Origin of the sequence: Actibacterium pelagium (assembly GCF_002285415.1) — a bacterium.
In the GTDB taxonomy this organism is placed as follows: Bacteria; Pseudomonadota; Alphaproteobacteria; order Rhodobacterales; family Rhodobacteraceae; genus Actibacterium_B; species Actibacterium_B pelagium.
In genome coordinates, this window is the sequence record NZ_NSBU01000007.1 from 625,326 (window position 1) to 679,684 (window position 54,359).

Genomic DNA, 54,359 nt, shown 5'->3' on the forward strand with positions numbered 1-54,359 from the left:
TTTTTTCACCTCGGCGGCGACCAGAGCGAAGGTCTCATCAAAATTGAAGCTAAGCGTTGGATGAAAGTCTGCTGTCGGTTTTAGGTAATCCATCCGCTCCCACCCGTTGACGACGGTGAAAGCGGCGCCTTCCGCTGCCAGAACCGGGGTGAGGGGGGTCGTTTTCGCCGGACGGCCCGCCGGGCGATGTTCATGCGGGAAGTGAAAGCGGAATTCATTTTGGTAATCCTCTATGGCTTTCAGCGCGGTTAGTTCGACATTGGCGTGCCCGGTGAACCGGCGGGGATCTATGCACCATGTGTCGTAAATGGCTTCTCCATGAACGATCTGTTGGGCTAGCAGCCAGCCATGGCCACCACCTTCGCCCAGACCCGCACGTAACCCGATGATACAGAAAGCGTTGCGCTTGCCTGGAATGGGTCCGACCAATGGAGCGCCGTCGATGGTATAGGTGATGGGGCCGTTGACGATTGTTTGGATGCCCGCGTCCATCAAGGCGGGCATTCTGGCAAAGGCGCCCTCTAGCACGTCCATCACGCGATCAACGTCGTCTGGGCAAAGGGCATTGACGAAATCGGGGTCGATCCCATCCATACCCCATGTCCTGCAGTCCTGTTCATAGAACCCGACCAACAGACCGTTTTTTTCCTGTCGACAATAGTAGTCACTGATGGGACAGCGGATCAGGGGCATCCTGTGGCCGGCTTCGACAATGGCTGGGATGTCTTCGGTCAGGAAATACTGATGCTCCATCGAGGCAACGGGGTGGTGCACGCCCATCATCGCGCCGACCTCGTTCACGCGATACCCGCAGGCGTTTACGACGATGTCACAGTCGATGTCGCCGTGTTCAGTATGGACGGTCCAGGTTTCGTCGCTGTGCTGGGTCAGGTTTGTCACAGGTGTGTTGCGATAGATTTTTGCCCCGGCCTTGCGGGCCCGCCGAGCCAACGCCTGACACAGTTGCGCGGGGTCAATGTCCCCATCCAATGGGTCCCATAGCCCTCCGATCAGGTTGTCGGTCGAGATCAAAGGGTGTCGGCGCGCGCATTCCTCGGCGTCGATCACCTCGAAACGGACATCCATCCCGCGCGCCATTGAGGCGAAGTGGCGATAGCCTTGCATCTGCTCTTCGGTGTTGGCCAGTCGGATGCCGCCATCGGCGTGGTGATAGTTGATCGGGTAGTCGGCGTCGTCTGCCAACTCTTTGTAAAGGTTTATCGAGTGTGACTTCAGCCCGACCATCGTCTGGTTCATACCGAAGTTGGTCACTTGGGCTGCGGAATGCCATGTCGTACCGCTGGTCAGTTCGTTTCGCTCGACCAGGACCACATCGGTCCAGCCTTCTTGCGTCAGATGATACAGGGTAGAACAGCCCGCGATCCCCCCGCCGATAACAACCACCTTGGTACGCGACTTCATCAAAGCCCCTCCGATTGCACGTCATATATTGGTGAGGCCAATTGCTGAACGTCGCAATACTGGAGGCTTGAGGTGGGGAAATTCGAAAGCTGTTTTGGAAAGTTTCGTATTAAGCCTTGGTTTGCTCAACTTAGTTTAAGGAAAGGCCAAACTGGAATTCAGAAACTCTGTGAGAGTTCGAGTTAGTCGATCAACGTGAACTTGTCGCGCAGCCAGGGATAGCTAACATGAAAAATGTCCAGCGCGTGGTCGGTCAGCAAACCGCGAACGCGGGTATTGACCAGTTCCACCACAGACCGAGAGCAGTCGGGCGTCGATACGATCGACAGGGTGCGGGCAAAGCTTTTGGCGGGGAAGGGGTGCAGGCGCAATTTTGAATGGAACCGTTTGGCGCGGGCATAAAGAAACGGTGTCGTAATGGTCCAGCCGACCCCGGCTGCAACCATTGCCATCAGGGTTTGGTTATTACTGCATTCAAAACGGTTTGATGTCGAAATCCCGCTGCGCCGAAGGTGAGAGTCGATCTGGCGCGAGATAATCAGGTTGCTGGTGAACCGCAGAAACGGCAGCTTGGTGCGTCCTTCGACGATGTCTTTCAACGCCTGCTCTTCCCCGACTTTCAGGACCACGACAAACGGGTCGCGCAGAAGCGGGCGTTCGTACAAGTCACGCAGGCGTTCGGCGGGGCTAGCGGTGATGCCAAGGTCCAGCTTTCGGTCGCGCAATTGTTCGACGATGTCGTAGCTGAAGCCGCCTTGGAACAAGAAGTCACAGCGTGGCATTTGCCGGGACAGCGACACGGCCAGTTCCGGGATAATGTCGCTTTCAAAGTCATCGGTCGCACCGATGCGCAGATAAGTTGCCTCGGCGACATTTCCCGCGGATGCCTCGGCCTCTGCCTTGCGAATGGAATGCAGTGCCCCGTCGATATTGCGAAGGAAAATCAGCCCCTTGGGGGTCAGCGTCATTGGTCGGCGGCTGTGATTGAACAGCTCAACCCCCAGATGCTCTTCCAGCGACCGCAAGTGATGCGAGATCGTACTGACAGTCAGCCCGGTTTCCTCTGCCGCGGCTTGCAAAGACCCTTTTTGAGCGCAGATCTGAAACAGCTTCAGCCACTTCAGGCTGAGGTCCCGAGACTTAGGGTGGCGTGACATTGAGCAAGTCCAGTTATATCAAGGCATAATTTATCAATCTATCTGAACATTAGTTGCAAAGTTTCGAAATAGAAAGTTCCGAGTCTGGCTTCGAGAATTTTTGTGAATACTCGATATTCGACACGCAATCGTGCGCGAAAAGTATTCTTTGGATCAGTAGGAAGACACATTTGGGCGCCGTACTCCCGGCCACTTTACTCGGGTGAGGGTTCCCAAACTTTACCGAAACAGAGTTTTCGATTGTCGTGTTAGGATATTCCTGGGGTGCGCCCCAACACTCGGAAGCGCGCAAAAAAGCGTCGCACAAAATAGTAACAGGGAGAAAATCCAATGAAGAAAACTGTCGCTACACTTCTGGCAGGAAGCGCGATGGCACTGTCCGCCAATGCCGTTTCGGCAATGGATGAAATCACGGTCGCCTATTTCCTCGAGTGGCCGATGCCGTTCGAATACGCAAAGCAGATGGGCACCTATGACGAAGAGCTTGGCGTTAAGGTCAACTGGGTCAGCTTTGAATCCGGTGTGAAAATGTCGGCGGCGATGGCGTCGGGCGACGTTCAGCTTTCGGTCAGCCAAGGCCTTCCGCCTTTCGTTGTTGCGACCAGCGCTGGTCAGGACCTGCAGATCCTCGACGTCGCGGTCAGCTATGCCGATAACGACAACTGCGTTGTGCGTTCAGAGCTTGAGATCGACAAGACCAACGCGGGTGAGCTTTCCGGCAAGAAAGTCGCCGTTCCGCTTGGTACCGCGGCCCACTATGGCTTCCTGAAGCAGATGAGCCACTTTGGCGTGGACGTCGCCTCGATGGATGTTGTGGACATGGATCCGCCGGATGCCGCTGCTGCAATCGCGCAGGGCTCGATCGACATGTTCTGTGGCTGGGGTGGTTCGCTGCGCCGCGCGCTGGAGCATGGTAACGTTCTGCTGACCGGCGACGAGAAGACCGAACTTGGTATTCTTGTGTTTGACGTGACCTCGGGTCCGGCAGACTTCGTTGCCGAGAACGGCGATCTGGTTGCCAAGTTCCTGAAGGTTACCGCTGATGCAAACGCCATGTGGGCGGACCCGGCAAACCGCGACAAAATGCTTCCGGTTATCGCCAAGGACGCCGGTATGGATGTGGACGCCACAGCCAGCACCATTGACACCTTCACCTTCCCGACCGTGGAAGAGCAGCTGGCAGCCGGTTGGCTGGGCGGCAATGCTCAGTCCTTCATGAAGGGCGTTGCTGATGTCTTCGTGGAAGCTGGCAGCATCGACGGCGCGCTGGATACCTATGAAAACAACGTGAACACCGGTCCGCTAAGCTCGGCCGGCAGCATGTAATTGACACGACCCGAGACGGCAGGCGTGTCTTGCCGTCTCGTCCCCTTGTGGCGCGGTCCCACGCCACTCGTTTTCTGAGATTTAAGACAGGAGCAGAAAGCGCATCCCATGTCAGGATTATCTATCGAAAATATCTCCATGAGGTTCGATCTTCCGAACGGCACCGCAGTTCAGGCGCTTCAGGACGTCTCGCTTCACCTGAAAGAAGGTGAATTGATGAGCGTGCTTGGCCCGTCAGGCTGCGGCAAGACCACGTTGCTGAATATCGTGGCGGGCTTTCTTGCGCCGACTGAAGGCAAGATCGTGATGAACAACCACACCGTCGCCGGCCCGAATGCCGAGCGCGGGATGGTGTTTCAGCAGGGCGCACTGTTCGAGTGGATGGACGTGCGAGAGAACGTCAGCTTTGGCCCTCGAATGAAGGGCCAGACAGAGGCCGAGTGGGGCCAGCATGTGGACCACTTGTTGGATGTAACCGGCCTTGGCGATTTTAAAGACAAAGCCATCTACGAGCTTTCGGGCGGGATGCAGCAACGTGTGGCTTTGGCTCGTTGTCTTGCGAATGATCCGGATGTGATCCTGATGGACGAACCCCTTGGCGCGCTGGACGCGCTGACGCGTGAAAAGATGCAAGGGTTGGTTCTGAAACTTTGGAAAGAGACCGGCAAGACGATCATCCTGATCACCCACTCTGTGGAAGAGGCCTTGTTGTTGGGCGAACGCCTGTTGGTCATGGCGCCGCGCCCCGGCCGAATTCATAAAGAGTATCGTTTGCCCTTCGCCGAGATGGGCGTGGGCGCCGATCTACGCGAGGTGAAGAAGGCTGACGGTTATGCCGAAACGCGAGAAGAAATTCTCGAAATGATCTGGAACATGGAAGAAGAAATCATGGGCCGGGCGGAGGAAATGGCATGACCGGTATTCTGATCCTCTTAGTCTACGTCGCGATCTTCGCGATTTCATTCCTTGTTGTCCGTTTTCTGGTTCACAAAACCACCACGGATTACACGGCCCTGAAAACGGTTACCTTCGGCGATGAAAGCGCGGTGAAGGCGAACCGAATTGCCTCTGTTGTCTCGGTTGTCACGATCTTCCTGATTTGGGGATCATTCACCGGGTCATCTTGGGTGCCGGGCTTCGTGCATGCGCCGGGACCTTTCGCGGGCGAAACCTCTTTCGTTTACACGATTGAAACCGAGGATGGTCAGAAGGACGATGCAACTGTCTTTGTGCGCGTTGCCGACTTTGGCGAAGAGACCGAGAAGTTTGAGGTCGACCCGGGCGATGGTATCGCAAAGAACGATGCGGTGGGGATGCCGGCGTCGCGTTCGACGACGATCATCTTTGACAAGAATGACGAGGTTACCCGCAAAGATGGCGCCAAAGTCGTGGCCATCGACGGTGTCGCCATCGGGGCGGAAGGCGAAATCCAAACCCCCGCAGGTCGGTTTACATTGACTGGTAAGGGCGCGATCAGTTTCTCGCCCCCCAAGGGCCTGCAGATGGAGCCGATCTGGCTGCCGCCGCCCGAAGCTGTGGTCAGCCGCGTGGTCGAGATTGCAAGCGAAGGCTATCGCGATAGCACGCTGGCCAAGCACCTTGGCTATTCGCTGTTCCGGGTCATTGCTGGCTTCCTGTTCGGGGCGCTTCTGGGCATTCCCCTTGGCTATGCCATGGGCCTTAGCAACTGGTTCCGTGGCTGGTTTGAGCCGATCGTGGAATTCATGCGCCCGGTGCCACCGCTGGCCCTGATCCCGCTGGTCATCATCTGGTTCGGCATTGGTGAAACCGGCAAGATCATCCTGCTGTTCCTGGCATCGCTTTGGATCATGGCGATCTCGGCAAGGGCAGGGGTCTCTGGCGTGAATATCTCAAAGGTGCACGCAGCCTATTCGCTTGGTGCTAGCAAGTACCAGATCATGCGTTACGTGATCGTTCCGAACTCTTTGCCGGAAATCTTCACCGGCGCGCGTGTGGCGATGGGGGTCTGTTGGGGCACCGTGGTTGCCGCCGAACTGGTTGCCGCGACCGAAGGTGCGGGCATGATGATCATGGTGGCGTCCAAGTTCCAGCTGACCGACATCGTTCTGATGGGTATCATCCTGATCGGTGTCATTGGCTTCGGGATCGATATCCTGATGCGCAAGGCCGAGAATTGGTTGGTGCCGTGGAAAGGTCGCAGCTGATCCAAGCCATGCACCCGATTATAAAAGGAAAGGGCCCGCTTTTACGGGCCCTTTTTCATTTGGTGGCTCATGTCAGATCAACGTCTGAACACAAGTGCGGTGTTTAGGTTCGGGCGGACTCAAACGCGTTCCAAGCCGCTTCGAAGGCGTCGAAATCGAACCCTTCCTGCCTTGCCGGGTCGAGGACCAGTTTCTCGGTTTCCAAGAGTTTAAGGATCGCGGTTTCTAGCCGATCAACCACATCTTCAGGAACGACCAAGGCGCCGTGACGATCGGCGTGGACCAAATCTCCGTCATTAACCGTAAGGCCGAAGATGTTGACCGGGGTTCCGATTTCTTTGACGTGCACAAACCCGTGCGACGGTCCGATAGATCCTGCGACCACCGGATAGTTGTCGGGCAGGTCGGCAAGATCGCGCATGACGCCGTTCGTCAAGGTGCCACTGATCCCGAACCCCTTGTGTACGGTTGTGTTGATCTCTCCCCAATAGGCGCCGATGCAGTGGGGGAAGTCGATGTCTTCTACCACGGTGACTGCGGGGCGTGGGCCTTCGGACATGTGGCGGTAATAGTCCATGCGGCGGGCCTTGATGACCTCTGGCGGTTCGGTTGGGGGCGCAAGGGCTGCGATCTTTGCGGTGCGGGCATAGCCGACCATGGCCCCGGCGTCTGGGTCAGAGCACAACATCGTTCCACGGGTGAAATCGTTGAAGCCGCGTTTGCCCTGCGCCACTTCGATGGCGTTACAGACGGTGGGGGTGTCGACCTTTCGCAAAAGGTCCAGAAGGGATTGGTTCATAGGGCCTCCAACCAGCGGGACAGGGCCGCCGTGGTTTCTTCGGGTTGTTCAAGCGTGGGCAGATGGCCCGCGTTTTCAATGATCTCAAGGGTGCTGTGCGGGATCAGCTCATGCATCAGTTGATGCCGTTCAACCGGGCAAAGCTGATCATCTCGACCGCAAAGGATCAGCGTTGGTTTGGCAAAGGTCCGCAGCGTTTCGGTCTGGTCGATCCGGTCACGTAGGGCTTTGGATTGATTGATAAAAACCTGAGGCCCAAGACCCATCGCCATATCCATGCACAGGTCCAGAATTGCCCCGCGACGGGGTCCGTCGGTCAGGTAGTTCGGCTTCATCTCTTCGCGCATGACGCGGTAAAGCTCGCCGGCTTCGGCAGCGGCGATCTGCGGGGCGCGGCGGGTTTTGACCTCATCCAGTTCGGCTAGGGGATTGGTGTCCATCAAGGCCAGACCAGTAACGCGATCCTTTGCCTGCCTAACGACCTCCATCGCCAGAATGCCGCCCATGGAAAGGCCCGCGATGGCAAATCGGGGCGGGGCACAGGACAAGAGTTCAGCGGCCAAGGCCTGCATCGTGTCATGGCCGCCCATGGGCATAGTCATCAGGGGAATGTGCCCGGACAAGGCGTCGATCTGCGGCTGAAACAGCCGCGCGTCGCACATCATGCCGGGTAAAAGGATCAGGGGTGTCACTGGCGTTCAGAGGCGATTTTCGCGCCGTCAGAGAGGGCCGAAAGCTTGGCGTAGGCAATGTCAGGATCGACCGCACCGAAACCCGCGAAGGTGCCGAAGCCGCAATCAGAGCCAGCGATCACGCGGTCGGCGCCGACGATTTGTGTAAACATATCAATACGTTGCGCGACAAGTTCGGGGTGTTCGACGAAGTTGGTGGTGGTATCTACGACGCCGGGGACCAGCACTTTGTCGTCTGGAATCTCGGTCTTGCGGTCTCGGAAGACGGTCCATTCATGGGCGTGGCGGGGGTTTGAGGTCTCGAACAGCACAAAGCGGGACTTGGTCGACATCAGGGTCGAAAACACCTTGTCCATGCCGATGTCGCAGCAGTGCGGGCCTTCGTAATTGCCCCAGCAGATGTGGACGCGGACCTTGTCGGCGGGCACGTCGGATAGGGCGTGGTTCAGAGCCTCGACATGCATGTTGGCGACCTTTACGAACTCTTCATCCGACAGGTCGTTGAACAGCATGTGACGCGACAGGGCGAGGTCAGGGCAATCCAGTTGCAGGTCCAGCCCCGAGGCGACGATGGTTTCATATTCCGCCTTCATCGCGTCGGCGAGTGCAGCCAGATATGCCTCGCGCGTTTTGTAGAAATCATTTTGCAAAAACAAGGAGATAACACCGGGAGATGCGGCATTCATAAAGCCGCGTTCGGCCCCGTGTTCGGCCATTGCCGCCTTTAGGTTGGCGATGTCTTTTTCCAACTCTCCTTGGCCTTTTGAGCGGACTTCGCCGGTGCACATGGGGCGGGCGTATTGGGGGGTGCCGCCGTCGTCGGCGAGGCGTTGCAGGAAGCCCGGGAACATCTTCAGGTCGGCTGGTGCATTGCGTGGGCTGTCGCCGGAAAAGCCGGTGTAGCGGTCTTTGACGTAGGTGGCGTAAGAGATCTTGGACGTTTCGCCATCGCTGACGATATCTACGCCCGCATCCACTTGTTTTTTAACGGTTTCCGAGACAGCAGCGGTCATGCAAGCGTCGAAATCTGCCTGATCGTAGGGCTTTTCGTTTTCACGAGCGAAGATGAAATCAACCACGTCTTGCGTGCGTGGCAGGCTGCCCACGTGGGTTGTTAAGATTTTCGACATGCCGTTCCTCCGGTCCGTATGAGTGCCATATGACCTGCATATGACTTGCATATGAGTTTATTGATGCCCCGCCGCGTTAACCTTTGCGGGGGCAGGGCGGCCCGCTGGCCGCCCCTTTTCATGTTAGTTGCCGGTCCAGGTCGCGCCTGCCGGATCGTCGGTCGCGGTGATCCGATAGAGGCTGGCCTCTCCGGTCATCGAGGGTTCTGCGGTATAGCTTTCGCCGGGCATCACCAGCGCAGTGTCGCCGCCCGTCAGGGTGACCTGATAGCCATCGACATTGATGCGCCAATGGCCGCGTACCGGCATCAGCACGACAGGTTTCTCGACCTTGGTGGCTGCGGTGACGGCAGAGCCTCGGGTCAGGAAGTCGACCTCGAACCCCGGTTTGTCTTTGATGACGCCATCCTGGCCGATCACGACGGCAGGTTTGTCGGCACCAAGGGCCATCAGGTCCCAATAGCGGGCAACGTATTTGCCGATCACGGCATCAACCGGAACCTCGGGATAGGCTTTCAGCTGCTCTTCGGTCAGCAGGGGCATCGGGCCTATGCCTTCGGGCAGGGACTGGCCCTTCTTGGTGTCGTAGAGCTTGCCGTTTTCGCCCAGCACAAGGCCGTGGTCCTTCGCGTCTTCGATCACCTGCGGGGCCCATGTGACGCCACCGCCAGCGTCATCGCCACCAAGGATCGACATGATCATCCCATAGTCGGTGCCGATGTTTTCGAACCCGCGGAAGATGCCGGTCGGAATGTTGAAGATATCGCCTTCCTCGGCTACGAACTCTCCGGCGGTGCCATAGCGGCCCCAGAAGAAGCGCCAGCGGCCCTTGGCGACAAAGAAGACCTCGGCCGTGGTGTGGCTGTGCAAAGAGTTGCGGCACTTGGGCGGCTGGCCCGCCGCGCCGATGTTAAAGCCGATCTGGTCGGTGATGTGGACGTGCTGATCGGGGGATTCCGAAACGCCGCCGCCGACGATGGTGAAGTTTTCCTTTTGGTCGCTGCCCGGGGTGTGGGCGTCGATAAAGGCGGTTTTGCAGGGGACCAGTTCGCCATAGCGAACGATGCGGTCTTGGATGGTGCTCATGTGTCTTGTCCTTTCTGGTTGGGTGTTGGGTGGGGGAAAGCCCACCTTCCCGGAGGACGGTTGTTCAGACGCCGCGCCCGCAACGACGCGCGATGCGCGTGAAAGCGCTGCGCCGCTTGGCTGGCATCAAGATATGGCACCCGAGAGATCATTCAGAGGTCACCGGTTGCCAGAAGGATCTGTTTCCAAACCGAAGTTTCATCAAACAGGGTCCATTCGCGCCGCAGCTTGGGTTCGCCGCCGATCAGCTCGCCGAATTCCGCGTGGGAAATGCCCAGCACATAGACCTCGGCCCCGGTGGGGGCGCCGAAGACGCCCCAGCCATCGTGTTTGCCCCAAAGGCACCAGCGGATGGCGGCGCGTGGGGGCATGGAAGGGTCATCGCGGCCGATCTGGTGTTCGATCTTGAACTCGGCGTTCGGGAAAGAGGCGCGCAGCCCCATCCAGAACCGATCAACCGGGGCCCAGCCATGGCCGGTCTGGCCGCCGGGGTATTCCGATTGCACGGCACGGTCGTATTCGCCTTCGATCGCGGCGATGTCGGCATTCATGATCCTCGTCAGGATATCGGCATAGCGCTGGCCCCACGCATTGTCGTTGCCGGTTCCTTTATAGGGGCCGTCGCGGTCGGTCTTGGGGGTCAGGGGTTTGACGCAGGCCTTGGCCCCGCCTTCGCGGGCAATCAGGTCGCGCGCATAGTCCTTGGGATCCCAGCCCATCTGGCGCACGATCGCGCCTTGATCGCGGATCAGCCATTCGTCGTCGATGGCGTTGTTCTTGGCGTGGCAGTCGGCAAGGATGCGGTATTGCAGTTTTTTGCCGGTGGCCTTGCCATAGACACCGTCACCCAGATGGGTCGCGGTCGAGATGATGCGGTGCGAGCTAAGCATCCCGTCTTCTGGCGTGCCGGACCAGATCACGTCTTCGCCAAGCAACTGTCGGTCGGGGAATTCGGCCAAGGTGGCCATGGTGGCGCCGATGACGTTTTGGTTGCCCAGAACCACAGAGCCGGGCGAGCGCACGACGATATCGGGGCTGTAATAGTCGTGCAGCGTCGCGATGCCGCGGTCTTCCCAAATCTCTTTGGTGATCCCGATAATGTAATCGGGGAAATCTTTGAATTTGGGATCAAATCCCTTCATGTCTTCCATCCTTCAGGAATGCGGGCAGAGCCGCGAATTATTAGCGGGCCGTCGATCTCGACTCGGCGGGGGCCGTGGGCCTCGCCCTCGATTTCGTCCAGCAGTATGTCGACAGTCTCAGAGACCATGCGGTTGGCGGGTTGGCGGACCGTGGTCAGGTTGTAGGCTGGCCATGCCGCGGTCGGCACGTCGTCGTAAGAGACAACAGAGACGTCTTCGGGCACCTTCAGGCCCAGCTCAGAGCGCAGCACGTCCATGACGGCAAAGGCCATGTGATCGTTGGCCACGAACACGGCTTCGGGCGGGTCTTGGGCAAACATGGTGCGGGTGGCCTCGGCGGCCTGTTCCATCTTGAAGTTGCCGACACCACGGGCGTGCAGGTCGACGCCTTCTTCGGCCAGTTTGTGCACGAACCCGGCTTCGCGGTCGCGTTGGGTCGAGGCACCTTCCCAGCCCGCGATATAGCCGATCTTGCGGTGGCCACTGGCCAGCAGGAACTCTGCCACTTTACGCCCACCGGCGAAGTTGTCCGAGGTCACGGCAGACATCTCTGGGCCGTCTTGCGAGCGGTTGAACAGTACCATCGGCACGCCTGCCGCCTGACAGCGGGCCGAGAGTTCGGTCGACATGCCGACCGAGGCTGCGATGATCCCGTCGACCTGATAATCAAGGATCTCTTCGACGACATTATCGATGTCCGCCGCTGTATTCGGGGCGAGGAAAACCAACACGTGGTAGCCGCGTTCCTGCAGGGCGTTGGACAGTTTCTCCAAGGCTTCGGGGTAGAAGTGGTTTTCAAGATAAGCGACCACCAGACCGATGATCCGAGAGCGCCCCGATACCATCGCACGGGCAAGCGAGTTTGGGCGATAGCCAAGTTCTTCCGCGGCCTTCTTCACCTTGTCCACGGTCTTCTTCGACGCCGAGGCACCGGGGGTGAAAACGCGACTGACCGCCGATTGTGAAACGCCGGCGAGTTTGGCGACCTCGGCTGATGTTACCTTGGGGCTGGTCATTCCGCTGTCCACCCCCCGTCGATCATCAGGGCCGTGCCGGTCACCAGCGCCGAGGCGTCAGAAGCCAGATAGACCACGCCGCCCATGATGTCTTCGACCTCTCCGATCCGGCCAAGCTTGATCTTTTCTTCGACCCACGCGCGGCGTTCGGGGCGGTCGAACGTCTGTTTGGTAAGGGGCGTTACGATGAAGGTCGGGCAGATCGTGTTCACGCGGATGCCCTTTTTGCCCCATTCGATCGCCATGGATTTGGTGAAGCCTTCAACAGCGTGTTTGGTGGCGGAATAGACCGCGCGGTCCAAGCCCCCGACCTTGGCCATCTGGCTGGAGATGTTGATCAGGGACCCCGGCTTGCCGGCTTCGATCAGCCCCTTTGCAACCGCTTGGGTCAGGAAGTAGGCGCCTTTGATGTTCAGGCCCGCTACGGCGTCGAAATCCTCTTCGCTGGTCTCTTCTGCGGGGGTGTGGCGGGCAAGGCCTGCGGAATTAACCAGAACGTCAAACGGGCCGTTCGCAGCGACGGCGGCTTGGGTGGCAGCAATATCCGAGACGTCCAGCGCCAGTGCCTCGGCGCTCATGCCTTTTGCCGTCAACTCGTCCACCAGTTTGGCCAGCTTGTCCGCAGAACGCGCGGCAAGGACGACATGCGCCCCGGCCTCGGCCAGTGCGACGGCGCAGGCCAGCCCGATGCCGGAACTCGCGCCAGCGACAAGAGCGCGCTTGCCGTCAAGGCGGAAGGAAGGGGTTTGGGGCAGGGTCATGCGGCGTCTCCGGGTCGTTCAATGGGTCCAAGATTGCGCGCCTTGTTGAACGCGCGCATCCGGGCCAGCACATCAACGCCAAGTTGGGCATAGATGTCCAGCAGGTCGACCAGTACCCAGTTTTCGCGGATCAGGCCGCCTTCCATTCGCCAGAAATCCAACGAGCGCAGGGTGATCTTTTGCCCCGCGGGCGCGATACCCAGCCAGCCATCTGCGCTGATGGTCTGTTTCATATTCGGCCAGCCGGTGACGGCGGCGTAATCACCATCGCCGAAGAAGTGGAACACCAGTTCGTCGTCATGGGCGCCGCGGTCGGGCATGGCCGACAGGAACGGGATTTGGTGCCAGTTTCGGAAGCCTGACGCGCCGCGGGCGGTGCCGATCCCGGCGGGGCCATACCAGTTGAAGCGCGGGTGCCAGAACTTTTCCATCTCCATCACCTCGGGGCCGCCCTGGGCGGGGTGGCGGATCAGATGGGCCAGCATGTCGACGATGTGCTGGCACGAGGCTGTTGCCCGGGCCTTGTCCCACGGGCCGGGGACAAACCCGTCCTGTGACGATGGCCCCGGGACAAACATCTCGCGCCCAAGCGATGGCACCATCGGCCAGGCACCGGCTTGCATCATCAGTTCGGGGATGTCCCAGATTGCCTGCATTTCGACGATCTGGTTGTTTTCGATGCGATAGAACTCGTGAAAGCGCATGTGGGCGATGTGACCGGTTGGCGGGATGTCCAGCCACGGGGCGAGGAACGTGCCCACATAGTGACCGCCACAGCCGACCCATTGGTCGCCCTTGTCGGTTTCCCCGGCCATGACGATCCAATCTCGACGCTCCAGATCGAGGAGGGCGGCAAGAAGCGGGGCATAGGCGCTGTCGTAAAGCGCTTTGGGTCCTTGCAGATCGCCAATGGGATGGGAGAGATGGATCACCCCATCCGAGGCAAATACCCGGTCCAGGGCGGCCCGCACGGGTGCTTCAGTAAAATCCCGCATGACCGCCCGAAGCGGCGAGATGAGGGCCTTGTTGCTGCTGTGTTGATCCATCTTCCGTTAGTCCAAATTTCCAAGGAAAGGCGGGGGGGGGTGGCCCCGCGTCCCCGGCTTACTCTGCCGCTTCCCGATATGGCGCGCCTTCGCCATAGGGCACGTTGATCCCGCCATAGCGGCGGACGCGGATGTTGCACTGTTCGGCATGGCCGACGAAGCCTTCGAGCATGCACAGGCGCGACCCGTATTCGCCGATCAGCGTTGCGGCTTCATCGGTCGTGACCTTCTGATAGCTGTGCGTTTTCAGGAACTTACCGACCCAAAGACCACCGGTGTAGCGGCCTGCTTTCTTGGTGGGCAGCGTGTGGTTGGTGCCAATCACCTTGTCGCCATTGGCCACGTTGGTACGGGGGCCAAGGAACAGCGCGCCATAGCAGGTCATGTTTTCAAGGAACCAGTCGTCGCGGTCGGTCATGACTTGAACGTGTTCAGAGGCGATATCGTCGGCGACCTGCAGCATCTCGTCATAGGTGTCGCAAAGAATGACCTCTCCGTATTCTTCCCAAGACACGCTTGCGGTGTTCGCGGTTGGCAGGATGCCAAGGATGCGGTCGATCTCTGACAAGGTAGCTTCGGCAAGGGCGCGGCTGTTGGTCAGCAGAACAGCCGGAGAGTTATAGCCGTGCTCTGCCTGACCCAGAAGGTCGGTGGCGCACAGCTCGGCATCGACGGTGTCGTCCGCGATGACCATGGTCTCGGTCGGGCCTGCGAAAAGGTCGATACCGACGCGGCCAAAGAGCTGACGCTTGGCTTCGGCGACGAAGGCGTTGCCGGGGCCGACAAGCAGGTGCACGGGGTCGATGGTCTCGGTCCCGATGGCCATGGCACCGACGGCTTGGATGCCGCCCAGCACATAGATCTCATCCGCGCCCCCCAGATGCATGGCGGCGATCACGGCAGGGTTCGGCTCGCCGTTGAAGGGGGGCGTGCAGGCGACGATGCGGGGCACGCCTGCGACCTTGGCCGTGGCGACCGACATGTGGGCCGAGGCCACCATGGGGAACTTGCCGCCCGGGACATAGCAGCCGACCGACTGCACGGGGATGTTCTTGTGGCCAAGGATGACGCCGGGCATGGTCTCTACCTCGATATCCAGCATCGAGTCCCGTTGGGCCTGTGCGAAGTTGGTCACCTGTTCCTGTGCGAACTTGATGTCGGCCATCTCGCGCGGGCTGACCTTGGCGATGATGGCCTGAATTTCTTCCTCGGACAGGCGATAGGTTTCGCGGTCGTAGTTGTCGAATTTCACTGCCAGTTCATGCACGGCCGCGTCGCCGCGCGTTTCGATGTCTTTCAAGGTGGCTTCGACCACTGCTGCGGTCTTTGCGTCGTCCTCGGCGCGATCAGCTTCGGGTTTTCCGCGTTTGAGATATTCAATCGCCATAGTCTTTATCCTTGTGTGTCGGGGCGCGGCGCTTGTCGTTCGCCGCGGTCAAATGCTTCCCAGCCTTCACCCTGAAAAAGGTCCACGCCCAGTTGCGCGGCCACATGGGCGAAATCGACGTTCACCCAGTTGTCGACGATCTTGCCGTCGACGACTTTCCAGAAGTCCATGTAGCGGATTTCGACCCGCTTGCCGGTGGGCGCGATGCCCAGAAATTCGCCTGAATGCGTGGCCTCTTGCCGTCCAAAGGCAGCAGCCCATTCGCCCATGTAAAGGCGGGCCTCGTCGATGCAGGTTTTGTCACTGAACGCGGCCTGAAACGGGCGCTGCCAGTTGTCCTGAAACTCTTGCAGGCCGGTCTTGGTGCCGCAGCCCTGATTGCCCATCCAGCGGAAGCCCTGGGCGAAGAACTCTCCGATGTCGTCGATGCGGTGGTCGTTGAGACCATCCACCATCGTTTCGATCACGCGGCGCGTTTCTTCGGTTTTGGTCATGTCGGTGTCGCGCGTCAGCACGGCTTGTTCGGGACGAGAGCCTTTCATGGCGTGTCTCCTGTCAGAATGCGTTGGGGTGTAAAAGGGGTGGCGAGCACCCCCGTCAGGAAATCCCTTGGCATTCTGTTAAGCGCCGGGTGGCGGGACAGGGCGTTATGGCGGGCAGAGCGGCTCATCCTTTGACGGCACCTGCGGTCAGGCCCGAGACGATCTGGCGCTGGAAGAACAGGACCATGACAAACAGCGGGGCCGTGGCCGAGACAACGGCGGCGACCGCGAACATCACGTTACCCTCGGTCTGGGTGGTGCCCATGAAAGCTGCGATGGCCGGGATCATGGTGCGGTTGCCCTCGTTCAGGATCATCGAGGTCACGGCGAAGTCGTTATAGGCCAGAAGGAAGCTGAACAGGCCGGTGGTGATGACGCCCGGCCACATCACCGGAATGATCACGCGACGGAAGGCCTGAAACTGGGTGCAGCCGTCGACCTTGGCGCTTTCGTCCAGCTCTTTCGGGATCGATTCAAAGAAGGAATGCAGCATCCAAAGGGTGAAGGGCTGGTTGATGGCCACCAGAACGATGATCGCGGTCGGCAGGAAGCCCCAGACGTTCCAGTCGAAGAACACCGGCAGGTAGCCCGACACAAGCGTGATCGGCGGGATGGCGCGGAAGATCAGCGCGGTGATCAGCAGCCAGAACACGTATTTGAAGCCAGAGCGCGACAGGGCATAGCCGCCAAGTGTCCCGATGGTCAGCGAGGTGCAGACCACGAAGATACAGACGAAAGTGGTGTTGATCACATTGCGCCAGAAGTCTTCCTGTACCCATGCGCCGTCATAACCGGCCCCGGTGAAGGTCGACCCGTGGGTGCGTTCGGTATTGGCGCCGGTGATGGCGTTGGTCCAGTCGGCGATCGAGAAGAAATCAAGCTCGACCTTGAAGCTGCCCCAGAGCGTCCAGAGGAAAGGGAAGGCGGCCATAAGCAACCAGATGGTTACAAAGGCCCACAGGGCGATCTTAAGCGGAAGCGGTTTGCGGGTTGCGGCACTCGACATGGGTTAGGTCCGTCCTTTGAATTCGCGCCAGGTGCGCACAAGCACCGGCGATAGAAGAATGGCCACACCGACGACGGTCAAAACCGAGGTTGTGGCGGCTGCCGACAATTGCTGGGTCTCACCGCCAAGGTCGTTGAAGATGATCCAGCTAAGCGAGGTCGCGTGGGCCGAGGCGCTGAAGCCGACGATCGGTTCAAAGACGCGGAAGTTGTCCATCAGTTGAATAAGCGCCACGAAGGTCACCAACGGCATGAGGTGCGGAATGGTGACATAGCGGATCTGTTGCCAGCGCGTTGCGCCGTCGATCTGAGCGGCCTCAAGTGTATCCTTCGGTACGGTCTGAAGACCGGCGTAAAACACCACGAAGGCAAAGGGGGCAGACGACCAGATCCCGTAGACGATTAGCGAGGTCCACATCAGGGGCGATGAGGCTTTCAGCGACAGGTCCGGGTCATTGGTCAGATATTGAAGAAAGTTCCCGATCACCCCGCGGCTGTCGATCATCCAGAACAGGATCAGAGAGCCGACAAGGGGTGTCACGATCATCGGAAGCAGCGAGAAGAAGATCACGACGCCTTTCAGCTTGCGGTGCAGCGCGTTCACCGAGATCGCGATCGCAAAGCCAAGGGCGATCAGCAGCGGTGTACAGACGAATGTGTAGGTCAGTGTGAACGACAGCGCGCGATAGAAGGGCAGGTTGAAGAGCGTTCCGAAGAATTCGCCCAGACCGTCGGCATTGCGCCATGCTTCGCCAACCTCGGTCACGGCCAGATGCCCACGATCCAGATACACATCGAACCCGACAAAGCGACCCATCGGTTCGGCCTCTCGCAGGGCTGCGGTGGCCTCTTGGTCGATGGTGGTCTCTTTCTTGCAGCCGAAGGGGCCGCAGTTCTCGACCTCGATCAGCACGGCTTCGTGCGGGGCAAAGAACGACTGGGTCACGATCGAAACCAGCGGAGCCGCGATGAAAACCAGCATGGCCAGCCCTGTGGGCAGGAAAAACCAGAAGAAGGTGCGATGTTTCATGGCTGCTCCAGAAATTCAGAGAGGGTGAGAGGGGCGATATCGCCCCTCTCGGGAGGAGAGTTCTTAGAGGAACCCTTTTTCCTTGGCGGCAGCGGTATAGGCTGCTTCGACGTCTTTCAGGGCCTGCTCGGCGCTTTCTTTACCCTGCATGAAGTCGGCCAGTTCGTTGCTGAGTGCAGTGTGCATCAGGCCCATGTACGGCAGCATCGGGTAGGGGACCGAACCCGCTTGTGCGGCGGCAAAGACGCCCTCGGCGGCCGGTGTCGGCTCGTAGCCGTCGATCAGCCAGACGGCCTGGGTTGCGATCTCGTCGCTTTCCAGAATGGCCGGGCGAATGGCGTGGGTCATCGCGACAAAGGTGGCTTCGGCCTCTTCGTCGCTGATGTTTTTGGCAACGGTCCAGCCGTCCCACCACAGGGTGGTTGCCGGAACAGAGCCGCCGCCCACGGTCATTGGACCCGCGATGGCAAAGCCGTCAACGACCTCTTGCGGGACACCGTCGACGGTGACCAGGGTTGCGGCGCGGCTGCCCCACATGTTCATCAGGGCGACGTTGCCCGCGCGGAACTCAGCGTTGGTAGCGTTGGAGTCGTGGGTCAAATAGTCGGGGTTCATGTATTCCGACAGCGCCTTCATCATTTCCAGCGCCTTGACGCCAGCTTCGCTGTTCACGTTCGGCTGTGCTGTGCCGGCTTTGAAGTGCTCGCCGCCATAGCCGATGAACATGTTGTTGAATTCCTGCGCGATGTTCCAGTTCGCGGCATAGGCGCCACCAACCGGGTTGGGCAGGATGCCTTGGTCGCGGATCATCTTGGCCGCGGCCAGCATGTCTTCATAGGTTTTGGGGGGCTCGACGCCGATCTGATCAAGGATGTCCTTGCGGTACACCAGGTGCTGGGCGTTGGCCATGAAGGCGACCGCCATAACCTTGCCGTTGATGGTGATCAGCTGGTTCTTCTTCAGACCCTGACCGTGTTTCGCCACCAGATCATCCAGCGGGCGAATGACGTCTTCGTTCATCAGCGCCACGATGGACGAGTTCGCAATGATGGCCGAGGTATATTCGGCCGGATCACCCTGCATACCGGGCAGGTTGATCTTCTGGTGGTCGGCGGTCAGGTTGGTGCTGACCTCTGCGCCAGAGCATTCCTGAGCGCCTGCGCCCACGGTCTGGATCGCCGGGAATTCGTTGCCAACGATGTTCACACGCGCGCTGATTTCGCACGCCATCGCGGTGCTTGCCATTAGCGACAGTCCGCCAGCAAGAGCGAGTTTCTTCATAAACATTGATAGTTCTCCCTGTTGAGTTCGGGGTGCATCTTCGAAGTCTGCACCCCTTTGGCCCCCGCCAAGGCGGGAATGAATTTGGGGTCAGTCCCCCAGACGTGCCCCTGTTTGTGCGTCAAACAGGTGGCATTGTTCGGAAGGCACATGGATCGAGACCATGTCCTCGATTTCGGCGCGGTAGCTTTTGTCGGCTTTGACCGAAACCAGCGCGCCGCCGATACGAACGGTGACCATTGTCGCGTCACCCAAAAGTTCCATCGTGTAGATCGGCGCGTTGATCTGGCCGCCGCTGTCAACGACCTGCGCATCTTCAGCCCGGAAGCCCAGAGTTACGGGGCCGTCGGGGGCGCTCAGGTTTTGAATTTCGGTGTATTCAGTGCTGAAAGTGCCGCCGGACATAACGCCCGACATCAGGTTCATCGCCGGGGATCCGATGAAGCTTGCGACGAAGTCATTGGCCGGTTTGTCGTAAATCTCTGTCGGAGAGCCGACCTGCTGGACCACGCCCTGTTTCATGACCACGACGCGATCGGCAAGGGTCATGGCCTCGATCTGGTCGTGGGTCACATAGACGGTGGTGACCGCCAGCTCATGGGACAGGTTCTTGATCTGGGCACGGGTCGATACCCGCAGCTTGGCGTCAAGGTTCGACAGCGGCTCGTCCATCAGGAAAACGTTGGGTTCGCGGACGATAGCGCGGGCGAGGGCGACACGCTGGCGTTGACCGCCGGACAGTTCGGCAGGCTTGCGGTGCAGGAATTCATCCAGTTCGACCATGGCGCTGGCGCGACGGACCTTTTCGTCATGGGTCGAAGGGTCGATGCCGCGAACACGAAGGGGAAAGCGGATGTTTTCGTAGACGTTCAGGTTGGGGTAAAGCGCGTAGCTTTGGAACACCATCGCCACGTCGCGGTCTTTGGGTTCCAGATCATTGACGCGCTGGCCGTCGACCAGAATGTCGCCTTCGGTCGCGTCTTCTAGCCCTGCGATCATCCGCATTGTGGTGGTCTTGCCGCAGCCCGAGGGGCCAAGCAGGACGAGAAACTCTTTATCTGCGATGGTCAGGTCGAAATTGTCGACACCGACAAATGCGCCCCAACGCTTGCTGATGTTGCGCAGCTGGATCTCTGCCATACGGACTCCCCTCCCACCGGAATCGGTTTTGCATACGATTGCAAAAAGGTTAGACTTAGCTGCAACATTTTGGCAAGATAATTTTGCATACGCATGCAAAAAAGTGGTAAGTAACAGAAATAGCGGGAAAAATATGGAAGCGATTCAGGCAGCCAAAGCTGTGGTTCGGGCGCTTTATGCAGGTCTGGACGCGCCGGGCGCAGATCAGGCTGCAGTGCTGCGCCAGCACTGTGTGGACGAACTGACTTGGCGCGGATTTCATCCGTTCAACGAAATCAGGGGGCCAGCGCGGGTCGCGGAAAAGTTTTGGGGCCCTTTGCGGGCAAGCCTGACGTCGTTGCAGCGGCGCGAGGATGTGTTTTTCGCAGGCCTCAATCAGATTGACGGGTTCAACGGTGTTTGGGTTGTGTCCATGGGCCACCTGATGGGCCTGTTCGACAAAGCTTTCGTAGGCATTCCGCCAACTGGCAAGATCGCCATGCTGCGCTATTGCGAGTTCAACCGCGTCGTGGACGGCAAGATCACCGAAACCGCGATGTATTTCGATTTGCCCCACCTGATGGAGCAGGCCGGTATCCGGGCCTTCCCGAAACAGACCGCGCAGCATCTGGTGCAACCCGGGCCAAGGACCCACGGTGGTCTTCTATTTGATGCGCAACCTGCCAGCGAAGGCGAGGCCACCTTGGCGTTGATCAACAGCATGATCACCAATTTGGGACAGTGGAACAGCGGGTTAAGCCTAGAGGACGAATTGCGTCTGGATTGGGCTGAAGACATGCTGTGGTGGGGGCCGACAGGCATCGGGGCGACCTACACCATTCCGCGCTATGCAAAGCAACATTCCGGCCCGTTCCGTGCCGCCTTTTCCGATCGGGAAAAGACGTCCCATATCGCCCGACTGGCCGAAGGGAACTTTGGTGGATTCTTTGGCTGGCCCAATTTCACGGCCCGACTAACCGGAGAGTTCATGGGTCATCCCGCCACCGGAAAACGAGGAGAGTTTCGGGTTATCGATATCTATCGCCGTGACGGGGACAAGCTGGCCGAGAACTGGATCTTCATCGACCTTCTGCATTTCTGGAAATCGCAGGGTGTCGACATCTTGGCGCAATTGCAGGACGGTACTCTGACATGATTGATGCCCATCACCACCTTTGGGATCTTGGTGCCGTCAACTATCCGTGGCTGATGGCCAAAGGGGTTGAACGGTTCTTCGGCGATCCAACCCCGATCCAGCGCAACTATCTGATCGATGAGTTCCGGCGCGATGCTAGGGCCCAGGGGGTTTCGTCGTCGGTCCATATTCAGGTCGGTGCCGAAGATGGGTTGGCCGAAGCGAAATGGGTTCAGTCGGTGGCCGAGGCCACCCCGGATTGGCCGATGGCTCAGGTCGTTTTTTGCGACCTAACGGCGTCGAACCTTGAGGCCCAGCTTGACGCCTTTCAAGAGTTGCCCTCCGTCCTTGGCGTTCGTCAGATCGTTGGACGTGCGCCGGGTGAAGACGCGGTGACCGGCACCAATGACCTGCTGGATGATCCAAGGTTTGCCGATGGTCTGCGGCTGGCCGGGGGCAGGGGCCTTTCCTTTGATCTGCAACTCATCCCCGAACTGATGGACAAGACAGCCCGGGTGCTGGAAGCCGCGCCGGAAACCAAGGTCGCCTTGTGTCATGCTGGCAGCCCGCATGACCGCACGCCGCAGGGCCTTGCGGATTGGGCAAAGCGCTTGCGCGCCTTGTCCGATCTGCCCCAGGTGACGTGCAAGCTGTCAGGTTTGGGGATGTTTCAGCATAACTGGAGCACGGAAGACTTCCGCCCGATCATCGAAACCTGTCTAGAGCAATTCGGACCCGACCGATGCATGTTCGGATCGAACTTCCCGGTCGACAGTCTTTATTCCGACTACGCCACTTTGGCACGGGCGCACCTGTCCATTGTGCCGGAAGAGATGCATCGTCAGGTGTTCCATAACACTGCCGCCACGTTTTATGCGCTGTAAGCCCGAGGTCCTGATGAGCGAGACTTTCCTCTACGAGACAGAGATCCACCCTGACTGGATTGATTACAATGGCCACATGCGCGACGCATTTTATGGTCTGGTCTTCAGCTTTGCGGTGGATTCATTCCAAGACGAGGTCGGCTTTGACGAGGCCTATCGCAAGCAGACCGGATGCACGATCTACCTGCTGGAAGAGCACAAATATTACCTGAAAGAGGTCAAGGTCGGCGACCGCGTCAGGGTGGAAACCGTGGTTCTGGGAAGTGACCAGAAACGGTTCCACCTTTATCTGCAGATGATCCACAATGGCGAACCCGTCGCCATTTGCGAGTTCATGTTGCTTCATGTGAACCAACACCCGACCCCACATGCAGAGGCGATGCCGTCAGAGATTGCTGACAGGCTGGCCCGGGCAAAGGCGGCAGCTATTCAAGATATTCCATTTCGTTCACGTTTGATGGCGTTGAAGCAGCGCTGAGAGCAAAAACGAACTGGGAAGTGGTATCTGGGGAATTATGGCGGAGAGACAGGGATTCGAACCCTGGGTACCCGTGAAGGTACAACGGTTTTCGAGACCGCCCCGTTCGACCACTCCGGCACCTCTCCGCGTGGGGGGCTGAATATGGTCATGGGCTGCCGGGTGCAAGAGAGAAATTATTCAAACTGCCAGAAATCTGCACATGCCTGCCATCAAATACTCACCCGCGACAGATTTTCCCTTGAAAACACAGACGATTGTCTGTCGTCTGACACATGAATTCGATGTTGGGGTCATAGAGTGACTTGGTATATCATCGAGTCAGATGGACGGGCAGGCTGAGGCCCGAAAGCAGGAGGTGGGGCGTGTCGAAGCTTTTTCGGCTAATCGCGATCTGTATGTGTGTTGTGTCGGCGTCTGGCGTTCAGGCGGCAGAGCGGATTGCGTTGGTGATCGGTATGGCGAATTACCAGCATATCTCTACATTGAAGAATACCGCCAATGACGCACAGATGATTTCCTCGGTCCTTGAAAGGATCGGGTTTGAGGTCACGACCGTTGTGGATGGTGGGTTTCAAGACCTGCAAAGGGCGCTGAGCACCTTCAGTTTCGAAGCCGAGACGGCCGATCTGGCACTTATCTATTATGCGGGCCATGGGATTGAGGTGCAGGGAGAGAACTTTCTTGTCCCCGTAGATGCTAATGTTCGATCAAACCGAGACGTGCAAAGACAGTCCATTTCTCTGAAAGGTCTGATGAACACAGTGGAACGAGCCCGCAAAATGCGGATCGTGATCTTAGACAGTTGCCGCGACAACCCGTTTGGCGATGCGCTGGATTCGATTGAGACTGTTCAGGCCGAGACGGGTCAGACTGACACCACGCGCGGGGGCGGGGGCGGGTTGGCGCCTGCGGATCCGGAGCGCGGTACCCTTGTGTCTTTTGCCGCGCGTGATGGCAATGTCGCGCTGGACGGCGAAGGCAACAACAGCCCCTTCGCTTTGGCATTGGCCGACAAACTGGCCCAACCAGGGTTGGAGATCAGCCTGATGTTCCGTCAGGTGCGTGATCAGGTTCTTTCAGCCACGGCTAACCTGCAAGAGCCGCATACCTATGGTTCTTTGTCAGGGACACCGTTCTATTTGGCGGGCCCAACTGACAGTCAACTGACCGCCGGTATCGAGGATCGTTCAAAGGTCTGGTCGGAAATCCGGCCCGAGCAGCAGTTGCAATTGGCCGCTTTGGCGCAGGATGGCGATACCCGGTCAATGCTGGGTATGGCCTATATGCGTATGAACCCCGAACAAGAGGGCTATGATCCCGCGCAGGCCGTTGACTGGTTGGCGCGCGCAGCCGAAGCCGGTTCGGCAGAGGCGCAATTCGAACTGGCGAAGCTTTACGAAACCGGCATCGGGGTCGCTCAGGATGACGCCAAGGCCTTGGACCTGTATCGGCAAGCCGCGGATCAGGATTTTGCTGATGCGATCAATGATCTTGGGTTCCTTTATTATCAGGGCGGCGTTGGCCTGCCGCAGGATCCTTTGACAGCACTGAAATTCTTTGAACGCGCAGCCGATCTGCGTCACCCGCAGGCAATGTTCAACTTTGCCGCTTTGATTGATGACGGTATTGTGGATGGCAAATCCGCAGGGGACGCGGCGCGCTATCTTTACGATGCGCTGCGTACGGGCTCTCAGGATGTGTTGAATATTCTGACAGAACGCCCGACGATGTTTAACGACGCCACGCGCAAGGCCTTGCAGGCCAAGCTGGCAGAGAATGAATTTTATTCCGGCGGTATCGACGGAGATTTTGGTCCGGGCACTCAGCGGGGGATCCGCAAGGCCTATGGGCTTGAAGAATGATTGACGGAGGAACCCTATGAAAACCATTTCCGCAGTTTCCGTATTGGCGTTGGGGATGCAAAGCGTTTGGGGAACCCCTGTTTTTGCATCTCCTGTTCTGCCGACACCAACGCTTGAGGGTGTTTCCGGCAGTACGTACCAGATCGAATGCCATGATGGCTTTGACAGTGAAACGGAAGAAGGATCGATCAATCCTATCTTGCGTGGAGTGGAAAAGCTTTACTTCGCGGGGTGTGATGACACCACGGGTGACGATAAGCCGACCTCACCGAAAGAAACTCGTGAAGTTACACGGTCTATTGAGACGGTGAATGACCGGTGCGATGACGTTCCACTGCGGCTTCGGATTGATTGTATCGCGCAGCGATATGAAATCCTCGCGCAATCCCCGGACCTGACGGGCGAGTATTCCGAAGTGCAGGAAGCACTTCAGTCCGCAGCAAGCCGCCTTCGGGCCTTGGCGGAGGAAGCCGGTGAACCGGGTGGCGCCAAAGAGCGCCTGACGGTAGAGCGTAATGGCAAAGCCACCCCGGTGGGTCGTCCGCTGACGCCGACCAGCCCCGCCAAGCAGGCAGAGGCATTTGCAGCCGCGATCCAGATCATCGAAGAGACAGAGACTATGTTGCTGCGCTCTGCCGGGACCTCGAAGCGTCGTCAGGTCAGCTACCAGCGGATCGCGCAGGCGATGGGTTCCAACAAAGTCCTTCTTCGTTCTTGATCTGGCGAAACAAATTCGGGGCTATGCCGCAAGCCTTACTTTGGTTAGGTTTGCGTAAATATTCTGAATTTGTGACATGAAACGCCTTTTTGTTTTCCTTCTTAGCTTTCCCTTGTGGGTGTCGGCCGCGACGGCCGGGGCTGAAGAGAAGTTTGACCAGCTTTATCGCGCATTGAACCTGCCGGAACTGATCGCTGTGATGCGGGTGGAAGGTTTGGAATATGCCGAAGAGATCTCGGAAACCTTGTTGCAGGGCAGGGTGATCGACGATTGGGGTGGCATGGTCGAGGTTATTTATGATCAAACCCGGATGGAGGATGAACTGCGTGCCGAGATGACCGCTCGGATGCAGGACGCGGACTTTGATGCGTTGCTGGGCTATTACGTTGGCGGGGCCGGAGAAGCCATCGCCAAGGCAGAGTTGGACGCGCGTCAGGTTTTATTGTCGGAAGAGGCCGAAGCCGAAGCGCATTCTCTGGTAGACCACATGCGTCAGGTCGAAGACCCACGCTTGGAAATGCTAGAGCGTCTGGAGTATCTGAACCACCTGATCGACCGCAACGTCACCAGTGCGCTGAATTCCAGCTATGAATTCTACTATGGCCTGATCGACAGCGGAGCGATCCCAGGCGGTATGTCTGAAAGCGACGTGTTGCGCGAGGTTTGGGCGCAGGAACCGGAAATTCGTCAGGAAGTTGATCGTTGGATCTGGGCCTATCACGCCATCGCGTACGAGGATCTTACGGATGACGATGTTTTGGGCTACATCGCCTTTTCCAAGACCGAAGAGGGCAAAGCGTTGTTTACAGTCCTGTTTGAAAGCTTTGACACGGTTTTCCGCAGGATTTCCCGCGAATTGGGCCTGACCACAGGTGGCTTTTTGGTTTCGGAAGAGATTTAAGAGCTCGATTGCCATGAAACCCTGTGTAAACAGGTGTTAAGGGTTGACAGCTTCACGGAAATCAGTGACACAGCGCGCCTCTGGGCGCAGTGCGTTCAGGGATTCTGTGTAATGACGTCCCAAAGGGGCGCGCTGTTCGAGGCGCCGGAAACGGCATAACACTGTCACAGACAGGGCCACAGGACGCGGGCAAAGAGAAGGAAGACCGAATGTTTGCGGTCCTGAAAACAGGTGGCAAGCAATACAAAGTACAGTCTGGTGACGTACTGCGTGTTGAGAAACTGGCCGCCGAGGCGGGTGAAACCGTCCAATTCAACGAAATTCTGATGGTAGGTGCCCAGGTTGGCGCGCCGACCGTTGATGGCGCTGCTGTTCAGGCAGAGGTTCTGGACCAGATCAAAGGTCCGAAGACCATCAACTTTGTCAAACGTCGTCGTAAGCACAGCTCGAAGCGCACCAAGGGCCACCGTCAGCAACTGACAGTCCTGCGCGTCACCGACATCCTGGAAAAGGGTGGTGACAAATCGGGCGTGAAAGCGGCTGTTGGCGCGGGTTCGGTTGCGGCTGTTGCTGCTGTTGCCGCTGCTCCGGCCAAGAAAGCTGCGCCGAAAGCGGAAGCCAAAAAGGCAGCGCCTAAGAAGGCAGCCAAGGCAGAAGCACCGGCAGGCGCCGACGATCTGAAAAAGCTGTCGGGCGTTGGCCCCGCACTTGAGAAGAAACTGCTGGACGCAGGCGTGACCTCGTTCGCACAAATCGCGGCATGGACCGAAGCGGACATCGCCGAGTTTGACGAGAAACTGTCGTTCAAAGGCCGGATCGAGCGTGAAAACTGGGTCGAACAGGCTAAAGAACTGGCTAAAGGCTAAGGAGAGACTGGAATGGCACATAAAAAAGCTGGCGGTTCATCCCGTAACGGTCGCGACTCAGCTGGTCGTCGCCTTGGTGTTAAGAAATTTGGTGGTCAGGCAGTGATTCCGGGCAACATCATCGTGCGTCAGCGCGGTACCAAGATGTGGCCGGGCGAAAATGTCGGCATGGGCAAAGATCACACCATCTTTGCGACTGCAGAAGGCGCCGTCAAATTCCACAAAGGCCTGAAAGGCCGTACCTTTATTTCGGTTCTCCCGGTGGCGGAGGCCGCTGAGTAAGCCGAAACCTCAAGGTTTAAAGTTTTAGGGGGATCGGCGAAAGCCGGTCCCTCTTCTCGTTTCACGAAAGGCCCAGTGATGGGTGTTGCAATTGGATCATTTCTGCTGTTCGCGGCGTCGCAAATTGGGACGCCCGGACCCGCCAATATGGCGCTGCTTGCCACCGGTGCGCGGTACGGGTTTCGGCCTGCGCTGCCGTTTGTTACAGGTGTCGCGCTAGGCAAGCAGCTGGTGATCTGGCCGGTCGGTTTTGGCCTGCTGGCTCTTGCCCAATCCGTGCCTTTTTTGTTTGAAACACTGAAATGGGCGTCGGCTGCCTATATTTGCTGGCTGGCGTGGCGGGTCGCGAACATGCGTTTGAATGTTGGCGAAGCCGCACAGAAAGCACCGGGTTTCTTAGCCGGGCTGATCGTGCATCCGCTAAATCCCAAGGCCTGGGCCATGATCACGGCCGGGTTCACAAATTTCGTGAGCCCGGACACCCCGGTCTTGTATGCAACGGCGGTGATCGCCATCTGTTTTTTGTCGTGTCAGGTAATCCTGCACCCGCTGTGGGTCTTTGGAGGAGAAAGACTAGCAGCGACCGTTTCCGGGACAACGGCAGAGCGTTATTTGATGTGGGCCTTGGCGGCCTTAACCGTCGCCAGCGTCGCGTATGTGCTTTTCGGAGGAGGGAAGGCATGAAATTAGATACAATTATAAATCAGCCCTCAATAGAGGCAGAGCGGTTCGTACTGCGCCCTGTGCGCAAGTCTGATGCGGGTCTTTTGAACATGTATGCTGGCGATGAACGCGTGGCGCGGTTTACGCGCTCTATTCCGCATCCTTTGCCCCCGGGCGCGACCGAGGCCTTTATTGGCCGTGCACAGTCGCCCGAGCGGACAGAGGACGTCTGGGTTATGGACGGCAGCGCACAAGGTCTTGGAGAGGTCATGGGAACCATCGCGCTGGCGCGTATGGACCGTGACCAATCAGAGATCGGTTACTGGGTCGCGCCGGGTCTGTGGAACAGCGGCGTGGCGTCTGAAGCCGTGCAAGCGCTGTTGGCAGCCAACCCTCAGGGCAGCAAGACCATCTTTGCCGAGGTGTTTCAGGACAACCCGGGGTCTGCCCGTGTGCTGACCAATGCTGGTTTCGAATATATTGGCGATGCCGAGACGTTCTCGATCGCGCGCAACGCTCAAGTACCCACCTGGACCTACCTGAAGAAACTGCCATGACACCGGCAGGCGCAGCATTGCGCCTGTCTTTCCTGCAACGCGCCCGCTAAGCTCGCTTGAGTTAGGGCGCGTTTCGTTTTATCGCCTGCCCATCTTAAGTCGCGAAAGCTGAAAACCATGAAATTCCTCGATCTTGCAAAAGTTTACATCCGCTCGGGAAGCGGGGGGAACGGCTGCGTCAGCTTCCGACGCGAAAAGTATATCGAATACGGTGGTCCCGATGGTGGGGACGGCGGTAAAGGCGGCAGCGTGATCGCCGAAGCGGTCGAGGGTCTGAACACCCTGATCGACTTCCGGTATCAGCAGCATTTCTTTGCCAAGAACGGGCGTCCCGGGATGGGCGCACAGCGTACTGGGGCAGGGGGTGATGATATCATCCTGCGGGTCCCCGTCGGCACCGAGATCCTAGATGAAGATCAGGAAACCATCCTTGCCGACCTGACCGAGGTCGGGCAGACCGTTCTGCTGGCCAAGGGCGGCAACGGTGGCTTCGGTAACCTGCACTTCAAAACTGCGACCAACCAGGCACCCGGCCGCGCGAACCCCGGTCAACCCGGTGTCGAGCGCACGATTTGGCTGCGGCTGAAGCTGATTGCCGATGCGGGCCTTCTGGGTCTGCCGAATGCGGGCAAGTCGACTTTCCTTGCGGCAACATCTAACGCGCGCCCCAAGATTGCGGATTATCCGTTCACCACGCTGCACCCCAACCTTGGGGTTGTTGGTGTTGACGGCGCTGAATTCGTCGTGGCCGATATTCCGGGCCTGATCGAGGGCGCATCCGAGGGCCGTGGTCTGGGTGACCAGTTCCTTGGCCATGTGGAGCGCTGCGCGGTTCTTCTGCACCTTGTGGACGGTCTGAACGACGATTTCGTCGAAGAATACAAAACCATCATCGGAGAGCTTGAAGCCTATGGCGGAGAGTTGGCCGAGAAGCCTCGTGTCACTGTTCTGAACAAAATCGACGCGATGGACGAGGAAGAGCGTGCCTTGCGTAAGGCGGAATTGGAAAAGGCCGTCGGCGGCCCCGTTCTTCTGATGTCTGGCGTCAGTCAGGAAGGCACGGTTGATGTGCTGCGGGCTGTTCGCGCAGAGATTACTGAAGATCGTCTGCGTATGAAAAAGGCCGAAGAGGAGCCCGACACGTGGCAGCCCTAAAGGACGCAAAACGTCTGGTCGTAAAGATCGGGTCGGCCCTGCTGGTGGATCGGAACACCGGTACGTTGCGGTCCGGTTGGTTGCGAGCGCTTGCTCAGGACATTGCGATGATCCGGGCACGCGAAACCGATGTTGTTTTGGTGTCCTCGGGCTCCATTGCTTTGGGGCGCGGTATTCTGGGCCTGCCGATGGGCGAATTGGCTTTAGAGCAATCTCAGGCTGCGGCCGCCACGGGTCAAATCCGTTTGGCGCGTGCCTATGAAGAGGCGCTTAGCCCTCATGACATCACAACCGCGCAAATTCTGACGACCCTTGAAGACAGCCAAAATCGTCGCCGCTATCTGAACACGCGCGCGACGATCGAACAGCTTTTGTCCCTTGGTGTGGTGCCCATCGTGAACGAGAACGACACGATCGCCACCGATGAAATCCGCTATGGGGACAATGATCGGCTTGCCGCGCAGGTGGCGGCAACGATTGGGGCGGATCAGCTGGTTCTGCTGTCCGACGTGGATGGGCTTTACACCGACAATCCCGCATCAAACCCTGATGCGACGCGCTTCGATACGGTTGAAGAAATTACCCCCGAGATTGAGGCGATGGCCGGTGACGCAGGCTCTGGCCTGTCGCGCGGTGGCATGAAGACCAAGGTCATGGCGGCAAAGACCGCTGTTGCCGCAGGATGCGCAATGGCGATCACCGAAGGGTCGGTCGAACGCCCATTGCTGGCGCTTGAACTGGGGGCGAACTGCACGTGGTTCTTGCCCAAGGACGACCCGCAAGCCGCGCGCAAACGTTGGATTGCCGCGATGAAGTCGAAGGGCGCGATCACGGTCGACCAAGGCGCCGTAACCGCCTTGATGAAGGGTAAGTCGCTTTTGCCCGCCGGGATCACCTCTGTGACCGGACGTTTCGAACGCGGCGACCCGGTCAAAGTTCTGGACCCGTCGGGCAATCAGCTTGCCTCGGGCCTGTCACGATACACTTCGGATGAGGCCGCCCGGATCAAGGGCCACCACAGCCGTGACATCGAAGCGGTGCTGGGCTATCCCGGTCGCGCCGCGTTAATTCACAGGGACGATCTGGTGCTATGAAAGATTTGGATAATATCCCCGAACTGATGGCTGAAATCGGCGCGAAGGCAAAAGCCGCCGCCGCAGAACTGGCCTTTGCCGCACCAGAGGCGAAACAGAAAGCGCTAGAGGCAGCAGCCGATGCCGTTTGGACGCGCCGGGACGAGATCATCGCCGCAAACGCCAAGGATCTAGAGTTTGGCCGTAACAAAGGTCTGTCGGACGCGATGATGGACCGCCTGATGCTGGACGAATCCCGCATTCAGGGCATTTGCGACGGGCTGCGTGCCGTGGCTGATCAGGACGACCCTGTTGGGGCCGTGATGTCAGAGTGGGATCGCCCCTCTGGCCTGCATATCAAGCGTGTACGCACACCGCTTGGCGTGATCGGTGTGATCTATGAAAGCCGTCCGAACGTGACTGCAGATGCAGGCGCTTTGTGCCTGAAGGCGGGCAACGCTGTGATCTTGCGCGGAGGCTCCGAGAGCTTTCATTCGTCGGGTCTGATCCATGACTGCCTTCAGGATGGTTTGCGGGCTGCAGGTCTGCCCGAGGATGCAATCCAACGCGTGCCGACTCGCGACCGCGCGGCCGTCAGCGAAATGCTGACCATGACCGACTATATCGACGTGATCGTTCCCCGTGGTGGTAAAGGCCTTGTCGGGCTGGTGCAGCGCGAGGCGCGTGTGCCTGTCTTTGCGCATCTGGAAGGCATTGTACATGTCTATGTCGATGCCGCGGCAGACCCCCAGAAGGCGCTGAATGTTGTGCTGAACGCCAAGACCCGTCGCACCGGGATCTGTGGTGCCGCAGAGTGCCTGCTGATCCACCGTGATATCGCCGATAGTTTGGGGCAGGACCTAATCAATGCACTAATCGAGGCCGGTGTCGAAGTGCGCGCGGGTGAAGGCCTGTCTGGTTCTGTTGCTGCAACGGACGAGGATTGGGGTAAGGAATACCTGGACTCGATCATCGCCGCGAAGATTGTGGACGATGTGCAGGGCGCGATTGCCCACATTCGCCAGTACAGCTCCAGTCACACAGACTGCATCCTGACCGAGGATGATGCGGCTGCCGAGTTGTTCTTCGAACGGCTCGACAGTGCGATCCTGATGCGCAATGCCTCGACCCAGTTTGCAGATGGCGGAGAATTTGGCATGGGGGCCGAGATCGGTATCGCGACCGGCAAGATGCATGCGCGCGGCCCCGTCGGGGCCGAGCAATTGACCAGCTTCAAGTATATCGTCGAAGGCGACGGAACGACCCGTGCTTAAAAGTTGATCGTGGTCTCTCGGTCGCCTTTGGTGACCGAGAGGGTTCGGCCAGCGGCTTTGACAGCGATCGGAAACAGGCTGTTCTGAACGTCTGCCGGGTCGGCTGCTGTGATAGCCTCGAAAGACAGGGAACGGATGTCGCCAGTGGCGTGCAGTGTCCAGCGATCCTCCTGAAAAGTCAGCCTGATGTCACCGCCGCGGGGTAGGGCCCTTTCCAGACACATCAGGCCAAGAAGCGCCGCCTTGGCCGATCTGCGGTCAATCTGGGTCGGCAGATTCTGCCGCACACGGATACGCCCCTCGCCATAGCAGTCATTCAGCGCGCGCCCGATTTCGATCCCGGAAACGCTGGATTCGGATGCGGCCTGACCAAAGGCGATCCGATACAGGCTGATCTGTGCGTTCGCCTTCTTGACGCTATCCTGGATCAGGGCGAACTCTGGCCCAAAGGAAGAGGCGTCATGCGACATCAAAAGCAGCTCTAACCCATTTCCAATTGCCCCGATTGGGCTGATAAGGTCATGGCAAATGCGCGAACTGACCAGCGCGCTTAGATCTTCAGCCGATTTCATGCGGCACCTGTGGAAAGGATACCGGGAATGACCAGTTTGAATTCGATGCTAGAGCCTGGGATGCTGGTACGACACCCAGACCAACCCGACTGGGGGCTGGGCCAAGTCCAGTCGAATATCAACGGGCGCATCACGGTGAATTTCCAGGAACAGGGCAAGGTGGTCATTGATGGTTCCAAAGTTGCTTTGACGCCTGTATTTACGTCTTAGGGTTGTTAGAAGGTCAAGACCTGTCACAGCCTGCTTAACGGCAGGTTAATTCGGTCTTTTACTTGGATCTGTCAGTTTTGTTGCAAAGGGTCGCGGACCTGAATAGATACGCGGCAAACAAATGCAGGACGAGTAAGCCAAGATGATCGCGGCGGATGACCATTTCAAACTGAAGCTGGCCGAGACCCCGGACGAGCTGAAGGCAGCACAGCGCCTGCGCTATGAGGTCTTCGTGGAAGAGCTGGGCAGTGACGGCGAGTTGGTCGATCACGAAGCGCGGCTTGAGAAAGACGCCTACGATCCGTTCTACGACCATCTGCTGTTGTTGGATGAAAGTCGCCCGTTCGATATGCAGGTCGTCGGGGTGTATCGTTTGTTGCGACAAGAACAGGCCGAAAGGATTGGTCAGTTCTATACCGAAAGCGAATTCGACCTGACTCCGATCAAATCCTCTGGGCGGCGCTTGCTGGAACTGGGGCGGTCTTGCCTGCATCGCGACTATCGCGGTGGGATGGCGATGCACCATATTTGGAACGGGATCGGCGATTACGTCCTGAAGCACGAAATCGAGATCCTGTTCGGTGTGGCCAGCTTTCATGGCACGGATGTGCAGGCTTTGGCGCAGCCGCTGTCTTTCCTGCATCACAACCATCTGGCACCGGAAGATATGCGCGTCACTGTTCTGGCGGATAATGGCGTGGCGATGGATGTACTGCCCGTTGATCAGGTGGACCGCCGCGAAGCGATGCTGGCAACGCCCGCTTTGATTAAGGCTTACCTGCGAGTTGGCGGGTTTGTGGGGCAGGGCGCCTATGTCGACCACGCGTTTAATACCGTGGACGTGTGCCTTCTGATGGATACAGAGCGTATGACCGCCAAGGCCAAGGCGCGCTATACTCAAGGGGCCGGACTGTGACCACGACTTGGGAATCCGAAACACCCCCGATCGAGCCACGGATCAAAGGCTTCGACTGGGTTAGGGTTGTATGGCGTGGTGTGACGCTTGGGATCGTGACCTTTGGCTGTCTTGGGCTACTGCTGCTGGTCCGTTTGATTGAGCGGCCGATATTCGGCCTTCGGCGTCCGATCACCCCATATATCACTCAGTTCGTCTGCCGGATGGCCTTCGTCATCCTGCGCATCCCGTACAAGACCACGGGTCAATTGATGAAAGAGCCGGGGGCGGTCGTGGCAAACCACGTGTCGTGGCTGGATATTTTCACGCTGAATGCCCGTAAGCGCATCTATTTCGTTTCGAAATCAGAGGTCGCAAGCTGGCCGGGTATCGGTTGGTTGGCACGTGCCACGGGCACCGTCTTTATCGCCCGTGATCGTCGCGAGGCGAAGGCTCAGACGAAGCTTTTTGAAGACCGCCTTCACGCCGGCCACAAACTGTTGTTCTTCCCCGAAGGAACCTCTACCGACGGCCGTCGGGTGATAACCTTCAAGCCGACCTTGTTTCAGGCGTTCATGCTGCCGCCACTGAAGGAAGAACTGCACATCCAGCCGGTTACCGTCGTTTATCGCGGAACCGAGGAAGACCCGCGTTTCTACGGTTGGTGGGGAGAGATGGAATTTGGCGGTAACCTGCTAAAGGTTCTGGCCGCCAAGAAACAGGGTTCGGTCGAGGTGATCTACCACAAACCTGTCGCGGCCGCCGATTTTGCTGACCGCAAGGAGATCGCCAAATATTGCGAAGAGACCGTACGCAGTGGTCTCCCCGCGGATTGGCCGGATTACTAGATCTCGATTGGATCCAGAACCTCTGGTTCAATCACGTTGACACCTGACAATGCGTTTTTCAGTTCCGCGGCTGACTGTTCCAGCAGCGGGAAAGTGCGATAGTGACAGGGGATCACCGTCTTGAAGTCGAAGAAGGTCGTCGCCGCATAGGCCGCGCGTTTCATATCCATCGTGAAATGGCCGCCTGCGCACAGGATGCCGATATCGGGGGCATGTAGATCGTTGAAAATCTTCATGTCGGCCATGACATCTGTATCGCCCGAGAAATAGATCGTGTGCCCTTCACCCGAAATCATGAACCCGGCCTCTGCGCCCGAATAAATCGGCCCATTCGCACCGCTGATCGAGGATGAATGCGCCGCGTTCACCATGGTCACATTCACATCGCCAAGCGCGACAGTGCCGCCCTTGTTGAAACCAACAGTCTGAACGCCTTCGGTTTCCTCCCACCAGCTCATCAGGTCGTAAATCCCGACAAGAGGGGCGTTTAGCTCTTTCGACAGCGCCAGTGCATCGCCTGAATGGTCGCCGTGGCCATGAGATATCAGGATATGAGTGGCCCCTTGGACGGCCTCTGCGCGTTTGCTTTCGGGAAACATCGGGTTGCCCGTCAGCCAGGGATCAACAAGCAACACCTGATCGCCGATTTCGATCCGAAACCCGGAATGTCCAAGCCAAAGAATTCGCATTTCCGAAAAACTCCCTAAGTGTATTCTGCGCGTCGTAACGAGAGGGTAGCACGTGGATCCGTTTGAACAAATTGATGCTTATTGCGAAAGGCTGGGGCCGGGGCTTTGGGCAGAGCCGATCAATGCGGTGACCAATCTGGCCTTCATGGTCGCTGCGGTCTTGGTGTGGCGACAGGCCCGTCAGGCGCCGCTTGGCGCCGCGCTTTGCGTCACGCTTTTCTTGATCGGCGTCGGTTCGGGCCTGTTTCACACCTTGGCGACGGCGTGGTCGGCGACGGCTGATGTGATCCCGATCCTGATATTCGTGCTGATCTACCTGTTTGCGATCGTGCGCGACATGATGGGCCGCCCGACATGGCAAGCGGTCGCTGCCGTGGTGGGCTTCTTCCCCTATGCGGCCCTGACCGTCCCAATATTTTCACAGCTTGGGGTCTTGGGAAGCTCGGCCGGGTATATGCCCATCCCGTTGGGGATTGTCATCCTGTCGGCCCTGATGTGGCGGCAAAGCCCGCAGACAGCGAAGGGGATGCTGATCGGCGTAGCGATTCTTGGCGTCTCGCTGACCTTCCGTACGATTGATGAACCTTTGTGCGGATCGCTGCCAATTGGCACACATTTCCTCTGGCATATCCTGAATGCGGTGATGCTGGGCTGGATGATCCTTGTCTATGCAAGACACAAGCCTTGCAGCCCTCGCACGGCGGGGCTAAACCCAAGCCCGACCAAGACGGAGTAACCCATGTCTATCGACATCGACACAGCCCGGAAGGTGGCGCATCTGGCGCGCATCGCCGTGGACGAAAGTGACCTGCCCGCACTGGCTGGCGAGCTGTCCAATATCCTGACCTTCATGGAGCAGCTGAACGAAGTTGACGTTGAGGGTGTAGAGCCCATGACCTCGGTCACGCCCATGCGCCTGAAGCGGCGCGAGGACGTTGTGACCGATGGTAACTATCAAGACAAAATCCTGTCGAACGCGCCGGACGCGCGTGAAGGCTTCTTTGCGGTTCCGAAGGTGGTGGAATAATGGCTGATCTTTCGAAACTGACCATCGCTGACGCGCGCGACAAGCTGCGTGCCGGTGACGTATCCGCGGTTGAGCTGACCAAAGACTGTCTGGCCGAAATCGAAGCGGCGGACGCTTTGGGTGCTTTCGTGCACAAGACACCCGAGATTGCGCTGGAACGCGCCGCAGCGGCAGACGCCCGCATTAAGGCCGGTGACGCCCCCGCCATGTGCGGTATCCCGATTGGTATCAAAGACCTGTTCTGCACCAAGGGTGTGGAAAGCCAGGCGGCCTCGGCCATTCTGGAAGGCTTCAAGCCCGAGTATGAATCGACCGTAAGCCAGAACCTGGCTGACGCCGGTGCGGTCATGCTGGGCAAGCTGAACATGGACGAGTTCGCCATGGGCAGCTCGAACGAAACTTCGACCTATGGAAACGCGGTTAACCCGTGGAAGATCGACGACCGTGAACTGACACCGGGCGGCAGCTCGGGCGGGTCGGCCTCGGCCGTTGCGGCAGACCTGTGTCTGGCAGCAACCGGTACCGATACAGGTGGGTCTATCCGCCAGCCTGCGGCCTTCACCGGCATCGTTGGGCTAAAGCCGACCTATGGCCGTTGTTCGCGTTGGGGCGTTGTCGCCTTTGCGTCGTCGCTGGATCAGGCTGGTCCGATGACCAAGACCGTGCGCGACGCTGCCATCATGATGGAATCCATGGCCAGCCATGACCCGAAGGATTCGACCAGCGCCGAGCTGGCGGTTCCGAATTTCGAGGCGATGCTGACCGGCGACATCAAAGGCAAGAAGATCGGGATCCCGAAAGAATACCGCATGGACGGTATGCCCGAAGAGATCGAACAGCTTTGGGCCGACGGCACCGCGATGCTGAAAGATGCAGGCGCCGAGATCGTCGATATCTCTCTGCCGCATACCAAATACGCGCTGCCTGCCTATTACGTGATTGCCCCGGCAGAGGCGTCTTCGAACCTTGCCCGCTATGATGGTGTGCGCTACGGCCACCGCGCCAAACTGGCGGCAGGGGACGGCATCGTCGAGATGTACGAGAAAACCCGCGCCGAAGGCTTCGGCCCCGAGGTTCAGCGCCGTGTCATGATCGGCACCTATGTGCTGTCTGCGGGCTTCTATGACGCCTATTACAACCGCGCCCGTAAGGTTCGTGCCCTGATCAAGAAAGACTTCGATGATGTCTTCGCGGCAGATGTCGATGCGATCCTGACCCCGGCGACCCCGTCCGCGGCCTTTGGTCTTGGCGAGATGAAGGATGCTGATCCGGTTCAGATGTACCTGAACGACGTTTTCACCGTTACCGTGAACCTTGCTGGTCTGCCCGGTATCTCGGTTCCAGCCGGTCTGGACAAGCAGGGTCTGCCGCTTGGTCTGCAACTGATTGGCCGTCCGTGGGAAGAGGGTGATCTGCTGAACACCGCCTATGCACTTGAGAGCGCGGCTGGTTTTGTTTCCAAGCCGTCCAAATGGTGGTAATCTCGCCCGCGAGATAAAAAGAAGACAGAGCAGAGGTCCATCATGCGTATCGCGATTGGAATTGCCTTGGCAGTTGGTCTGGCCGGCTGCGTGCAGGAAACCTATTACCAGAATGGTGTGGGTTTCGGTTCTTATGAAGAGTACATTCAGGCGCGTGAAAACCGTGAGGCCAGCTTGGCCGGGAACAATATCTCAGTCGAGCAAACTGTATTGCCACCTGTCGGCGGCGAAACGGCACCCGCAGAGGTGCAGGTTGCCCAAGCAGAAACTGCGGCACCTGTGATCACGCCGTCGACCGACAACCCCGGTATTTCGGACGAGCAGGATTTCGAAGCTGTATCGTCTCGTGAGACCATTGAAAGCGACCGCGAACGGCTTGCAGCACAGCGTGAAACCTATGTTCAGGTAGAGGCAACCGCTTTGCCAAGCCGATCAAGCTCGAACCGTCCGAATATCGTGAAATACGCGTTGGATACCAACAACAACGTTGGTCAGAAGATTTACACCCGGGCCAACCTGCGTGGGGCGTCTGCGTCAGAGCGGGCCTGCTCGCGCTTCAATTCGGCAGATCTTGCGCAGGAAGAATTCCTTGCGTCTGGTGGCCCGAAACGAGACCGCAAAAATCTTGACCCCGATGGGGACGGGTTTGCCTGTGATTGGGATCCGCGCCCATTCCGCTTGGCGGTGCAGTGACCCCATACCCTTCGCCGAATTTCGGTGAGCGGCGGGGCGGCTCGCTGCCCTGCCTGATTGTTCTTCACTATACAGCGATGGAAACCGCACAGGCCGCGTTAGAGCGCCTGTGTGACCCCGTGGCCGAGGTTTCGGCCCATTACCTGATCGATGAGCGTGGAGAGGTGTTTAGCCTTGTGCCGGAAGAACATCGTGCTTGGCATGCCGGGGCAGGGGCTTGGGGCCCGATCACGGATGTGAACAGCTATTCCATCGGTATAGAGCTTTCCAACTATGGCGCGCATCCGTTTCCCGAACCCCAGATGGCGGCGTTAGAGGATTTGCTTCCGCAGATCATGGATCGTTGGGCCATTCGCCCGGAACAGGTGATTGGCCATTCCGATATGGCGCCAGATCGCAAGTTTGATCCGGGTCGTAGGTTTGATTGGCGTCGTTTGGCCGAAGAAGGCCTGTCTGTCTGGCCAGAGCATGGCGAGGACGCTGACTTTCATCAATCAGCCACCACCTTCGGATACGCCGTTAAGGGCCGGGAAAAGGCTGTGCTGGACGCCTTTCGGCAACGCTTTCGTCCGTATGCCAGCGGGCCATTAGACGCCTCAGACCGCGCGCTGATGGCTGATCTGGCGCGCCGCTTTCCCGTTGACCGTAGCGACATCAGCACCTAAATCAGCCAAGCGCGGATGACCGGATGGCCGCGGAGGGGAACCTTCGAGGAAAGTCCGGACTCCATGAAGCAATGGTGCCGGGTAACGCCCGGCCGGGGAAACCCGAGGGAAAGCGCCACAGAGAACAGACCGCCACCAAACGGGTCGCGCAAGCGATACCACTTGGGGGTAAGGGTGAAACGGTGGGGTAAGAGCCCACCGGGGGGCTGGTAACAGACCCCGCATGGCAAGCCCCACCAGGAGCAATGCCGAATAGGGGCCTCGTGCGGTACGCCGCAGGGACGCTTCAGCCCAGAGGCCCGGGTTGGCAGCTAGAGCACGTCGGCAACGGCGCGCCCAGAAGAATGGTCATCCAAGGGGGCAACCCCTGGACAGAATCCGGCTTACAGGTCATCCGCGCTTGACCTTCCCCTATGGGAACCTTTCAAAGTCTGACCGGACAAAAAGGGAGCGTGCATTTGGAACGTAGAGTTGTGGCAGGACTGGGTGCCTTGGCAGGGGCCGCGGTGCTTGGGGTTTGGATTCTGTTGACGGACGACGGGAAACCCGATGATGCAGTTGCTTCTGGCCCTGTCGTGCTTGCCAACGTGGCTGTGCCAGCATCACTGTCCGCAAATGCCCAGATTGGCGAAAAGGCGTTCAATTCCCGCTGTATCGCCTGCCACGGCCCCAACGCTTCGGGAATCGATGGGGCGGGGCCTCCGCTGATTCACAAGATTTATGAGCCTAGCCACCACGGCGACGAAAGTTTTCAGCGTGCTGTTGCAGTTGGTGTCCGATCTCATCACTGGCGGTTTGGCGACATGCAGCCGCAAGACGGATTTTCACGGGCTGATGTGACTTATATCATCGCCTATATCCGCGAGTTGCAGCGCCACAACGGGATTAACTGATCCTGCCGTCGGGTTTTTCCGTTTGAGAGGCGGTTTTTACAGATAGCTGGTTGACTTCGCGCCCCCTGCAAGTAAAAGGCGGACTTCAAGGAATTCTACGGACTGCGATTTGTGGTCCGCCTGACGGAGATGACAAAATGGCGAAGCCTACCACAATCAAGATCCGCCTGAACTCGACCGCGGGCACCGGCCACTTCTACGTGACCAAGAAGAACGCTCGCACCATGACCGAGAAAATGGTGGTCAAGAAATACGACCCCGTCGTGCGCAAGCATGTGGAATACAAAGAAGGCAAAATCAAATAAGCCTTCTGGTCTTACGACCTTTCAGGGCCGCGCAGAAGCGCGGCCTTTTCTTTTTGGGCTTTGCTATTCGAACATGCTGCCGAGGTTTTCCAGTACGCTGATCAGCAGTGCTATCCCGCAGATCAGCATCGCCAGCCAAAACACATACTGCGCCATGAAAGCGGATACCCCAAAGCCTACGGCCATGTAGGGTAGGCGGTGCGGCTCGTTTTGGTAAAGGCCCAGCCCACCCAATACAATCGCCCCACCCGCAGCACACAGCGCCAGAATCGTCACGATACGTCCGGTGCTGATTGCGGGCTCTGGTGTTTCGGGCGTTGCTTGGCCGGTCAGAGCATTCTTGGCAGAGTTCTTGATGTCGGCGGCAAGCTCTCCGATGATCTGGCCGGTGCTTTTGGGGTCCGGTTCAAACAGGGCCGAGATTTGGACAAAGATTGCCAGCAGGCTGATCACGCCCAGAAAGAAGCCAATCAAACCAAATTTTGCGCGGGTGTTTCGGGACGTCTCGACCATGCTATTTCCCTGCAAGAATATCTTTAAACATCGAGCCAAACCTACTGATGCCAATTGAAGCGCGTCAAGTTCTCCAAAGCCTAGGAAGGCGTGTCGAGAAGGTTGTCGCTTCGACTGCGCCGTTTAATGGTCGGGCGATCAGGCCTTTTCATTTCGGCTAGGACGTCCATCTTATTTGGTATGGATGGTTTTGAGATCAGAGTCGCAACGCAAAGGGATATCGCCCCGATCGATGTCCTGCTGTCCCGTAGCTATCCTATCTTGCTGAAACCGGATTACCCGCCGTCCGTTCTGGTGACGGCGCTGCCGTTGATCAGCAAGGCCAACCCAAACCTGATCACTTGCGGAACCTATTATGTCGTCGAGGACGCAGACGGGGTCGTTGGGGCTGGTGGATGGACTTTTGCAGCACCGACAGGGCATCAGCCACGTAGGGGCCGGGGCAACATCCGCCACGTTGTGACCGATCATCTGAAGCTTCGCCAAGGCGTTGGTCGGGCTCTGATGCAGAGGATTTTTGAAGAGGCGGCTTCTGCGGGGGCAGAGTGGCTGGACTGCTTGTCTACAAGAACCGCGGTTCCGTTCTACCAGTCGTTGGGCTTTCGCCCGATGGGTGAAGTCAGTATCGACCTGAGGCCCGGTATCACGTTTCCCTCGGTGCTGATGGAACGCGCCCTGTAACGAAAAAGGCCGGCTGTGAAGCCGGCCTTTGGTATTCGTATCTGCGCTTGGTTACTCGCGATTGCCGAGGAACTGCAGCAGGAACATGAACAGGTTGATGAAGTCCAGATACAGGTTCAATGCACCCATGATCGCCGACTTCGCCAGCCACTCTTCATCCATCGCATGTGCGTGCTGGATGTAGTCGGTTTTGATCTTCTGCGTGTCATACGCGGTCAGCGCCGCGAAGATCAGAACGCCGATGGCCGAGATCGCGAACATCATTGCAGGCGACTGCAGGAAGATGTTGACGACCGATGCGATGACCAGACCGATCACACCCATGATCAGGAACGAACCCCAACCAGAAATGTCTTTCTTGGTGGTGTAGCCCCACAGGCTAAGCCCTGCGAAGGCTGCCGAGGTGATCAGGAAGGTCTGTACGATCGACACACCGGTGAAAACCACGAAGATGTAGCTGATCGAAATGCCCATCACGGCCGAGAAGGCGTAGAAGAATAGTTGTGCTCCGGCGGCCGACAGGCGGTTGATCATTGCGCCAAAGGCGAAAACCATGATCAGCGGCGCGAACATGACAAGCCACTTCAGCGGTGTGCCGAAGACGGCCATGACCAGCTGGTCGCTGGTGCCAATCGCCCAGGCTGCCAGTGCGGTGACCAGCAGGCCAACCGACATGGTGCCGTATACCTTGTTCATATGGGCGCGCAGGCCCTCGTCGATCTGTGCGGTGCGCGTCTCGGCCCCTGCGCGGATCGTGTTAAAGTCAGCCATCAATGCCTCCTTGCATTTGCGTTTTCCACGGCTTTCATAAGAAAAGCCGCCCTTAGCGCAAATATTGGCTAGGACGGCTTCTTTTTCAAGGTTTTCTGTGGCGAGTTTCGGGAAGATTTCACCAAATTTTGCAACGCAGTAGCGCCTTAGACGTCAGACCAAAGCGACTTGCGGCTTTCGACGGCCACATCTTCGCGGCTTAGGCCAAGATCTTTCAACAGGTGAGCGTCCAAACGCTGCAGGGCGCGGCGCTGGCGATAGACCTCTAGTGCCGAAAAGGCGCGCTGAAGCGGGTTGTGCGACGACCGAAGGGCTGCGCGATGTGAAAGCTGAACCGAGTTTTGCATGTCTCTCTCCTTCAAGGTTTGTCGTGGATCGGTGTTGTTCCATCAATTTCCTTGATTGATATGCGGGATTGTGTTTCATTTATCAAACGAATGGTTCTTATACCTATCATCAGGATTTGTGATATGCCCCGAAACCTAGATCTGACCTCTCTTCGCTCGTTTGTCACCGTGGCGGAAACCGGTGGTGTCACCCGTGCTGCCGGGTTCTTGAACCTGACCCAATCAGCGGTGTCGATGCAGTTGAAACGTCTTGAGGAAAGTCTGGGTGTTTCACTGCTGGATCGCAGTTCGCGTCAGATTGCCCTGACCTCGTCAGGCGAGCAGTTGCTGAGCTATGCGCGCAAGATGATCGAATTGAATGATGAGATTTACGGGCGGCTTACAGACCAGAAATACGAAGGCGAAATCATTTTGGGTGTGCCGCATGACATCGTCTATCCGGTGATCCCACAGGTTCTACAGCGCTTTAATGCAGAGTTTCCGCGGATGAAGGTGCAGCTGATTGCGTCCTATACCACCGGCCTGAAAGAGCAGTTCTCGCGCGGGGAGGCCAACATCATCCTGACGACTGAGAACCAGATCGACGGAAACGGAGAAGTTCTAACATCAATCCCGCTGCGTTGGGTCGGGGCTCCTGGAGGCTCTGTTCAGAAGCAAAGCCCGGTTCCAGTGGCGCTTGGCCGTAATTGCCGGTTCCGTCCCGTTGCGATTGCGGCTTTGGATTGTGAGGATCTGGGCTGGGAGATGATTATCGACACAGAGTCGGACCGCAGCATCGAAGCCACGGTCAGCGCTGATTTGGCCATTACCGTGATGCTGGAGGGCACAGAACCCGCGCAGCTTCAATTGCTGCCCGTTGGTCACGGATTGCCCGATCTGCCCATTCAGAACGTCGGTCTTTATGTGAGTGAGAGCGATGACACCCCGACCACGCGCCTGGCAGAGCTTATCCGCCAAGGCTATGACAACATGCAGATGACCCCACTTAGGGCAGTTGGATAACCACCTTACCGGTAGACCGGCGGGTTTTGAGCATATCCAACGCCTCGGGCGTTTCGTCAAAAGGTAAAATGTGACCAATCGGGGGCTTCAGGCCCCCGTCTTTATACCAGTCGAACAGCTGCGCCATGCTGTCGGTCAGGACTTGGGGGCGGAACTTCAGGTAACCACCCCAGTATAGTCCGAGCATTGAGACATTTTTTACCAGCAAATGGTTTGGCTTGATCACTGGTGGGCGACCGCTGGCGAAGCCGATGATCAGAATGCGGGCTTCTGGTTTGCAGGCTCGGAAGGCTGTTTCGCAAAGCTCTCCACCAACGGCGTCATAGATGACGTCCACGCCGCCAAGGGCCTTCAACTCGCCACGCAGGTCTTCGGTCTCGCTGTCGATCACGTGATCTGCACCAGCGGCTTTGGCGACGGCCAGTTTGTTGGCGCCGCGTGCGCAGGCGATAACGGTCGCACCCATGCGTTTGCCGATCTCCACGGCGGTCAGTCCGACGCCACCCGCGGCGCCCAGAACCAGAAGCGTCTCGCCGAGCTGCAGCTTTGCCTTATGATCCAGTGCGACATGGCTGGTGCCGTAAGCGACCTGAAAGCCGGCGGCCTCGGCCATAGTCATCTGGTCGGGCAGGGGGATGCAGCGGTCTGCCGGAAACGCGCCGTATTCCGCCAGACCCCCAGACCCGCCAAAGACCGCAACACGCTTGCCTTCCAGCGCAGGATCGACGTTCTCACCAACGGCCACAACAGTGCCCGCGACCTCAAGTCCAGGGACGAATGGTGGCGTCGGTGTCTCTTGGTATTTCCCCTCTAGCATGAGCAGGTCGGCGAAATTCAATCCGCATGCACCGATTCTTAAGAGCACTTCGTTTTTATCGGGAGCAGGCCGCTCGATCTCCATGAAATCGGGTGGGGATTCGAAACTTGTGACGCAGAACGCTTTCATTTGGTGCTCCTTTTGACGGACACTATTTCGCTAAGCGCGAAGCATCCAGAGCGAATTGGGGACAGGACGCCGCAGGTTATTGCAAAATGCAAAACAATTTATGCGTGTAAGTTGCAAAATGCAAAACATGACCCTACGTAAGGGTTATTAACTGGTACTTTGTAAGTTTTATGATGGTGTTGAAGCGAATATTGCTATACTCTCTGGTAGTATTCGGAATTGGAAATAAACCACGCCGATTGGAAGGTGAGTCTTAACCTATCCTTGGCCATGGTAGTGGAGCGTAAATATGAAGCACCCCGTGGATGTTCACGTCGGTAAAAGAATTCGTCATCGCCGCTGGATGGTGGGTATGACCCAACAACAGCTTGCAGAGCGTGTCGGTATTAAATTCCAACAAATTCAAAAATACGAAACTGGGATGAACCGCGTCAGCGCCTCGCGTCTTTGGGATATCTCTGAAGCGCTAGAAGTGCCTGTCAGCTTCTTCTTCGAGGGCATTGAGCATGCCCAGAACCAGAAAGAGGGCGTCTCGGTTCCGGCCGACATTCTTTCTGACAAGGAAGCGCTTGAACTGGTTCGTTCTTACTATGCTATCCCCGAAAACCAGCGTCGTCGTTTGTTCGATCTGGCACGGGTGCTAAGCGACGCGGCCTAAGCCGCGACTTGACCACTCAATGACTTAGCGGTAGGCGCGGCATGTATGCTGCGCCTTTTCTATGTCCGGGGACCGCTATGGACCAGATCGACTATCCAGCCCTGATCCAAACTGCCAATGCCTTGGCAGATGCCGCCCGAAAGGCGACCCTCCGCCATTTTCGGGCCGAACTGACCGTGGACAACAAATTGGACGGCGGCTTCGACCCCGTCACGCAGGCCGACAGGGAATGTGAAGTCGCAATGCGCGACCTTCTTGCTGAACTGCGCCCCGACGATGGCATCCTAGGAGAAGAATTCGGCAACAAGGAAGGCACGACAGGACTGACCTGGGTTCTGGACCCGATCGACGGAACCCGTGCCTACATGTCCGGTACGCCGACCTGGGGAGTTCTGATCGCAGTTAACAACGCGTTTGGGCCGGTGCTGGGTTTGATCGATCAACCCTATATCGGAGAGCGGTTTATTGGCGCCAACGGGGTCGCTCAAATGTCAGGCCCTCACGGAAGCGCACAGTTGAAGGCCAGGCGTCGCGACAAACTGTCTGAAGCCACGATTTTTACTACTTTTCCGGAAGTAGGATCGCCAGAAGAACAGAAAGCTTTCCATGAACTGGCAAGGAATTGCCGCCTGACACGATATGGGATGGACTGTTATGCCTATGCGCTACTGGCGTCAGGGCAGATCGACTTGGTGGTTGAGGCAGGGTTGCAGTCCTACGACATTTGCGCCCCGATCGGTGTGATCGAGGCCGCCGGCGGAATTGTTACCAATTGGAAAGGTGGCCCGGCCCACGATGGGGGGCGGGTAGTCGCCGCCGCGAGCCCTGAAATCCACGCGGCAGCTTTGGAATACTTGTCGAAGTACTAGGCTTAGCTCATCGCGGCGATGAATTGGCCGAGGGCTTTCGCCGGGTCTTCGGTCGACCAAATTTCCTCCCCGATACCAAAGAAATCCGTTGCAGGGGAAAGGGTTCTGATGACTTCTTCATTCAGTCCGCCCTCGGCAACAACTGGCACTTCGATCATTTCCGACCACCATTGGAACAGGTCCAGCGGGGCGACTGAACCGTCGCCAAGGCTGCTGGCCGTCACCGGGCCGAAGCTGACATAGTCTGCACCGGCTTCACCCGCGTTCATCCCATCATGACGGGATGTTCCACAATATGCCCCGACAATCGCGTCTGCACCCAGCTCTTTACGGGTGGCGCGAACAGAGCGCGCGCCGTCGGTCAGATGAACCCCGTCCAACCCAAGCCGTTCAACCAGTTGGACATGGCTGTCGATGGCAATGGCGATGTCGCGGGCGTGGGCCACTTCGCGCAGCGCATCTGCGGCGCGGGCCACGCGGTCTTCGTCCTTTGTCGCCATGGACAGGCGGATACAGGCGATCTCATGCGCGTCCAGAACAGCGGCCAGCTTGCCGGGAAAGTCGGAAAGCTCGAACTCTGGCGGGGTGATCAGGTAAATCTGAGGGCGCTCGATCTCGGCCATTCTTGGGCTCCTTGAACTTGATTTCCGCCCCTATAGCGGGGAATTCGCGCTTTGGCTACTTTGCTGGCATTGGTTTGACGAAATCCAGCGACAGGCGCAACCATTCTGCGCGGGACGCGTCATCGACCAAGCCATCGTCTGAGACATCAATCATTCCACCCATCTTGCGGCCGGTGAATTCCATTGGGCCGGCGCCGTCGATTGCCATTGCCTCAGCCTCGTTGTCCTTACCAACGCGGAACATAGCGCCATCTTTGTGAACGCCGCACAGCATGTTGCCGTTCAAAAGGAAACACAGGCCGCCGAACATTTTCTTTTCTGTGATCCCCGGCATTTCGGTCAGGTCATCGCGCAGGATCGTGGCAAGTCCTTCGTCATATGCCATGCGGGCCTCCTTGTCCTGTTGGGTTATCCAGCGTATCACGCCGCGACAACTGGGGAACAGAAATTCGATGACAGAGACCTACCGCCCGCAACCTGCCTTTGTACTTGTCCGTCCGCAAATGGGCGAAAACATCGGTGGTGCTGCCCGTGCCATGTGGAACTTCGGCCTCGACCGGATGCGGGTCGTCGAGCCGCGCGATGGCTGGCCGAACCAAAAAGCTGTTGCCATGGCCAGCGGGGCAGGGCGCCTGTTGGACGAAGCCGGGCTTTTCGGCGGGACGGACGAAGCGTTGGCTGACTGCGATTATGTCTTCGCGACGACTGCGCGACCTCGGGGGCTGACCAAGCCGGTTGTCACGCCTGAACGCGCGATGGAGCAGGCCCGCGCGATGATCGGCGAGGGCAAGAAGGTCGCCGTTCTATTCGGCCCCGAACGCGCCGGTCTGGAGAACGATGATATCGCCCGGGCCAACGCGATTATCTCGGTCCCTGTGAACCCCGAATTCGCCTCGTTGAACCTTGCGCAATGTGTGCTGCTGACCGCCTATGAATGGCGTCGCCAGACAGAAAACGTGGTGCCCGAGGTGATGGAGCTGGCCAAGACAGAGTTCGCAAGCAAGCTGGAGATCCAGAAGCTGGGTGACCACTTTGAAGAACGGATGGAGCAGGCTGGTTTCTTCTTCCCCGAGACCAAGGCCGAGGGGATGAAGCAGAACCTGCGTAACCTGTGGTCCCGGATGCCGCTGACCCGCGCGGATGTGCAGACTTTCCATGGCATGCTGCGGCAAATGGTGCGCTGGAAAGAACGCGGCGACTGACTTGCGGCGGGGCCTGTCGGGCCCTAGGTTCAAGCCCAAAGACACGAGGGGGCAAGATGGCTCAGAAACGCTCGATTTTTGAAGAGGTTGCAGGCGACAAGCCGAAAGACACACCGGCAGAGACCGGCGTGATCGACAAAGCGCGCAAGGGTGCGCGCGGTTTGATCCGCGCGTGGCTCATGGTGCTGTTTGCGATGGTTGTGGCGATGATCGTCGTCGGCGGCCTTACCCGCCTGACCGACTCTGGCCTGTCGATCACCGAGTGGAAACCGGTGACCGGGGCCCTGCCACCGATGTCTGAAACGGCGTGGACCGAAGAGTTTGAGAAATACAAGCAGATCCCCGAATATCAGTTGCAAAACAAAGGGATGTCGCTGTCAGAGTTCAAGGTGATCTTCTGGTGGGAGTGGGGCCATCGTCAGCTTGGCCGCACGGTTGGCCTAGTCTGGGCGCTTGGGTTCTTCGGATTCTTGGCCGCGCGACAAATCCCAACCGGCTGGACCGGGCGCCTAGCGCTGCTTGGTGTACTTGGCGGGCTTCAGGGCGCGATCGGCTGGTGGATGGTCTCCTCTGGTCTGGGCGGAGAGATGCTGGACGTAGCCTCTTACCGCCTTGCCACACACCTTGGTCTGGCCTTCGTCATTCTTGGGTTCATCGCGTGGTATGTGTTCGCCATGGGGCGGCCAGAGGCCGACCTGATGCAGGCACGGCGTAACCGCGAGGCCAAGCTGTTCTCGATGTCGACGGGCCTTTTGCATTTCAGCTTTTTGCAAATCCTACTGGGCGCGCTTGTGGCCGGGATCGACGCGGGCCGAAACTATATCGATTGGCCGCTGATGGCCGGTGGGATCACTCCGCCCGGCATGTGGGAGCTTCAGCCGATCTGGCGCAACTTCTTCGAGAACGACGGCACAGTGCAATTCCTGCACCGGGTCGCCGGATATCTGCTGTTCATCTTCGGAATCGTTGTCTGGCGGCGCTCTCGCCAGTCGGGAAATGACAAGACCCGCGCCGCGTTTGCAGCCGTGATCGGGATGATGCTGCTTCAGATGGTTCTTGGCATCGTGACCGTCATGCACTCTGCGCCGCTGGAACTAGCGATCCTGCACCAGCTAGGCGCTGTGGTTCTGTGGGTGCTGATCCTGCGTGCGCGGTTCCTGTCGCAGTTCCCCTTGGCCCAATCCGTAAGAGGCTAATTCATGGCTGTCTATGACGACCTGATGGGTTTTCAGCGCGAGACAGAAGCTTTGGCCCAAGTGGCAGGCCGTCTTGGATGGGACCAGGAAACCGTGATGCCCCGAGGCGCGGTCGAACAACGCGCCGAGGAAATGGGCGCGATGGAAAGCGTTCTTCACGCTCGGCGCACCGATCCACGCGTTGGCGATTGGCTGGCTGGTTTGGAAGGCGAAGAGTTGGACGCGGTTGGCGCTGCGAACCTGCGTCACATCCGGCGTTCGTATGATCGCGCGACCAAGGTCCCCGCCGATCTGGCCGCGCAACTTGCTCGCGTGACAAGCCGGGCGCAGGGCATCTGGGCCGAGGCGCGCGCAAACGACGACGTTGCCCACTTCCTGCCGATCCTGACAGAGGTTGTCGCGCTGCGCCGTGAAGAGGCCGCAGCCTTGGCCGATGGTGGAAGCCTTTATGACGCGCTTCTGGATGGGTACGAGCCCGACGCAACAAGTGCCGATATCGCCGCTATGTTCGACCGGATGCGCCCGCGACTTGTCGCCCTTCGCGAACGGGTCATGGGAAGCGAACGTTCCCCGGCGGGACTAACTGGCCGTTTTGACGCCGATACGCAATTGGCTCTGTCCAATAACATCGCAAAAGTCTTTGGCTACGACTTCAACCATGGTCGGATCGACAAGGCCGTGCATCCGTTCTCTAGCGGGTCGGGACATGACGTTCGGATCACCACGCGGGTTGATGAAGCCGACCCGTTCAATTGCCTGTATTCGACAATTCACGAGGTCGGCCATGCCTGTTATGAACAGGGGATCGACGACGCCCATTTGCTGACCCCCCTCGGGGCTGGCGTTTCGATGGGTGTGCACGAAAGCCAAAGCCGGATTTACGAAAACCAACTGGGTCGAAGCCAAGCCTTTACAGGCTACCTGTTCAACCAGATGCAGGACCGTTTCGGCCACGCCGGTGCAGCGGATGCACAGGCGTTCTATGCGGCCGTCAATCGCGTGCATTCCGGCTATATCCGGACCGAGGCGGACGAGGTCCATTACAACCTGCACATCATGATGCGCTTTGATCTGGAACGCGCTCTGATTTCAGGTGATCTGGATGTCGCGGATCTGGAAGCGGCGTGGAACAGCCGCTTTGAAGCCGACTTTGGCGTTGCGGTCGACAGGCCTTCGAACGGCGTCTTGCAGGACGTGCATTGGTCGGTGGGTCTGTTCGGTTATTTCCCGACCTACAGTCTGGGCAATGTTTATGCTGGTTGTCTGAACAAGGCGCTGCGTGCTGATTTACCCGATCTCGATGGTCAATTAGCCGAAGGAGACACCAGTGGGGCGACCGGGTGGCTTCGCCAAAACCTTCAACAATATGGCGGGCTGTACACTCCGGTTGAAGTCGTGACAAAGGCCTGTGGGCAAGCCCCGACCGAGGCGCCGCTGTTGGATTATCTCGACGCCAAGTTCGGCGCTCTCTATGGGGTCTGAGTTGATGCAACCTGTCATGACCAAAGACGAATTGACCGAATTCATCGCGCGTGAGATGCCGCAGGTGAAGGATGATTTCGTCATCGATCGAATTGGCCCGATGGAGGCCGATGTGCGTATGCCTGTGGCCTATCGACATCTGCGGCCGGGAGGGACGGTATCGGGGCCGACGATGTTCACCTTGGCGGATCTGGGGGTCTATGTGGCCATTCTTGCGATGATCGGGCCGAAGGCGCTGACCGTCACCACGAATGCCACCATCGATTTCATGCGCAAGCCCGAGGCTGATGCGGATCTGCTTTGCAAAGTCAAAATTCTGAAACTTGGGCGCGCTTTGGCGGTTGTCGATGGCCTTCTTTATTCCGAAGGGAACGAGGCCCCGGTCGCGCGGGTCAACATGACCTATTCGATCCCGCCCAAGGGGTAGGGCGCCGCCCGAGGGGCGACGCCGAAAGTCTTAAAGCGTGAACTCTTCGTTCCACGCCTTGTCTTCGCCACCAAGGCCGCCGACCTGCATGCGGATTGGAAGACCGATCTGATCGAGCAGGGCAAAGAAGGGCTTTGGGTCCAGTTCCTCGACATTGACCATGGTCTTGGTGTCCCAGTCGCCGTTTGCCACCAGCATCGCCGCCGCAACCGGCGGCACGCCAGCGGTGTAGCTGATGCCTTGGCTGCCGACCTCGTTATAGGCCTCTTTGTGGTCCGCGACGTTGTAGACGAATATCTCGACCTCACGCCCATCCTTGTCGCCTTTGACCAGGGTCCCGATGCTGGTTTTGCCGGTGTAATCCGGTGCCAGCGACGACGGGTCGGGCAAGCAAGCTTTGACCACTTTCAGCGGAATGACCTCTTGTCCTTCTGCGGTCATAACGGGCTGCTCAGACAGCAGGCCGATGCTTTTTAGAACTGTGAAGACGTTGATGTAGTGATCGCCAAACCCCATCCAGAAACGTACGTCGGCCTGCGGATAGTTCACCGCAAGGCTTTGAACCTCGTCATGACCGGACATATAGGACTGCGACGGGCCGACGACAGGCATGTCCCAGATCTTGGGCACCTCGAACATTTTGTTCTCGTTCCATGCGCCGTTCTGCCACGAATAGACAACGCCCGTGAACTCTCGGAAGTTAATCTCGGGGTCGAAATTGGTGGCGAAGTATTTGCCGTGCGAGCCTGCGTTGATGTCGATGATATCGATCGATTTCACGTCATCCATCTGGTCGATGCCAAAACGTGCAAAGGCGTTTACGACGCCCGGGTCAAAGCCTGCACCCAGAATGGCTGTAATGCCGTTTTCTGCACAGCGATCGCGGCGTTTCCATTCATAGTTTGCGTACCACGGCGGAGTTTCACAGATCTTGTCAGGCTCTTCGTGAATCGCCGTATCGATATAGGCCGCGCCAGTTTCGATACAGGCCTCCAGCACGTGCATGTTTACGAAAGCGGTGCCAACGTTGATGACGATCTGGGTGCCGGTGTCCCGGATCAGCTGCGCCACAGCCGCGCTGTCGGTCGCGTCTACCTGATGGGCCTTCAGAACGCCCGTCTGTTTCATCGCGCCCTTTTCATGGACGGACTCAAGGATCGCCTCGCATTTGCTAAGCGTCCGGCTGGCAAGGTGAATCTCGCCTAGCACATCGTTGTTCTGAGCGCATTTATGCGCCACGACCTGAGCGACGCCGCCGGCGCCGATGATGAGAACGTTCTTTTTCAATTCAGGAAACCCCCTTTGGAATTGATCCGTTGCGTGCCCGAGAGGGCGGTTCACTCACGACAAGGCTGCCGCGAAATCGTCATAGGTGAAGTCGCGTACCATACGTACCGACCCGTCCAATTCGCGGAGGGCGATAGCAGGCATCTTTACACCATTAAACCAATTTTTCTTCACCATTGTGTAACCCGCGGCATCCTGAATCGATAACCGGTCGCCGGGTTTGAGCGGCGCAGGAAAGCGAAACTCTCCGAAGATGTCGCCTGCAAGGCAGGATTTTCCGCAGATCATCCATTCCTCTGGGCCCTCATTCGGGGACACCTTGGCGCTTTCTCGATAGATTAACAGGTCCAGCATATGCGCCTCGATCGAGCTGTCGACGATGGCAAGGTTCTTACCGTTGAATAGCGTGTCGAGAACGGTCACCTCCAAGGTGGTGGAGTTGGTGATCGCGGCCTCTCCGGGTTCCAGATAAACTTGAACCTCGTTCTCTCCGGCAAACCGTTTCAGACGCTCCGCCAACCGATCCAGCGGATAACCTTCGCCCGTGAAGTGAATGCCACCCCCAAGCGAGATCCAGTTCATTCGGCGGATCAGGCTGCCAAAACGATCCTCAATATGATCTAGCATTTCGGCGAAGCGATCAAAATCATCGTTCTCGCAGTTGTTGTGAAACATGAAGCCACTAATCAAATCGGCCACAGGCTCGATCCCTTCGGGCGCATGTTCACCCAGTCGAGAGAAGGGCCGGGAAGGGTCTGCCAGATCGAAATCGCTGGTCGACACGCCGGGGTTCACGCGCAGCCCGCAGAGGTGAGAACGGCTTTCCTCTTCGAAGCGGGTCAACTGCTGCGCCGAGTTGAAGATGATCTTGTCAGAGTTGGCCAGTACCTCGGCCATCTCATGCGGCGCCCAAGCCACGGAATAGGCGTGGGTTTCCCCGGGGAACTTTTCGCGGCCAAGTTTGACCTCGAACAGCGAGGACGACGTGGTGCCGTCCATATACTCGGACATCATGTCAAAGACCGACCACGTGGCAAAACACTTCAAGGCAAGCAACGCTTTTGCCCCGGACGCTTCACGCAGGGTGGCAATCTTTTCCATGTTCGGCAGCAGCCGAGACTTGTCGATCAGGTAATAGGGCGTTTGCATTGTCGGGTCTCATACAGTTTGAGTGCCGCATTTAGTCGGAGTAAGCTGTTTCGGCAATTATTTTCGGCCAATTACACGGGAGCGGACCGGTTGAGCGGAGAATACGTGCAAATTTATGGGGTAAAATAATACCTATTTTTTAAGCCATTGAATTCGCATAATAAATTCATGATAGCAGCGCTTGACTGCACTTTCAAAATCCTTAGAACACGCCCATCCAAGTTATCCGGGGTGATTTCCGCCCCGAAGCCATAGGGCCAACACGATGAAAACTTTCTCTGCAACTCCGGCAGACATCGACAAGAAATGGATCCTGATCGACGCAGAAGGCGTTGTTCTGGGCCGTCTTGCTTCGATCGTTGCCATGCGCCTGCGCGGTAAGCACAAGGCGTCCTTCACTCCGCACATGGATATGGGCGACAACGTCATCATCATCAACGCCGACAAGGTTCAACTGACCGGCAAGAAGCGTGACGACAAGAAATTCTACTGGCACACCGGCCACCCGGGCGGCATCAAAGAGCGCACCATGCGCCAGATCATCGAGGGTGAGCACCCCGAGCGTGTCGTCATGAAAGCCGTTCAGCGCATGCTGCCCGGCAACAAGCTGAGCCGTAAGCTGATGACCAACCTGCGTGTATACGCCGGTACCGAGCACGGTCACGAAGCTCAGAACCCCGAAGTCCTGGACGTTAAGTCCATGAACCCGAAAAACACCCGGAGCTAATCATGGCTGAAGAAATCAAATCCCTGGACGAGCTGAACGCCGTCGCCGGTGGTGACGAGGCCGTGGTTGCCGAGATCGCCGCTCCTCGTGAGCCTGTTCGTGACGAACTGGGTCGTTCCTATGCCACCGGTAAGCGTAAAGACGCTGTTGCCCGTGTCTGGATCAAGCCGGGTTCCGGCAAGGTCATCGTCAACGGCAAGGACCAGTCCGAATACTTCGCACG

The 54,359-nt window shown here is 58.1% G+C and carries 62 protein-coding genes, 1 tRNA gene and 1 other RNA gene (2 of these 64 cut by a window edge); 37 read left to right on the forward strand and 27 right to left on the reverse strand.

What is annotated here, in order from left to right:
- Window positions 1–1,422, reverse strand: partial view of a GcvT family protein gene (locus tag CLM58_RS11975; RefSeq protein ID WP_095596148.1) — the 5' portion only. The gene continues 1,014 nt to the left of window position 1, outside the view; only the first 1,422 of its 2,436 coding nucleotides appear in the window; its start codon is at window positions 1,420–1,422; its stop codon lies beyond the left edge, outside the window.
- Window positions 1,423–1,604: 182 nt separating this feature from the next.
- The gene (locus CLM58_RS11980) at window positions 1,605–2,579 is read right to left on the reverse strand and encodes a LysR family transcriptional regulator (protein ID WP_095596149.1); all 975 of its coding nucleotides are present in this window, start codon (window positions 2,577–2,579) and stop codon (window positions 1,605–1,607) included.
- 330 nt (window positions 2,580–2,909) lie between these two features.
- Between CLM58_RS11980 and CLM58_RS11985 the strand changes: the two genes are divergently transcribed.
- The 3 genes from CLM58_RS11985 (at window position 2,910) to CLM58_RS11995 (ending at window position 6,091) form a co-directional block, all read left to right on the forward strand.
- Window positions 2,910–3,905 (forward strand): taurine ABC transporter substrate-binding protein, encoded by a 996-nt coding sequence (locus CLM58_RS11985; RefSeq protein ID WP_095596150.1) that lies wholly within the window; start codon window positions 2,910–2,912, stop codon window positions 3,903–3,905.
- Window positions 3,906–4,013: 108 nt separating this feature from the next.
- On the forward strand, window positions 4,014–4,820 hold the full coding sequence (locus tag CLM58_RS11990; protein ID WP_095596151.1) for an ABC transporter ATP-binding protein: 807 nt from the start codon (window positions 4,014–4,016) through the stop codon (window positions 4,818–4,820).
- A gap of 5 nt (window positions 4,821–4,825) precedes the next feature.
- Window positions 4,826–6,091: an ABC transporter permease gene (locus CLM58_RS11995; protein ID WP_095597084.1), complete on the forward strand. Its 1,266-nt coding sequence runs from the start codon at window positions 4,826–4,828 to the stop codon at window positions 6,089–6,091.
- 103 nt (window positions 6,092–6,194) lie between these two features.
- Here the strand turns inward: CLM58_RS11995 and CLM58_RS12000 are convergent, their stop codons facing one another.
- From CLM58_RS12000 to CLM58_RS12065, 14 genes are all read right to left on the reverse strand, one after another.
- Window positions 6,195–6,890 (reverse strand): RraA family protein, encoded by a 696-nt coding sequence (locus tag CLM58_RS12000; protein ID WP_095596152.1) that lies wholly within the window; start codon window positions 6,888–6,890, stop codon window positions 6,195–6,197.
- Window positions 6,887–7,582: an alpha/beta fold hydrolase gene (locus CLM58_RS12005; protein ID WP_229666107.1), complete on the reverse strand. Its 696-nt coding sequence runs from the start codon at window positions 7,580–7,582 to the stop codon at window positions 6,887–6,889. The genes CLM58_RS12000 and CLM58_RS12005 overlap by 4 nt, the downstream gene beginning before the upstream one ends.
- Window positions 7,579–8,712, reverse strand: a complete 1,134-nt coding sequence (locus tag CLM58_RS12010) for a cobalamin-independent methionine synthase II family protein (RefSeq protein WP_095596153.1) — start codon at window positions 8,710–8,712, stop codon at window positions 7,579–7,581. The genes CLM58_RS12005 and CLM58_RS12010 overlap by 4 nt, the downstream gene beginning before the upstream one ends.
- A 123-nt stretch (window positions 8,713–8,835) precedes the next feature.
- Window positions 8,836–9,798: a cupin domain-containing protein gene (locus tag CLM58_RS12015; RefSeq protein WP_095596154.1), complete on the reverse strand. Its 963-nt coding sequence runs from the start codon at window positions 9,796–9,798 to the stop codon at window positions 8,836–8,838.
- A gap of 152 nt (window positions 9,799–9,950) precedes the next feature.
- On the reverse strand, window positions 9,951–10,940 hold the full coding sequence (locus tag CLM58_RS12020) for a nuclear transport factor 2 family protein (RefSeq protein ID WP_095597086.1): 990 nt from the start codon (window positions 10,938–10,940) through the stop codon (window positions 9,951–9,953).
- Complete coding sequence (locus CLM58_RS12025; RefSeq protein WP_095596155.1) at window positions 10,937–11,956, reverse strand: LacI family DNA-binding transcriptional regulator; 1,020 nt, start codon at window positions 11,954–11,956, stop codon at window positions 10,937–10,939. The genes CLM58_RS12020 and CLM58_RS12025 overlap by 4 nt, the downstream gene beginning before the upstream one ends.
- Window positions 11,953–12,717 carry an SDR family NAD(P)-dependent oxidoreductase gene (locus CLM58_RS12030; protein WP_095596156.1) on the reverse strand — a complete coding sequence of 255 codons (765 nt, stop codon included), beginning with the start codon at window positions 12,715–12,717 and terminating at the stop codon, window positions 11,953–11,955. Before CLM58_RS12030 ends, CLM58_RS12025 begins: the two co-directional genes overlap by 4 nt.
- Window positions 12,714–13,763, reverse strand: a complete 1,050-nt coding sequence (locus CLM58_RS12035) for an ester cyclase (protein WP_143226566.1) — start codon at window positions 13,761–13,763, stop codon at window positions 12,714–12,716. The genes CLM58_RS12030 and CLM58_RS12035 overlap by 4 nt, the downstream gene beginning before the upstream one ends.
- Before the next feature lie 58 nt (window positions 13,764–13,821).
- Complete coding sequence (gene hisD, locus CLM58_RS12040) at window positions 13,822–15,150, reverse strand: histidinol dehydrogenase (protein WP_095596157.1); 1,329 nt, start codon at window positions 15,148–15,150, stop codon at window positions 13,822–13,824.
- Window positions 15,151–15,155: 5 nt separating this feature from the next.
- Complete coding sequence (locus CLM58_RS12045) at window positions 15,156–15,692, reverse strand: ester cyclase (RefSeq protein ID WP_095596158.1); 537 nt, start codon at window positions 15,690–15,692, stop codon at window positions 15,156–15,158.
- 124 nt (window positions 15,693–15,816) lie between these two features.
- Window positions 15,817–16,698 carry a carbohydrate ABC transporter permease gene (locus CLM58_RS12050; RefSeq protein WP_095596159.1) on the reverse strand — a complete coding sequence of 294 codons (882 nt, stop codon included), beginning with the start codon at window positions 16,696–16,698 and terminating at the stop codon, window positions 15,817–15,819.
- Between the two features lie 3 nt (window positions 16,699–16,701).
- Window positions 16,702–17,727, reverse strand: coding sequence for a carbohydrate ABC transporter permease (locus CLM58_RS12055; protein ID WP_095596160.1), 1,026 nt, complete (start codon window positions 17,725–17,727; stop codon window positions 16,702–16,704).
- A gap of 63 nt (window positions 17,728–17,790) precedes the next feature.
- The gene (locus CLM58_RS12060; RefSeq protein WP_095596161.1) at window positions 17,791–19,014 is read right to left on the reverse strand and encodes an ABC transporter substrate-binding protein; all 1,224 of its coding nucleotides are present in this window, start codon (window positions 19,012–19,014) and stop codon (window positions 17,791–17,793) included.
- 84 nt (window positions 19,015–19,098) lie between these two features.
- A complete protein-coding gene (locus CLM58_RS12065) occupies window positions 19,099–20,148 on the reverse strand; it encodes an ABC transporter ATP-binding protein (RefSeq protein WP_095596162.1) in 1,050 nt (349 codons plus the stop codon).
- 133 nt (window positions 20,149–20,281) lie between these two features.
- Between CLM58_RS12065 and CLM58_RS12070 the strand changes: the two genes are divergently transcribed.
- The 3 genes from CLM58_RS12070 to CLM58_RS12080 are packed head-to-tail and all read left to right on the forward strand — an operon-like array spanning window position 20,282 to window position 22,624.
- A complete protein-coding gene (locus CLM58_RS12070; RefSeq protein WP_095596163.1) occupies window positions 20,282–21,283 on the forward strand; it encodes a nuclear transport factor 2 family protein in 1,002 nt (333 codons plus the stop codon).
- Window positions 21,280–22,146 carry an amidohydrolase family protein gene (locus CLM58_RS12075; RefSeq protein WP_095596164.1) on the forward strand — a complete coding sequence of 289 codons (867 nt, stop codon included), beginning with the start codon at window positions 21,280–21,282 and terminating at the stop codon, window positions 22,144–22,146. Before CLM58_RS12070 ends, CLM58_RS12075 begins: the two co-directional genes overlap by 4 nt.
- 13 nt (window positions 22,147–22,159) lie before the next feature.
- Window positions 22,160–22,624, forward strand: a complete 465-nt coding sequence (locus tag CLM58_RS12080; protein ID WP_158221906.1) for a thioesterase family protein — start codon at window positions 22,160–22,162, stop codon at window positions 22,622–22,624.
- Between the two features lie 38 nt (window positions 22,625–22,662).
- Here the strand turns inward: CLM58_RS12080 and CLM58_RS12085 are convergent.
- Window positions 22,663–22,752, reverse strand: a tRNA-Ser gene (locus CLM58_RS12085).
- Window positions 22,753–22,989: 237 nt separating this feature from the next.
- Between CLM58_RS12085 and CLM58_RS12090 the strand changes: the two genes are divergently transcribed.
- From CLM58_RS12090 to CLM58_RS12135, 10 genes are all read left to right on the forward strand, one after another.
- On the forward strand, window positions 22,990–24,489 hold the full coding sequence (locus CLM58_RS12090; RefSeq protein ID WP_095596166.1) for a caspase family protein: 1,500 nt from the start codon (window positions 22,990–22,992) through the stop codon (window positions 24,487–24,489).
- 16 nt (window positions 24,490–24,505) lie between these two features.
- A complete protein-coding gene (locus tag CLM58_RS12095) occupies window positions 24,506–25,207 on the forward strand; it encodes a hypothetical protein (RefSeq protein WP_143226567.1) in 702 nt (233 codons plus the stop codon).
- 76 nt (window positions 25,208–25,283) lie between these two features.
- Window positions 25,284–26,108 (forward strand): hypothetical protein, encoded by an 825-nt coding sequence (locus tag CLM58_RS12100; protein WP_095596168.1) that lies wholly within the window; start codon window positions 25,284–25,286, stop codon window positions 26,106–26,108.
- A gap of 209 nt (window positions 26,109–26,317) precedes the next feature.
- On the forward strand, window positions 26,318–26,974 hold the full coding sequence (locus tag CLM58_RS12105) for a 50S ribosomal protein L21 (RefSeq protein WP_095597088.1): 657 nt from the start codon (window positions 26,318–26,320) through the stop codon (window positions 26,972–26,974).
- A gap of 12 nt (window positions 26,975–26,986) precedes the next feature.
- A complete protein-coding gene (gene rpmA / locus CLM58_RS12110) occupies window positions 26,987–27,256 on the forward strand; it encodes a 50S ribosomal protein L27 (protein WP_095596169.1) in 270 nt (89 codons plus the stop codon).
- A gap of 78 nt (window positions 27,257–27,334) precedes the next feature.
- Window positions 27,335–27,940 (forward strand): LysE family translocator, encoded by a 606-nt coding sequence (locus CLM58_RS12115; RefSeq protein ID WP_095596170.1) that lies wholly within the window; start codon window positions 27,335–27,337, stop codon window positions 27,938–27,940.
- The gene (locus tag CLM58_RS12120) at window positions 27,937–28,476 is read left to right on the forward strand and encodes a GNAT family N-acetyltransferase (protein WP_095596171.1); all 540 of its coding nucleotides are present in this window, start codon (window positions 27,937–27,939) and stop codon (window positions 28,474–28,476) included. The genes CLM58_RS12115 and CLM58_RS12120 overlap by 4 nt, the downstream gene beginning before the upstream one ends.
- A 117-nt stretch (window positions 28,477–28,593) precedes the next feature.
- Window positions 28,594–29,631: a GTPase ObgE gene (obgE, locus tag CLM58_RS12125; protein WP_095596172.1), complete on the forward strand. Its 1,038-nt coding sequence runs from the start codon at window positions 28,594–28,596 to the stop codon at window positions 29,629–29,631.
- Window positions 29,619–30,725, forward strand: a complete 1,107-nt coding sequence (gene proB / locus CLM58_RS12130) for a glutamate 5-kinase (protein WP_095596173.1) — start codon at window positions 29,619–29,621, stop codon at window positions 30,723–30,725. Before obgE ends, proB begins: the two co-directional genes overlap by 13 nt.
- Window positions 30,722–31,978, forward strand: a complete 1,257-nt coding sequence (locus CLM58_RS12135) for a glutamate-5-semialdehyde dehydrogenase (protein WP_095596174.1) — start codon at window positions 30,722–30,724, stop codon at window positions 31,976–31,978. Before proB ends, CLM58_RS12135 begins: the two co-directional genes overlap by 4 nt.
- On the opposite strand, the gene CLM58_RS12140 is transcribed toward CLM58_RS12135, so the two are convergent.
- Entirely contained in the window at window positions 31,975–32,550 is a 576-nt protein-coding gene (locus CLM58_RS12140; protein WP_095596175.1) for a histidine phosphotransferase family protein, read from the reverse strand. The genes CLM58_RS12135 and CLM58_RS12140 overlap by 4 nt on opposite strands.
- Before the next feature lie 27 nt (window positions 32,551–32,577).
- On the opposite strand from CLM58_RS12140, the gene CLM58_RS12145 reads away from it, so the two are divergent.
- The 3 genes from CLM58_RS12145 (at window position 32,578) to CLM58_RS12155 (ending at window position 34,503) form a co-directional block, all read left to right on the forward strand.
- Window positions 32,578–32,760 (forward strand): DUF3553 domain-containing protein, encoded by a 183-nt coding sequence (locus tag CLM58_RS12145; RefSeq protein WP_095596176.1) that lies wholly within the window; start codon window positions 32,578–32,580, stop codon window positions 32,758–32,760.
- A gap of 142 nt (window positions 32,761–32,902) precedes the next feature.
- Window positions 32,903–33,676: a GNAT family N-acetyltransferase gene (locus CLM58_RS12150; RefSeq protein WP_095596177.1), complete on the forward strand. Its 774-nt coding sequence runs from the start codon at window positions 32,903–32,905 to the stop codon at window positions 33,674–33,676.
- Complete coding sequence (locus tag CLM58_RS12155; protein ID WP_095596178.1) at window positions 33,673–34,503, forward strand: lysophospholipid acyltransferase family protein; 831 nt, start codon at window positions 33,673–33,675, stop codon at window positions 34,501–34,503. The genes CLM58_RS12150 and CLM58_RS12155 overlap by 4 nt, the downstream gene beginning before the upstream one ends.
- On the opposite strand, the gene CLM58_RS12160 is transcribed toward CLM58_RS12155, so the two are convergent.
- The gene (locus CLM58_RS12160; protein ID WP_095596179.1) at window positions 34,500–35,192 is read right to left on the reverse strand and encodes a metal-dependent hydrolase; all 693 of its coding nucleotides are present in this window, start codon (window positions 35,190–35,192) and stop codon (window positions 34,500–34,502) included. The two genes, CLM58_RS12155 and CLM58_RS12160, sit on opposite strands and share 4 nt — an antisense overlap.
- A gap of 52 nt (window positions 35,193–35,244) precedes the next feature.
- On the opposite strand from CLM58_RS12160, the gene CLM58_RS12165 reads away from it, so the two are divergent.
- From CLM58_RS12165 to rpmG, 8 genes are all read left to right on the forward strand, one after another.
- A complete protein-coding gene (locus CLM58_RS12165) occupies window positions 35,245–35,928 on the forward strand; it encodes a ceramidase domain-containing protein (protein WP_095596180.1) in 684 nt (227 codons plus the stop codon).
- Between the two features lie 3 nt (window positions 35,929–35,931).
- Window positions 35,932–36,219, forward strand: a complete 288-nt coding sequence (gatC, locus tag CLM58_RS12170) for an Asp-tRNA(Asn)/Glu-tRNA(Gln) amidotransferase subunit GatC (protein WP_095596181.1) — start codon at window positions 35,932–35,934, stop codon at window positions 36,217–36,219.
- Window positions 36,219–37,700 carry an Asp-tRNA(Asn)/Glu-tRNA(Gln) amidotransferase subunit GatA gene (gatA, locus tag CLM58_RS12175; protein WP_095596182.1) on the forward strand — a complete coding sequence of 494 codons (1,482 nt, stop codon included), beginning with the start codon at window positions 36,219–36,221 and terminating at the stop codon, window positions 37,698–37,700. Before gatC ends, gatA begins: the two co-directional genes overlap by 1 nt.
- Window positions 37,701–37,742: 42 nt before the next feature.
- Window positions 37,743–38,393 (forward strand): hypothetical protein, encoded by a 651-nt coding sequence (locus CLM58_RS12180; RefSeq protein ID WP_095596183.1) that lies wholly within the window; start codon window positions 37,743–37,745, stop codon window positions 38,391–38,393.
- Window positions 38,390–39,058, forward strand: coding sequence for an N-acetylmuramoyl-L-alanine amidase (locus tag CLM58_RS12185; RefSeq protein WP_229666106.1), 669 nt, complete (start codon window positions 38,390–38,392; stop codon window positions 39,056–39,058). Before CLM58_RS12180 ends, CLM58_RS12185 begins: the two co-directional genes overlap by 4 nt.
- An 11-nt stretch (window positions 39,059–39,069) precedes the next feature.
- An RNA gene (rnpB, locus tag CLM58_RS12190) (RNase P RNA component class A) lies at window positions 39,070–39,460 on the forward strand.
- A gap of 71 nt (window positions 39,461–39,531) precedes the next feature.
- The gene (locus CLM58_RS12195; RefSeq protein WP_233133111.1) at window positions 39,532–39,951 is read left to right on the forward strand and encodes a c-type cytochrome; all 420 of its coding nucleotides are present in this window, start codon (window positions 39,532–39,534) and stop codon (window positions 39,949–39,951) included.
- 137 nt (window positions 39,952–40,088) lie between these two features.
- Window positions 40,089–40,256, forward strand: coding sequence for a 50S ribosomal protein L33 (gene rpmG / locus CLM58_RS12200; protein WP_058315632.1), 168 nt, complete (start codon window positions 40,089–40,091; stop codon window positions 40,254–40,256).
- A 63-nt stretch (window positions 40,257–40,319) separates the two neighbouring features.
- On the opposite strand, the gene CLM58_RS12205 is transcribed toward rpmG, so the two are convergent.
- Window positions 40,320–40,769, reverse strand: a complete 450-nt coding sequence (locus tag CLM58_RS12205) for a hypothetical protein (protein ID WP_095596185.1) — start codon at window positions 40,767–40,769, stop codon at window positions 40,320–40,322.
- A gap of 180 nt (window positions 40,770–40,949) precedes the next feature.
- Here CLM58_RS12205 and CLM58_RS12210 point away from each other — a divergent pair, with 180 nt between their 5' ends.
- Window positions 40,950–41,450, forward strand: a complete 501-nt coding sequence (locus tag CLM58_RS12210) for a GNAT family N-acetyltransferase (protein ID WP_095596186.1) — start codon at window positions 40,950–40,952, stop codon at window positions 41,448–41,450.
- A 51-nt stretch (window positions 41,451–41,501) separates the two neighbouring features.
- Here the strand turns inward: CLM58_RS12210 and CLM58_RS12215 are convergent, their stop codons facing one another.
- Window positions 41,502–42,221, reverse strand: a complete 720-nt coding sequence (locus CLM58_RS12215) for a Bax inhibitor-1/YccA family protein (protein WP_095596187.1) — start codon at window positions 42,219–42,221, stop codon at window positions 41,502–41,504.
- 146 nt (window positions 42,222–42,367) lie between these two features.
- The gene (locus tag CLM58_RS12220; protein ID WP_095596188.1) at window positions 42,368–42,568 is read right to left on the reverse strand and encodes a DUF1127 domain-containing protein; all 201 of its coding nucleotides are present in this window, start codon (window positions 42,566–42,568) and stop codon (window positions 42,368–42,370) included.
- 123 nt (window positions 42,569–42,691) lie between these two features.
- Between CLM58_RS12220 and CLM58_RS12225 the strand changes: the two genes are divergently transcribed.
- Window positions 42,692–43,570, forward strand: a complete 879-nt coding sequence (locus CLM58_RS12225; protein WP_095596189.1) for a LysR family transcriptional regulator — start codon at window positions 42,692–42,694, stop codon at window positions 43,568–43,570.
- Here the strand turns inward: CLM58_RS12225 and CLM58_RS12230 are convergent.
- Complete coding sequence (locus CLM58_RS12230) at window positions 43,554–44,516, reverse strand: NADPH:quinone oxidoreductase family protein (protein ID WP_095596190.1); 963 nt, start codon at window positions 44,514–44,516, stop codon at window positions 43,554–43,556. The genes CLM58_RS12225 and CLM58_RS12230 overlap by 17 nt on opposite strands.
- 289 nt (window positions 44,517–44,805) lie before the next feature.
- Here CLM58_RS12230 and CLM58_RS12235 point away from each other — a divergent pair, with 289 nt between their 5' ends.
- Together CLM58_RS12235 and hisN are read left to right on the forward strand one after the other, a co-directional pair.
- Window positions 44,806–45,174 (forward strand): helix-turn-helix domain-containing protein, encoded by a 369-nt coding sequence (locus CLM58_RS12235; RefSeq protein WP_095596191.1) that lies wholly within the window; start codon window positions 44,806–44,808, stop codon window positions 45,172–45,174.
- Window positions 45,175–45,251: 77 nt separating this feature from the next.
- On the forward strand, window positions 45,252–46,043 hold the full coding sequence (hisN, locus tag CLM58_RS12240) for a histidinol-phosphatase (RefSeq protein ID WP_095596192.1): 792 nt from the start codon (window positions 45,252–45,254) through the stop codon (window positions 46,041–46,043).
- A gap of 2 nt (window positions 46,044–46,045) precedes the next feature.
- On the opposite strand, the gene CLM58_RS12245 is transcribed toward hisN, so the two are convergent.
- The gene (locus tag CLM58_RS12245) at window positions 46,046–46,666 is read right to left on the reverse strand and encodes a thiamine phosphate synthase (protein WP_095596193.1); all 621 of its coding nucleotides are present in this window, start codon (window positions 46,664–46,666) and stop codon (window positions 46,046–46,048) included.
- 55 nt (window positions 46,667–46,721) lie between these two features.
- The gene (locus CLM58_RS12250; RefSeq protein ID WP_095597090.1) at window positions 46,722–47,051 is read right to left on the reverse strand and encodes a TfoX/Sxy family protein; all 330 of its coding nucleotides are present in this window, start codon (window positions 47,049–47,051) and stop codon (window positions 46,722–46,724) included.
- A 67-nt stretch (window positions 47,052–47,118) separates the two neighbouring features.
- On the opposite strand from CLM58_RS12250, the gene CLM58_RS12255 reads away from it, so the two are divergent.
- The 4 genes from CLM58_RS12255 to CLM58_RS12270 are packed head-to-tail and all read left to right on the forward strand — an operon-like array spanning window position 47,119 to window position 50,973.
- The gene (locus CLM58_RS12255; RefSeq protein ID WP_095596194.1) at window positions 47,119–47,868 is read left to right on the forward strand and encodes an RNA methyltransferase; all 750 of its coding nucleotides are present in this window, start codon (window positions 47,119–47,121) and stop codon (window positions 47,866–47,868) included.
- A gap of 56 nt (window positions 47,869–47,924) precedes the next feature.
- On the forward strand, window positions 47,925–49,064 hold the full coding sequence (ctaA, locus tag CLM58_RS12260; protein ID WP_095596195.1) for a heme A synthase: 1,140 nt from the start codon (window positions 47,925–47,927) through the stop codon (window positions 49,062–49,064).
- A gap of 3 nt (window positions 49,065–49,067) precedes the next feature.
- Window positions 49,068–50,546 (forward strand): carboxypeptidase M32, encoded by a 1,479-nt coding sequence (locus CLM58_RS12265; RefSeq protein WP_095596196.1) that lies wholly within the window; start codon window positions 49,068–49,070, stop codon window positions 50,544–50,546.
- A gap of 4 nt (window positions 50,547–50,550) precedes the next feature.
- Window positions 50,551–50,973, forward strand: a complete 423-nt coding sequence (locus CLM58_RS12270) for a PaaI family thioesterase (protein WP_095597091.1) — start codon at window positions 50,551–50,553, stop codon at window positions 50,971–50,973.
- Between the two features lie 30 nt (window positions 50,974–51,003).
- On the opposite strand, the gene CLM58_RS12275 is transcribed toward CLM58_RS12270, so the two are convergent.
- Complete coding sequence (locus tag CLM58_RS12275) at window positions 51,004–52,260, reverse strand: saccharopine dehydrogenase family protein (RefSeq protein WP_095596197.1); 1,257 nt, start codon at window positions 52,258–52,260, stop codon at window positions 51,004–51,006.
- Window positions 52,261–52,314: 54 nt separating this feature from the next.
- On the reverse strand, window positions 52,315–53,409 hold the full coding sequence (locus CLM58_RS12280) for a carboxynorspermidine decarboxylase (protein WP_095596198.1): 1,095 nt from the start codon (window positions 53,407–53,409) through the stop codon (window positions 52,315–52,317).
- 265 nt (window positions 53,410–53,674) lie between these two features.
- Here CLM58_RS12280 and rplM point away from each other — a divergent pair, with 265 nt between their 5' ends.
- A complete protein-coding gene (gene rplM, locus CLM58_RS12285; RefSeq protein WP_095596199.1) occupies window positions 53,675–54,136 on the forward strand; it encodes a 50S ribosomal protein L13 in 462 nt (153 codons plus the stop codon).
- A 2-nt stretch (window positions 54,137–54,138) separates the two neighbouring features.
- On the forward strand, window positions 54,139–54,359 hold the 5' end (the start) of the coding sequence (gene rpsI, locus CLM58_RS12290) for a 30S ribosomal protein S9 (RefSeq protein WP_095596200.1). It continues 271 nt past the right edge of the window; only the first 221 of its 492 coding nucleotides appear in the window; the start codon lies at window positions 54,139–54,141; the stop codon falls past the right edge of the window.

What these genes read in the sequence shown, in the direction of transcription:
- CLM58_RS11980 (WP_095596149.1), bottom strand. Translation starts at nt 2,579, where the DNA reads ATGTCACGCCACCCTAAGTCTCGGGACCTCAGCCTGAAGTGGCTGAAG.
- CLM58_RS11985 (WP_095596150.1), top strand. Translation starts at nt 2,910, where the DNA reads ATGAAGAAAACTGTCGCTACACTTCTGGCAGGAAGCGCGATGGCACTG.
- CLM58_RS11990 (WP_095596151.1), top strand. Translation starts at nt 4,014, where the DNA reads ATGTCAGGATTATCTATCGAAAATATCTCCATGAGGTTCGATCTTCCG.
- CLM58_RS12000 (WP_095596152.1), bottom strand. Translation starts at nt 6,890, where the DNA reads ATGAACCAATCCCTTCTGGACCTTTTGCGAAAGGTCGACACCCCCACC.
- CLM58_RS12010 (WP_095596153.1), bottom strand. Translation starts at nt 8,712, where the DNA reads ATGTCGAAAATCTTAACAACCCACGTGGGCAGCCTGCCACGCACGCAA.
- CLM58_RS12015 (WP_095596154.1), bottom strand. Translation starts at nt 9,798, where the DNA reads ATGAGCACCATCCAAGACCGCATCGTTCGCTATGGCGAACTGGTCCCC.
- CLM58_RS12020 (WP_095597086.1), bottom strand. Translation starts at nt 10,940, where the DNA reads ATGAAGGGATTTGATCCCAAATTCAAAGATTTCCCCGATTACATTATC.
- CLM58_RS12025 (WP_095596155.1), bottom strand. Translation starts at nt 11,956, where the DNA reads ATGACCAGCCCCAAGGTAACATCAGCCGAGGTCGCCAAACTCGCCGGC.
- CLM58_RS12030 (WP_095596156.1), bottom strand. Translation starts at nt 12,717, where the DNA reads ATGACCCTGCCCCAAACCCCTTCCTTCCGCCTTGACGGCAAGCGCGCT.
- CLM58_RS12035 (WP_143226566.1), bottom strand. Translation starts at nt 13,763, where the DNA reads ATGGATCAACACAGCAGCAACAAGGCCCTCATCTCGCCGCTTCGGGCG.
- hisD (WP_095596157.1), bottom strand. Translation starts at nt 15,150, where the DNA reads ATGGCGATTGAATATCTCAAACGCGGAAAACCCGAAGCTGATCGCGCC.
- CLM58_RS12045 (WP_095596158.1), bottom strand. Translation starts at nt 15,692, where the DNA reads ATGAAAGGCTCTCGTCCCGAACAAGCCGTGCTGACGCGCGACACCGAC.
- CLM58_RS12050 (WP_095596159.1), bottom strand. Translation starts at nt 16,698, where the DNA reads ATGTCGAGTGCCGCAACCCGCAAACCGCTTCCGCTTAAGATCGCCCTG.
- CLM58_RS12055 (WP_095596160.1), bottom strand. Translation starts at nt 17,727, where the DNA reads ATGAAACATCGCACCTTCTTCTGGTTTTTCCTGCCCACAGGGCTGGCC.
- CLM58_RS12060 (WP_095596161.1), bottom strand. Translation starts at nt 19,014, where the DNA reads ATGTTTATGAAGAAACTCGCTCTTGCTGGCGGACTGTCGCTAATGGCA.
- CLM58_RS12065 (WP_095596162.1), bottom strand. Translation starts at nt 20,148, where the DNA reads ATGGCAGAGATCCAGCTGCGCAACATCAGCAAGCGTTGGGGCGCATTT.
- CLM58_RS12070 (WP_095596163.1), top strand. Translation starts at nt 20,282, where the DNA reads ATGGAAGCGATTCAGGCAGCCAAAGCTGTGGTTCGGGCGCTTTATGCA.
- CLM58_RS12075 (WP_095596164.1), top strand. Translation starts at nt 21,280, where the DNA reads ATGATTGATGCCCATCACCACCTTTGGGATCTTGGTGCCGTCAACTAT.
- CLM58_RS12080 (WP_158221906.1), top strand. Translation starts at nt 22,160, where the DNA reads ATGAGCGAGACTTTCCTCTACGAGACAGAGATCCACCCTGACTGGATT.
- CLM58_RS12095 (WP_143226567.1), top strand. Translation starts at nt 24,506, where the DNA reads ATGAAAACCATTTCCGCAGTTTCCGTATTGGCGTTGGGGATGCAAAGC.
- CLM58_RS12100 (WP_095596168.1), top strand. Translation starts at nt 25,284, where the DNA reads ATGAAACGCCTTTTTGTTTTCCTTCTTAGCTTTCCCTTGTGGGTGTCG.
- CLM58_RS12105 (WP_095597088.1), top strand. Translation starts at nt 26,318, where the DNA reads ATGTTTGCGGTCCTGAAAACAGGTGGCAAGCAATACAAAGTACAGTCT.
- rpmA (WP_095596169.1), top strand. Translation starts at nt 26,987, where the DNA reads ATGGCACATAAAAAAGCTGGCGGTTCATCCCGTAACGGTCGCGACTCA.
- CLM58_RS12115 (WP_095596170.1), top strand. Translation starts at nt 27,335, where the DNA reads ATGGGTGTTGCAATTGGATCATTTCTGCTGTTCGCGGCGTCGCAAATT.
- CLM58_RS12120 (WP_095596171.1), top strand. Translation starts at nt 27,937, where the DNA reads ATGAAATTAGATACAATTATAAATCAGCCCTCAATAGAGGCAGAGCGG.
- obgE (WP_095596172.1), top strand. Translation starts at nt 28,594, where the DNA reads ATGAAATTCCTCGATCTTGCAAAAGTTTACATCCGCTCGGGAAGCGGG.
- CLM58_RS12135 (WP_095596174.1), top strand. Translation starts at nt 30,722, where the DNA reads ATGAAAGATTTGGATAATATCCCCGAACTGATGGCTGAAATCGGCGCG.
- CLM58_RS12140 (WP_095596175.1), bottom strand. Translation starts at nt 32,550, where the DNA reads ATGAAATCGGCTGAAGATCTAAGCGCGCTGGTCAGTTCGCGCATTTGC.
- CLM58_RS12145 (WP_095596176.1), top strand. Translation starts at nt 32,578, where the DNA reads ATGACCAGTTTGAATTCGATGCTAGAGCCTGGGATGCTGGTACGACAC.
- CLM58_RS12150 (WP_095596177.1), top strand. Translation starts at nt 32,903, where the DNA reads ATGATCGCGGCGGATGACCATTTCAAACTGAAGCTGGCCGAGACCCCG.
- CLM58_RS12160 (WP_095596179.1), bottom strand. Translation starts at nt 35,192, where the DNA reads ATGCGAATTCTTTGGCTTGGACATTCCGGGTTTCGGATCGAAATCGGC.
- gatC (WP_095596181.1), top strand. Translation starts at nt 35,932, where the DNA reads ATGTCTATCGACATCGACACAGCCCGGAAGGTGGCGCATCTGGCGCGC.
- gatA (WP_095596182.1), top strand. Translation starts at nt 36,219, where the DNA reads ATGGCTGATCTTTCGAAACTGACCATCGCTGACGCGCGCGACAAGCTG.
- CLM58_RS12180 (WP_095596183.1), top strand. Translation starts at nt 37,743, where the DNA reads ATGCGTATCGCGATTGGAATTGCCTTGGCAGTTGGTCTGGCCGGCTGC.
- rpmG (WP_058315632.1), top strand. Translation starts at nt 40,089, where the DNA reads ATGGCGAAGCCTACCACAATCAAGATCCGCCTGAACTCGACCGCGGGC.
- CLM58_RS12205 (WP_095596185.1), bottom strand. Translation starts at nt 40,769, where the DNA reads ATGGTCGAGACGTCCCGAAACACCCGCGCAAAATTTGGTTTGATTGGC.
- CLM58_RS12210 (WP_095596186.1), top strand. Translation starts at nt 40,950, where the DNA reads ATGGATGGTTTTGAGATCAGAGTCGCAACGCAAAGGGATATCGCCCCG.
- CLM58_RS12215 (WP_095596187.1), bottom strand. Translation starts at nt 42,221, where the DNA reads ATGGCTGACTTTAACACGATCCGCGCAGGGGCCGAGACGCGCACCGCA.
- CLM58_RS12220 (WP_095596188.1), bottom strand. Translation starts at nt 42,568, where the DNA reads ATGCAAAACTCGGTTCAGCTTTCACATCGCGCAGCCCTTCGGTCGTCG.
- CLM58_RS12225 (WP_095596189.1), top strand. Translation starts at nt 42,692, where the DNA reads ATGCCCCGAAACCTAGATCTGACCTCTCTTCGCTCGTTTGTCACCGTG.
- CLM58_RS12230 (WP_095596190.1), bottom strand. Translation starts at nt 44,516, where the DNA reads ATGAAAGCGTTCTGCGTCACAAGTTTCGAATCCCCACCCGATTTCATG.
- CLM58_RS12235 (WP_095596191.1), top strand. Translation starts at nt 44,806, where the DNA reads ATGAAGCACCCCGTGGATGTTCACGTCGGTAAAAGAATTCGTCATCGC.
- hisN (WP_095596192.1), top strand. Translation starts at nt 45,252, where the DNA reads ATGGACCAGATCGACTATCCAGCCCTGATCCAAACTGCCAATGCCTTG.
- CLM58_RS12245 (WP_095596193.1), bottom strand. Translation starts at nt 46,666, where the DNA reads ATGGCCGAGATCGAGCGCCCTCAGATTTACCTGATCACCCCGCCAGAG.
- CLM58_RS12250 (WP_095597090.1), bottom strand. Translation starts at nt 47,051, where the DNA reads ATGGCATATGACGAAGGACTTGCCACGATCCTGCGCGATGACCTGACC.
- CLM58_RS12255 (WP_095596194.1), top strand. Translation starts at nt 47,119, where the DNA reads ATGACAGAGACCTACCGCCCGCAACCTGCCTTTGTACTTGTCCGTCCG.
- ctaA (WP_095596195.1), top strand. Translation starts at nt 47,925, where the DNA reads ATGGCTCAGAAACGCTCGATTTTTGAAGAGGTTGCAGGCGACAAGCCG.
- CLM58_RS12265 (WP_095596196.1), top strand. Translation starts at nt 49,068, where the DNA reads ATGGCTGTCTATGACGACCTGATGGGTTTTCAGCGCGAGACAGAAGCT.
- CLM58_RS12270 (WP_095597091.1), top strand. Translation starts at nt 50,551, where the DNA reads ATGCAACCTGTCATGACCAAAGACGAATTGACCGAATTCATCGCGCGT.
- CLM58_RS12280 (WP_095596198.1), bottom strand. Translation starts at nt 53,409, where the DNA reads ATGCAAACGCCCTATTACCTGATCGACAAGTCTCGGCTGCTGCCGAAC.
- rplM (WP_095596199.1), top strand. Translation starts at nt 53,675, where the DNA reads ATGAAAACTTTCTCTGCAACTCCGGCAGACATCGACAAGAAATGGATC.